53 protein-coding genes (2 of these 53 cut by a window edge) are annotated in these 57,671 nt (G+C 44.7%); 20 read left to right on the forward strand and 33 right to left on the reverse strand.

Features of this window, described 5'->3' with window-relative positions; genetic code table 11:
* Positions 1-825, reverse strand: the 5' portion of a protein-coding gene (locus AACT23_RS11150; protein ID WP_013856439.1) for a Tim44 domain-containing protein. Its footprint begins 45 nt before the window's first position; 825 of the gene's 870 nt are visible here — the first part of the coding sequence; the start codon lies at positions 823-825; its stop codon lies beyond the left edge, outside the window.
* A gap of 178 nt (positions 826-1,003) precedes the next feature.
* On the opposite strand from AACT23_RS11150, the gene AACT23_RS11155 reads away from it, so the two are divergent.
* Complete coding sequence (locus tag AACT23_RS11155; protein WP_017048569.1) at positions 1,004-1,600, forward strand: TetR/AcrR family transcriptional regulator; 597 nt, start codon at positions 1,004-1,006, stop codon at positions 1,598-1,600.
* Positions 1,601-1,609: 9 nt separating this feature from the next.
* Positions 1,610-3,481 (forward strand): MFS transporter, encoded by a 1,872-nt coding sequence (locus AACT23_RS11160; RefSeq protein ID WP_094128937.1) that lies wholly within the window; start codon positions 1,610-1,612, stop codon positions 3,479-3,481.
* Positions 3,482-3,676: 195 nt separating this feature from the next.
* On the opposite strand, the gene AACT23_RS11165 is transcribed toward AACT23_RS11160, so the two are convergent.
* On the reverse strand, positions 3,677-4,393 hold the full coding sequence (locus AACT23_RS11165; RefSeq protein ID WP_017049087.1) for a hypothetical protein: 717 nt from the start codon (positions 4,391-4,393) through the stop codon (positions 3,677-3,679).
* 312 nt (positions 4,394-4,705) lie between these two features.
* Here AACT23_RS11165 and AACT23_RS11170 point away from each other — a divergent pair, with 312 nt between their 5' ends.
* Positions 4,706-5,104, forward strand: a complete 399-nt coding sequence (locus AACT23_RS11170; protein WP_013856435.1) for a thiol-disulfide oxidoreductase DCC family protein — start codon at positions 4,706-4,708, stop codon at positions 5,102-5,104.
* Positions 5,105-5,109: 5 nt separating this feature from the next.
* A complete protein-coding gene (locus AACT23_RS11175; RefSeq protein WP_094128939.1) occupies positions 5,110-5,820 on the forward strand; it encodes an SDR family NAD(P)-dependent oxidoreductase in 711 nt (236 codons plus the stop codon).
* Here AACT23_RS11175 and menE read toward each other — a convergent pair.
* From menE to AACT23_RS11205, 6 genes are all read right to left on the reverse strand, one after another.
* Positions 5,767-7,275 (reverse strand): o-succinylbenzoate--CoA ligase, encoded by a 1,509-nt coding sequence (menE, locus tag AACT23_RS11180; protein ID WP_094128941.1) that lies wholly within the window; start codon positions 7,273-7,275, stop codon positions 5,767-5,769. The genes AACT23_RS11175 and menE overlap by 54 nt on opposite strands.
* Positions 7,266-8,264 (reverse strand): o-succinylbenzoate synthase, encoded by a 999-nt coding sequence (gene menC, locus AACT23_RS11185; protein ID WP_094128943.1) that lies wholly within the window; start codon positions 8,262-8,264, stop codon positions 7,266-7,268. The genes menE and menC overlap by 10 nt, the downstream gene beginning before the upstream one ends.
* A gap of 94 nt (positions 8,265-8,358) precedes the next feature.
* On the reverse strand, positions 8,359-9,225 hold the full coding sequence (gene menB / locus AACT23_RS11190; protein WP_029388087.1) for a 1,4-dihydroxy-2-naphthoyl-CoA synthase: 867 nt from the start codon (positions 9,223-9,225) through the stop codon (positions 8,359-8,361).
* 45 nt (positions 9,226-9,270) lie between these two features.
* A complete protein-coding gene (gene menH, locus AACT23_RS11195; protein WP_094128945.1) occupies positions 9,271-10,059 on the reverse strand; it encodes a 2-succinyl-6-hydroxy-2,4-cyclohexadiene-1-carboxylate synthase in 789 nt (262 codons plus the stop codon).
* Positions 10,049-11,764 carry a 2-succinyl-5-enolpyruvyl-6-hydroxy-3-cyclohexene-1-carboxylic-acid synthase gene (gene menD / locus AACT23_RS11200; RefSeq protein WP_094128947.1) on the reverse strand — a complete coding sequence of 572 codons (1,716 nt, stop codon included), beginning with the start codon at positions 11,762-11,764 and terminating at the stop codon, positions 10,049-10,051. Before menD ends, menH begins: the two co-directional genes overlap by 11 nt.
* Positions 11,761-13,068, reverse strand: a complete 1,308-nt coding sequence (locus tag AACT23_RS11205) for an isochorismate synthase (protein ID WP_094128950.1) — start codon at positions 13,066-13,068, stop codon at positions 11,761-11,763. Before AACT23_RS11205 ends, menD begins: the two co-directional genes overlap by 4 nt.
* Before the next feature lie 217 nt (positions 13,069-13,285).
* Here AACT23_RS11205 and AACT23_RS11210 point away from each other — a divergent pair, with 217 nt between their 5' ends.
* The 3 genes from AACT23_RS11210 to AACT23_RS11220 all read left to right on the forward strand — a co-directional run bounded on the left by AACT23_RS11210 (position 13,286) and on the right by AACT23_RS11220 (position 16,590).
* Positions 13,286-14,500: a pyridoxal phosphate-dependent aminotransferase gene (locus tag AACT23_RS11210; RefSeq protein ID WP_013856428.1), complete on the forward strand. Its 1,215-nt coding sequence runs from the start codon at positions 13,286-13,288 to the stop codon at positions 14,498-14,500.
* Positions 14,501-14,621: 121 nt separating this feature from the next.
* Positions 14,622-15,206: a 5'-deoxynucleotidase gene (yfbR, locus tag AACT23_RS11215; protein ID WP_026028280.1), complete on the forward strand. Its 585-nt coding sequence runs from the start codon at positions 14,622-14,624 to the stop codon at positions 15,204-15,206.
* Between the two features lie 58 nt (positions 15,207-15,264).
* Positions 15,265-16,590: an anti-phage deoxyguanosine triphosphatase gene (locus AACT23_RS11220; protein WP_026028279.1), complete on the forward strand. Its 1,326-nt coding sequence runs from the start codon at positions 15,265-15,267 to the stop codon at positions 16,588-16,590.
* A gap of 49 nt (positions 16,591-16,639) precedes the next feature.
* On the opposite strand, the gene AACT23_RS11225 is transcribed toward AACT23_RS11220, so the two are convergent.
* Positions 16,640-17,248, reverse strand: a complete 609-nt coding sequence (locus AACT23_RS11225; protein ID WP_017048558.1) for a tRNA-uridine aminocarboxypropyltransferase — start codon at positions 17,246-17,248, stop codon at positions 16,640-16,642.
* A gap of 3 nt (positions 17,249-17,251) precedes the next feature.
* Between AACT23_RS11225 and rrtA the strand changes: the two genes are divergently transcribed.
* Positions 17,252-17,845 (forward strand): rhombosortase, encoded by a 594-nt coding sequence (gene rrtA / locus AACT23_RS11230; protein WP_017048557.1) that lies wholly within the window; start codon positions 17,252-17,254, stop codon positions 17,843-17,845.
* 64 nt (positions 17,846-17,909) lie between these two features.
* Here rrtA and sohB read toward each other — a convergent pair whose 3' ends face one another.
* Positions 17,910-18,971 carry a protease SohB gene (gene sohB, locus AACT23_RS11235; protein WP_026028277.1) on the reverse strand — a complete coding sequence of 354 codons (1,062 nt, stop codon included), beginning with the start codon at positions 18,969-18,971 and terminating at the stop codon, positions 17,910-17,912.
* Between the two features lie 90 nt (positions 18,972-19,061).
* Here sohB and AACT23_RS11240 point away from each other — a divergent pair, with 90 nt between their 5' ends.
* On the forward strand, positions 19,062-19,805 hold the full coding sequence (locus AACT23_RS11240; protein ID WP_017048556.1) for a YciK family oxidoreductase: 744 nt from the start codon (positions 19,062-19,064) through the stop codon (positions 19,803-19,805).
* A 131-nt stretch (positions 19,806-19,936) separates the two neighbouring features.
* On the opposite strand, the gene AACT23_RS11245 is transcribed toward AACT23_RS11240, so the two are convergent.
* Together AACT23_RS11245 and mlc are read right to left on the reverse strand one after the other, a co-directional pair.
* Positions 19,937-20,881, reverse strand: coding sequence for a chemotaxis protein CheV (locus AACT23_RS11245; RefSeq protein ID WP_017048555.1), 945 nt, complete (start codon positions 20,879-20,881; stop codon positions 19,937-19,939).
* 90 nt (positions 20,882-20,971) lie between these two features.
* A complete protein-coding gene (mlc, locus tag AACT23_RS11250; RefSeq protein ID WP_013856420.1) occupies positions 20,972-22,189 on the reverse strand; it encodes a sugar metabolism global transcriptional regulator Mlc in 1,218 nt (405 codons plus the stop codon).
* A gap of 279 nt (positions 22,190-22,468) precedes the next feature.
* Between mlc and pyk the strand changes: the two genes are divergently transcribed.
* Positions 22,469-23,917 carry a pyruvate kinase gene (gene pyk / locus AACT23_RS11255; RefSeq protein WP_017045267.1) on the forward strand — a complete coding sequence of 483 codons (1,449 nt, stop codon included), beginning with the start codon at positions 22,469-22,471 and terminating at the stop codon, positions 23,915-23,917.
* 18 nt (positions 23,918-23,935) lie between these two features.
* On the opposite strand, the gene AACT23_RS11260 is transcribed toward pyk, so the two are convergent.
* On the reverse strand, positions 23,936-25,135 hold the full coding sequence (locus AACT23_RS11260; protein WP_094128956.1) for a patatin-like phospholipase family protein: 1,200 nt from the start codon (positions 25,133-25,135) through the stop codon (positions 23,936-23,938).
* 18 nt (positions 25,136-25,153) lie between these two features.
* The gene (gene cydH / locus AACT23_RS11265; protein WP_094123948.1) at positions 25,154-25,243 is read right to left on the reverse strand and encodes a cytochrome bd-I oxidase subunit CydH; all 90 of its coding nucleotides are present in this window, start codon (positions 25,241-25,243) and stop codon (positions 25,154-25,156) included.
* A gap of 134 nt (positions 25,244-25,377) precedes the next feature.
* Between cydH and AACT23_RS11270 the strand changes: the two genes are divergently transcribed.
* The 3 genes from AACT23_RS11270 to AACT23_RS11280 all read left to right on the forward strand — a co-directional run bounded on the left by AACT23_RS11270 (position 25,378) and on the right by AACT23_RS11280 (position 27,995).
* Complete coding sequence (locus tag AACT23_RS11270) at positions 25,378-25,962, forward strand: outer membrane beta-barrel protein (protein ID WP_047687855.1); 585 nt, start codon at positions 25,378-25,380, stop codon at positions 25,960-25,962.
* 477 nt (positions 25,963-26,439) lie between these two features.
* Positions 26,440-27,900: a sodium-dependent transporter gene (locus AACT23_RS11275; RefSeq protein WP_017045264.1), complete on the forward strand. Its 1,461-nt coding sequence runs from the start codon at positions 26,440-26,442 to the stop codon at positions 27,898-27,900.
* Positions 27,900-27,995 carry a MetS family NSS transporter small subunit gene (locus AACT23_RS11280; RefSeq protein ID WP_094128962.1) on the forward strand — a complete coding sequence of 32 codons (96 nt, stop codon included), beginning with the start codon at positions 27,900-27,902 and terminating at the stop codon, positions 27,993-27,995. Before AACT23_RS11275 ends, AACT23_RS11280 begins: the two co-directional genes overlap by 1 nt.
* Positions 27,996-28,357: 362 nt before the next feature.
* On the opposite strand, the gene ptsG is transcribed toward AACT23_RS11280, so the two are convergent.
* The 14 genes from ptsG to yceD form a co-directional block, all read right to left on the reverse strand.
* Entirely contained in the window at positions 28,358-29,788 is a 1,431-nt protein-coding gene (gene ptsG / locus AACT23_RS11285) for a PTS glucose transporter subunit IIBC (protein WP_013856413.1), read from the reverse strand.
* A gap of 427 nt (positions 29,789-30,215) precedes the next feature.
* A complete protein-coding gene (locus tag AACT23_RS11290; protein ID WP_017045263.1) occupies positions 30,216-31,001 on the reverse strand; it encodes a TatD family hydrolase in 786 nt (261 codons plus the stop codon).
* Entirely contained in the window at positions 30,992-31,978 is a 987-nt protein-coding gene (holB, locus tag AACT23_RS11295; protein WP_094128965.1) for a DNA polymerase III subunit delta', read from the reverse strand. The genes AACT23_RS11290 and holB overlap by 10 nt, the downstream gene beginning before the upstream one ends.
* Before the next feature lie 9 nt (positions 31,979-31,987).
* Positions 31,988-32,632: a dTMP kinase gene (gene tmk, locus AACT23_RS11300; protein WP_017045261.1), complete on the reverse strand. Its 645-nt coding sequence runs from the start codon at positions 32,630-32,632 to the stop codon at positions 31,988-31,990.
* A complete protein-coding gene (gene mltG / locus AACT23_RS11305) occupies positions 32,629-33,645 on the reverse strand; it encodes an endolytic transglycosylase MltG (RefSeq protein WP_017049103.1) in 1,017 nt (338 codons plus the stop codon). The genes tmk and mltG overlap by 4 nt, the downstream gene beginning before the upstream one ends.
* Positions 33,642-34,439, reverse strand: a complete 798-nt coding sequence (pabC, locus tag AACT23_RS11310) for an aminodeoxychorismate lyase (RefSeq protein ID WP_094128968.1) — start codon at positions 34,437-34,439, stop codon at positions 33,642-33,644. The genes mltG and pabC overlap by 4 nt, the downstream gene beginning before the upstream one ends.
* Positions 34,440-34,516: 77 nt before the next feature.
* Positions 34,517-35,761 carry a beta-ketoacyl-ACP synthase II gene (gene fabF, locus AACT23_RS11315; RefSeq protein WP_026028275.1) on the reverse strand — a complete coding sequence of 415 codons (1,245 nt, stop codon included), beginning with the start codon at positions 35,759-35,761 and terminating at the stop codon, positions 34,517-34,519.
* 90 nt (positions 35,762-35,851) lie between these two features.
* Complete coding sequence (acpP, locus tag AACT23_RS11320; protein ID WP_014204679.1) at positions 35,852-36,085, reverse strand: acyl carrier protein; 234 nt, start codon at positions 36,083-36,085, stop codon at positions 35,852-35,854.
* A gap of 234 nt (positions 36,086-36,319) precedes the next feature.
* Positions 36,320-37,054, reverse strand: a complete 735-nt coding sequence (gene fabG, locus AACT23_RS11325; RefSeq protein ID WP_041769216.1) for a 3-oxoacyl-ACP reductase FabG — start codon at positions 37,052-37,054, stop codon at positions 36,320-36,322.
* A gap of 19 nt (positions 37,055-37,073) precedes the next feature.
* Positions 37,074-37,997 carry an ACP S-malonyltransferase gene (fabD, locus tag AACT23_RS11330; protein WP_013856404.1) on the reverse strand — a complete coding sequence of 308 codons (924 nt, stop codon included), beginning with the start codon at positions 37,995-37,997 and terminating at the stop codon, positions 37,074-37,076.
* Positions 37,998-38,060: 63 nt separating this feature from the next.
* Positions 38,061-39,011, reverse strand: coding sequence for a beta-ketoacyl-ACP synthase III (locus AACT23_RS11335; RefSeq protein WP_010319117.1), 951 nt, complete (start codon positions 39,009-39,011; stop codon positions 38,061-38,063).
* A 5-nt stretch (positions 39,012-39,016) separates the two neighbouring features.
* Positions 39,017-40,042 carry a phosphate acyltransferase PlsX gene (gene plsX, locus AACT23_RS11340; RefSeq protein WP_094128971.1) on the reverse strand — a complete coding sequence of 342 codons (1,026 nt, stop codon included), beginning with the start codon at positions 40,040-40,042 and terminating at the stop codon, positions 39,017-39,019.
* Positions 40,043-40,051: 9 nt separating this feature from the next.
* Complete coding sequence (gene rpmF / locus AACT23_RS11345; protein WP_010319119.1) at positions 40,052-40,222, reverse strand: 50S ribosomal protein L32; 171 nt, start codon at positions 40,220-40,222, stop codon at positions 40,052-40,054.
* Between the two features lie 33 nt (positions 40,223-40,255).
* Positions 40,256-40,780, reverse strand: a complete 525-nt coding sequence (gene yceD / locus AACT23_RS11350; protein WP_010319120.1) for a 23S rRNA accumulation protein YceD — start codon at positions 40,778-40,780, stop codon at positions 40,256-40,258.
* A 146-nt stretch (positions 40,781-40,926) separates the two neighbouring features.
* Here yceD and AACT23_RS11355 point away from each other — a divergent pair, with 146 nt between their 5' ends.
* Positions 40,927-41,511 (forward strand): Maf family protein, encoded by a 585-nt coding sequence (locus tag AACT23_RS11355; RefSeq protein ID WP_094128974.1) that lies wholly within the window; start codon positions 40,927-40,929, stop codon positions 41,509-41,511.
* Between the two features lie 106 nt (positions 41,512-41,617).
* Here the strand turns inward: AACT23_RS11355 and rluC are convergent, their stop codons facing one another.
* Positions 41,618-42,565: a 23S rRNA pseudouridine(955/2504/2580) synthase RluC gene (rluC, locus tag AACT23_RS11360; protein WP_029189776.1), complete on the reverse strand. Its 948-nt coding sequence runs from the start codon at positions 42,563-42,565 to the stop codon at positions 41,618-41,620.
* 615 nt (positions 42,566-43,180) lie between these two features.
* Between rluC and rne the strand changes: the two genes are divergently transcribed.
* Together rne and AACT23_RS11370 are read left to right on the forward strand one after the other, a co-directional pair.
* Positions 43,181-46,267, forward strand: a complete 3,087-nt coding sequence (gene rne / locus AACT23_RS11365; protein ID WP_094128977.1) for a ribonuclease E — start codon at positions 43,181-43,183, stop codon at positions 46,265-46,267.
* A 122-nt stretch (positions 46,268-46,389) separates the two neighbouring features.
* Positions 46,390-47,265, forward strand: a complete 876-nt coding sequence (locus tag AACT23_RS11370; protein WP_094128979.1) for a DMT family transporter — start codon at positions 46,390-46,392, stop codon at positions 47,263-47,265.
* Between the two features lie 123 nt (positions 47,266-47,388).
* Here the strand turns inward: AACT23_RS11370 and adhE are convergent, their stop codons facing one another.
* Complete coding sequence (gene adhE, locus AACT23_RS11375; protein WP_013856398.1) at positions 47,389-50,061, reverse strand: bifunctional acetaldehyde-CoA/alcohol dehydrogenase; 2,673 nt, start codon at positions 50,059-50,061, stop codon at positions 47,389-47,391.
* Positions 50,062-50,690: 629 nt separating this feature from the next.
* Here adhE and AACT23_RS11380 point away from each other — a divergent pair.
* Positions 50,691-51,329: a YchE family NAAT transporter gene (locus tag AACT23_RS11380; protein WP_010318853.1), complete on the forward strand. Its 639-nt coding sequence runs from the start codon at positions 50,691-50,693 to the stop codon at positions 51,327-51,329.
* Between the two features lie 121 nt (positions 51,330-51,450).
* On the opposite strand, the gene asd is transcribed toward AACT23_RS11380, so the two are convergent.
* Positions 51,451-52,581, reverse strand: coding sequence for an aspartate-semialdehyde dehydrogenase (gene asd / locus AACT23_RS11385; protein WP_029189775.1), 1,131 nt, complete (start codon positions 52,579-52,581; stop codon positions 51,451-51,453).
* A 422-nt stretch (positions 52,582-53,003) separates the two neighbouring features.
* On the opposite strand from asd, the gene nhaC reads away from it, so the two are divergent.
* Entirely contained in the window at positions 53,004-54,440 is a 1,437-nt protein-coding gene (nhaC, locus tag AACT23_RS11390; RefSeq protein WP_017048541.1) for a Na+/H+ antiporter NhaC, read from the forward strand.
* Between the two features lie 109 nt (positions 54,441-54,549).
* Here the strand turns inward: nhaC and AACT23_RS11395 are convergent, their stop codons facing one another.
* Both AACT23_RS11395 and yejK read right to left on the reverse strand, forming a co-directional pair.
* Entirely contained in the window at positions 54,550-55,746 is a 1,197-nt protein-coding gene (locus AACT23_RS11395) for an Hpt domain-containing protein (protein ID WP_017048540.1), read from the reverse strand.
* A 173-nt stretch (positions 55,747-55,919) separates the two neighbouring features.
* On the reverse strand, positions 55,920-56,921 hold the full coding sequence (yejK, locus tag AACT23_RS11400) for a nucleoid-associated protein YejK (protein ID WP_017048539.1): 1,002 nt from the start codon (positions 56,919-56,921) through the stop codon (positions 55,920-55,922).
* A gap of 84 nt (positions 56,922-57,005) precedes the next feature.
* On the opposite strand from yejK, the gene AACT23_RS11405 reads away from it, so the two are divergent.
* Together AACT23_RS11405 and AACT23_RS11410 are read left to right on the forward strand one after the other, a co-directional pair.
* The gene (locus AACT23_RS11405; RefSeq protein ID WP_013856392.1) at positions 57,006-57,230 is read left to right on the forward strand and encodes a YejL family protein; all 225 of its coding nucleotides are present in this window, start codon (positions 57,006-57,008) and stop codon (positions 57,228-57,230) included.
* A gap of 24 nt (positions 57,231-57,254) precedes the next feature.
* On the forward strand, positions 57,255-57,671 hold the beginning of the coding sequence (locus AACT23_RS11410; RefSeq protein ID WP_013856391.1) for a DUF3413 domain-containing protein. The gene runs 1,389 nt beyond the window's last position; only the first 417 of its 1,806 coding nucleotides appear in the window; the start codon lies at positions 57,255-57,257; its stop codon lies off the right edge, out of view.

Below are 57,671 nucleotides of genomic sequence, written 5' to 3' on the forward strand. Positions count from 1 at the left end.
TAAATCACGCTCTAAATGCCACACATCATTAATATCTTCTTCAATGCCTTCCACGGAATCGCGGTAGCGGCCAGTAAACTGCAAACTCAACTGCGCTTTACTTGCATCGTAATCGGCGCGAACGACTTCAGCGTCTACGTACATCACATCTGTGTGCTGTTCACCGTTTAGCTTTGCGCGCTCTTGTTTTAAATCTTCAAACAAGCTCGCCGATACATATTCTTCAACAGTTTCAAGTTGGTTATGGTTCCAAGCACCTTGCAAAATACGGTAGTGCTCACGCGCACCATTAATGAAAGCGGCCTTATCAAAACCGGCTGGATAGTTATGTGGGATATCGCTGTGTGCATTCGCTCCAAAACCACCCGTGGCTTGAGGCTGTTGTTCAAAATTGTGCACGTTCGGCTGTTCAAACTCCGTTCGGTTATTCACGCCACCAAACGCAGGCTGCTGCCGATTCATGCTACCCTGCTTCGCACCAAGCATACCGCGCATCAGTTTAAAGAGCACAAAAGCAATCAGGCCGAAGATCAGAATATCCATAAATTGGATACCCTCAAACGCGCCGCCAAAGAAAGCCGCCAGTAGACCACCAGCGAGTAAACCACCCAGTAATCCGCCCATCAGACCTTTTTTGGTCGAACCAGCTTTACCTGCTTGATCTTGCTTAATGGTGTCATTTTTTTGAGTCTGCTGTTTGGGAGCTGGCGCCGTTTTATAGCTTTTACCAAACGATTTACCACCGCCAAATTTCTTTGCTTCTGCTATCGGTGTGATCGCAACAGCAACCATCAGCAATGCTACAAGGGAAAAAAAACGTTTCATGTTTTTCCTTAGGGTTATAATTATTGAGGCTTACTCATCATAACCACTTCGGATAGACAAGAAAACCGTTGCTTCTCGCAGACATGTATCAGAATATTGCAAATTAACCGTCCATAAGTTGACGCTTATACACCACCCCACTAGAATATCGAACGTTGTTCATAATTGATACGTAACCATGGCCAGACGAAACGATCACACCCGAGAAGAACTGATTGCATTGACACTCAAGACCGCGAAGCATTTTCTTCAAAATCACACTTATCACGAGCTCAGCCTGCGTAAAATCGCAACCATGATTGGCTACGTACCTAGCACTTTGGTCAATGTCTTCGGCAGTTACAATCTTTTATTGTTGCATGTGGTAGCTCAAACCTTGGATGAACTCTCTTCGCAAGCGAAAAAAGTGGTGGGTAAGTGTAGCGATCCAAAAGAAGCGTTGTATAAATTGGCCTATTGCTACCACGATTTTGCTCAGTTGCACCCCAATCGCTGGCAACTTATTTTTGAACATAATATGAATGGTGAACGACTTCCCCAGTGGCAAGCAGAGCGCATCGACAACATGACCGCCATGCTTGAAGGTTTATTGACCATCCTTGCTCCACAACACTCGCAACAAGAAGTGCTGCAAGCAAGCCGAGTCCTGTGGTCTGGCGTACATGGTATTACCTTATTAAGCGTGGATGATAAATTTTTCGCCGCCGAACCCATCGATGGGAAAGAGCTGATTGAAAACCTACTCTCAAACTATCTTAATCACTGGGCTCGATAAGGACCATCAATGAGTCAATCTCAATCTTCATTGCTGACTCAGCAACGATTTCTTCCGTATTTCATAACCCAGTTTTTTGGCGCATTTAACGATAACATCTTTAAAAATGTCTTGCTGCTATTGGTCGCGTTTGCTGGAGCGAACGTGTTACCGGTTTCCAGTAATTTATTTATTAACCTTGCCGCAGGGCTATTCATTCTTCCTTTTTTCCTTTTTTCTGCCTCTGCTGGTGTGCTTGCTGACAAGTACGAAAAATCCGCTTTCATTCGTAAAGTGAAATTGGCTGAAATTGGCATCATGTGTCTTGGCGCGATCGGTTTTATGACCGAGAGTTACGCCATTTTACTGTTATTACTGTTTTTGATGGGGACACAATCAGCCTTTTTTGGTCCAGTCAAATACGCTTTATTGCCGCAACAACTCAAGCCAAATGAATTGGTTCCGGGTAATGCGTTAGTGGAAACAGGCACATTTTTAGCGATTTTATTAGGCACATTGGGGGCTGGGCTCATTGCCTCGATGCCCTACACTAAATACGTGGCTGCTGGCGCGGTGGTGCTATTTGCGTTGTTAGGCTATTTAGCCAGCCGTCATATTCCTAAAGCCCCTGCTTGCGCACCCGATCTCGTTTTTCGCTGGCAGCCCATTAAGCAAACCAAGCAGACCATTGCGATTGCCAAACAAGACCGTACTATTTTCCAATGCGTAATGGCGATCAGTTGGTTCTGGTTTTTAGGTGCTGCCTACTTAACTCAATTTCCAAATTTCACGCATCACTATTTATATGGCACAGAGAGCGCCGTTTCTTTTTTGCTAGCACTGTTTTCTGTTGGCATTGCCACTGGCTCATTGACCTGTGACAAATTATCGCATCATAGAATAGAGATCGGCATCGTGCCTATCGGCAGTTTTGGCATTACATTATTTGGCTATTTAATGGCAACCTCCGTGCCAGAAAAATTACCTCAATTTACTGATTTTTATCAATTTATCAGCTACCAATCACTATGGCCGATGTTTCTTTTCCTATTGTTGATTGGCGTCTGCGGTGGCATCTTCATTGTGCCTTTATATGCGCTAATGCAGCAGCGTGCTAAAGTCACTCAACGCGCACAAGTCATTGCCGCTTTGAATATCTACAACTCACTGTTTATGGTGGCGAGCGCACTATTAGGGATTGTCTGTTTGAGCTTTCTTGAGCTTACGATCCCTCAGTTCTTCATTATATTAGCTTTGCTTAATGGCTTTGTTGCACTCTATTTATGCTACCAAGTCCCGGTCTTTTTGGTGCGATTTCTAATGTGGATGCTGACGCATACCATGTATCGAGTCAGCCACAAAAATCTTCATCACTTACCTGAAAAGGGCGGAGCACTGCTGGTGTGCAATCATGTTAGCTATATGGATGCACTGTTGCTGAGCGCGGTTTGTCCTCGCTTAATTCGTTTTGTGATGGAAGAGGATTACGCCAATTTGCCGCCACTTCGTCGCTTTTTGAAACGTGCAGGCGTGATACCTATTTCCGCAACGCGTCGCGGTTCTATCCGCCAAGCCTTTAACGATGTAGAACAAGCATTGGCAGAGGGGCATATCGTCTGCATTTTCCCAGAGGGACGGTTAACCGCGGATGGCGAAATCAGCGATTTCATGCGCGGGATGGATATTATTTTAAAACGCAGCTCTGTGCCTGTCATCCCCATGGCATTGAAGGGGTTGTGGGGAAGCTATTTTAGCCGTGCCAAAGGGCGCGCCTGCTGTGGGCTACCGACTCGTTTTTGGTCACATATAGAAATTGAAGCTGGCGAGCCCGTCCCCCAAAAAGAGGCAACAACACAAGTGATGCAACAAAAAGTCGCCGAACTCAGGGGGGATTGGCGTTAAATTGGGATTCAATATAACGTTCAGCAAAGCTTGCCTTGTGAGAAAAACGGGTAGTATACCTTGCTTTAAAGGCTGGGGGCTTAGCACCTGTAAATTAGCCAATGAATTGCAATGGATTGCTATTGTTAGGTATAAATTTGCACTTCTATTTTCGTATCGCTGCGGCACACCTTAACTGATGTTACTTAACATGAATCAAGCAGTGTATTGTGTAAGCCAATCTTCTATTGCGTGTGCCGTTAAAGTAGTACCGCTAGATGTAACAATCTTGTTCCGTTCTGCATGACCAGACAAATATTCGTTTATCTGAATTTCAACACTTCTATTGATCTGATTAGTAACACTCTTTCTCCACTCCACACTTGCTAGATCAACGTCAAGTTTTGCCTTGTCCACCTCGCTCATTAGCGCCGCTTGAAGCCCAGATTTACCCGTGTCTTTTCTATCTACCCGTATCCATTCTAAAAATTTTTTAGTGGTCTCTTTAACTTGGGCAGAGTTAACTTTTCTTTCTATCAATCCAACACCATAACATGCAAAATGTTGTTTTATTTCTCTTGTAGTAGGCTCATTCAGTAGGTTTTGTTTGTCTTTTAGAAGGTTCTTTAACGCATTAGAAACCGTTCCATGCACTCTCAAATCTATCCAATCGTTTACCTTCTTTTCAGAGTTAAAATTGGCTAATATCTTGACCCAATTTTCATCTTGACTCTTTTTATTTAAAACTATCATGATCCTATTTTTCATTTCCATTGGTGTTTTTTTGCTTACAAGCGTGTTTTCCAACCGCTTAAAGTCTACATTACGGATAGTTTTAACCTGCATTGTTTCTAATTTTTTTAATTCGCTCTGCGATAGATTGATTCTCGCAATCATCATAATATTTTTCAAAGGAGAGAAAGCTGTCGACATGATACACCTATTAATTAATTGACAAGTCAATCAACACCATTAACCACAGAGGGTTGAATATCACGAGATTTATTCTGAAATTTCCTGCCAATTTTTGCTCCTCAAAAACACACACGTTGAGGTAAATATCGACATCTACATGATTGCATTGATGAAAAACACGTATTAACAGTGCTCATAGTGGCAATTTAATGACACTTAGGTCATTTGTAACTCAAGTAAATGCTTCAGGATAAAGACCACTTTGATCTTATACTGAAGAGTGAACGTACAAATATATTATTAACGGGCTGTTAGGCTGACGACATACATATGAGTACCCCATCTTTAGTGATTTTTTTCGATGCGCAGTGTCCTTTATGCTGCAATGAAATGCGTTCATTAAAAACCTTCGATCACCATGGTCGGGTTCAGCTTATCGACATAAATGACGGCGATGCTATGCGTAGCTTTCCTTCTATCGACAAAAGCAAGGCGTTATCGATACTGCATGGCTTAGATCAACAAGGCAATCTGCTTTATGGGCTGGATGTGACCGTTCTAGCTTGGCGTTTAGTCAACAAACATCGCTGGTTATTCATCACGCGCTTGCCCATCCTAAAATGGATTAGCGACCAAATTTATCTCCTTTTTGCAAAACATCGCATGTCGATATCTCGCTGGTTTAGTCATGCTCAATGCCGTAATGGCGTTTGTAAAAACAGAGAGTGATAACAATGAAATACCTCATTATTGGCGCCTCAAGCATCATCGCCCAAGCTTTTATAAGGGAGCTCAAAGCGCAGACTTTAGCGCCAGAAATCGTTACCGTCTCAAGACAAAAATATCTCGCCCAATCCTCAAGCGAACATTTTCCAACCGACTACAGTATCGAATCAACGGCCTTGATTGCCAAAACATTGGCCGACATCGGGCATAAGTTCGATCAAATTGTGTTTTTTAATGGGCAACTACACAACGGCACCTATACACCGGAAAAGCGTATCTCAAGGTTTGACGAGTCTTACTTTCAATGGCTTTTACAATGTAACGTTTTGAGCCAAGTGCGTTGGTTTCAATATTTACCATCACTTATTGATCGTCAATCTTTTGCAAAAATTACGGTTTTTAGCGCGCGGATAGGTAGCTTAGAGGATAACCACAGTGGCGGCTGGTACAGCTATCGGATGAGTAAAGCGGCGCTAAATATGGCGACGAAAAGTTTTGCGATAGAGCTAGCTCGCACTCATCCCAACACACAAACTATTCTGTTTCATCCGGGAACCACCGACACCCCGCTTTCTAAACCATTTCAGCATAATGTGGCTAGCGATAAGCTCTTTGAACCGGAGTTTGTGGCTAAGCAACTTTATCAACTACAGCAAAAGGAAATGTTAGATAAGCCCGTCTGTTTTGTGGATTGGCAGCACCAGACCATCAAATGGTGATCGCTCATTGAGTGGTCGATAACGCAGCTGATGTTCGGTGAGCCATGTTTTTAAGGTCTTGCGCGATATTTTAATACCCGTTTCGCTCAAGTGATTTGGTATTAAAAAATAATCGAGAGGATATTTGAATCTTTCAAGCTTGCCATTGAGCCACTGCTCTAACGCCGCTTTTTCAGGCATCGCTTGGCATTGCAGCACAGCCACGCTGCGCGCGCCAAACTCATCATCATGCACAGGGATCACCATCGCTAAAGCGATGTCGGGGTGGTGAGATAATACCGCTTCAATCTCTTCACAATGAATGTTTTCGCCTCCAGTGATGAATTGGTTATCAACGCGGCCAATAATGCACAGCTCATCATTCTGCCAATGGCCAAGATCTTGGCTGTCGAACCATCCTTGTTCATCGATAAGAGGCGTGATTAAGCCTTGTTGGTAATAGCCACTCGCCATAGTTTCACCGCTAATGAAAATGCGTTGGCCTTGTAGTTTCACTTGCCGTTTAGGTAGCACGTGGCCAACACTCTGGCTTGCGTTAACACGTTTTGCTGTGACAGTGGAAGCCGCTTCCGTCATACCATAACCCACCCAAGTTTCAATGCCATGCTTTGCCGCCTGTTGGGCGAGATGGTTTGGGATATGGCCTCCGCCAAGCAGCACGTGCGTTAATGCGAGTGGTGTTTTACTGTCTAATAAACGCTTCAGTTGAGTAGCAACCAATGAAGCATGCGTAACATGAATTATATCTTGGGTGAGATCGCCGCTGCCGACTTTTAAGCAAGCACCAGCTACTAGCCAGCGATAAATAATGGCTAACCCAGACACATGATACATCGGTAAACTCAGCAGCCACGTATCATGGCAACTAAATGAAAATACCTCAAGTAAACCACTGGCTGACGACCAATGCTGCTGAAAAGTATGAATAACGGCTTTAGGAACCCCAGTAGAGCCAGAAGTAAAGATGATTGAGGCAAACTGTGGCTCAGCCTTGTTTACCATAGCGCTCGTGGGCGGCGAAACATGTTCGTTAGTAATATGTTCATGAGTAAAAAGCCGGATGTTAGCGTCAGCGAGCAATGAAGTTAGTTCATTCTCCTTGAGCTTAGCTCCTTCACCTAACCATAACCAATGTGGTTGATTCTCTCCGTATAAGGTACTGAGTTTCTTTTTCAGCAGCATCACAGGTTGTGGCATGGTGATGGCGCAGATCACGCCAAGTTTTAGCGACGCAAGGTAGATTAACACTAACTCAAGGCTGTTCTTACCCACTAACGTCAGTACATCTTGGTTCTGAAAACCTTGTTGCTGCATTGCAAAAGCATAAGCGTCAATACGGTTCGCTAACTGCTGCCAAGTGTAGGTTTGATTCGCCGTACGCAATGCGATCGCGTGCGGCGAATACAAAGCATGTTGTTGCCACGGCTTTTGGCAAAAGGAAACGCCTACTCGCATTGAGATTGCCAAACCACCGTTTGCTGTGCGAGCGTTTGTATCGGCAATGCGCTGTTGGGCCATGCGCTTTCGAGTTGTGCTTTAAACAAACTAATCGTATCTAGCCCCGGAATTTCATTAGGCAGTTGCCACTGCGCAAAACGAGCTAATTGGCAAAGCCCTAAGCTCGATTCGATGCTAGAGCTAATAACGGCTTGAATGCCTAATGTTTTAGCTTTTTCAATCAAAGCGATACAGCGCTGTACCGAGCCAATCAAGGTCGGTTTAATCACAATGGCTTTCGCTCCCGTCAGATCTTCTAGCTGAAAATCTGCACGGCGAACGGCTTGCTGTAAGGTTTCATCCCACGCAATCGCAATACCCGTATTGATAGCAAAAGCCAAGCTGTCACTGGGAGATGGACACGGCTCTTCCAAAAACGCAATGCGTTGACGCAGCGAAGGAGAAACATATTGGGCAAATTTTTCAGCTTTAGCGGGTGTCCAAGCTTGGTTAGCATCAAGACGCAATTGCAAATCAGGCATGGATTCTAAAAACAGATTTACGATCATCCCATCGCGAATCGCTTCGTACAGCCCAACTTTAATCTTCGCAACTCTATGATCGCCCGGTAGCGCATTCAGAAGCGGGATCAGTTCATCAGGGTCTCCCGAGCACAAAGGTGCTGCGTGATAGTGTCCGGCTTGAGGCAACCCACCATCCAGCTCTAACTCCGCCATCGACAAACCAAAGGCAACAGAAGGAAAAAGATCATCATAGGTAATAAGCTCACCACTAACCCAAAGCTGAAGCTGCGTTATTAACTGCTGCTGTGCTTGCTCAAGTGACTCTAAACTGAAACCGGGTAATGGGGCAACTTCACCCAACGCTGAACCGTGATCATCTTGTAATTCAATAATCAGACCTTCACGTTCTACCAGCTTCTGATTGCGGAGAATAACGCCGCTATCCATCGGTAAACAGTAGCGATACAGTGTTGCGCTGCGCATAATTTCAACCTTTTGTTCGATATTCGACTTTGTTCATTGAGACCACTAGCCCAAATCATCACGGAAAATTGGATGACTTGAGCCGATTTTACGCTTAAGGATTACGAGGGAATTTATTGAAATCAGGGCGGCGTTTTTCATTGAAGGCATTGCGCCCTTCTTGCCCCTCTTCTGTCATATAGAACATCATGGTTGCGTTACCCGCCAGTTCTTGCAAACCTGCTTGGCCGTCACAATCTGCGTTGAGCGCTGCTTTCAAACAGCGCAGCGCCATAGGGCTATGCTGCAATACTTCACGACACCAGCGAACCGTCTCTTTTTCTAAATCAGCTACTGGCACAACCGTGTTGACCAGCCCCATGTCCAACGCTTCTTGAGCATCATAAAAACGGCAAAGGAACCAAATTTCACGCGCTTTTTTCTGCCCAACGATACGGGCCATGTAAGACGCACCCCATCCACCATCGAATGAACCCACTTTGGGTCCTGTTTGACCAAACTGGGCATTTTCTGCCGCTATAGTTAAATCGCACATCATATGCAGCACATGGCCACCACCGACAGCCCAACCAGCCACCGCCGCAATTACAGGTTTAGGACAGGTACGAATTTGGCGTTGGAAATCGAGCACATTGAGATGATGCGTACCGGACTCATCACGATAGCCGCCGTAGTCGCCACGAATTTTTTGATCGCCACCAGAGCAAAATGCCGCTTCACCAAGGCCAGTTAGAATGATCACGCCAACTTGCTCATCATAACGCGCATCGGCCAGCGCACTGATCATCTCTTTAACCGTTTGTGGGCGAAAGGCATTACGCACCTGAGGGCGGGCAATCGTAATTTTGGCAATGCCATCTTGCGATTTGTGATAGTGAATATCTTCATATTCGGCGCTGCAGTTACTCCAGATGACTGGTGCATACAATTCTTGTTCAGTAATACCGACTGTTTTAGCCATGGTGCTTTCCATTGTTCTATTAATTATTGTTTTTGAACCAACGCGTTAGCATTGGCTGATAAATTCTTGAATAAGATGAGCAAATACTTCGGGCTGCTCATGATGGACATTATGCCCTGCAGCCCGCACTTGGCGATATTCGAAACCGCTTTGCTGTGCCAGATGAACAAACTTGCTGTCCTTCTCCCCACAAATATAGACCATTGGCAATGCGACTTGCTCAAGTTGTGCGAGCAGATAAGGCTGCTTTGCCAATGAAGTCGAAAGTAGCATGTGAGCCACTGCCACCCCAAGATTAGCACTGCGTTGAGTGACTAAAGTTTGTCTTTGCTCATGATTTAATGAAGAAAAAACGGGTTGATGATACCAATCGACCAAAACTCGCTCAATCTGCTCAGTTTGGAAACGATGTGCCCAATGGTGATCATTTTTCAATCGTTGCTCACGTTCAAAAGAACTCTGCAAGCCGAAGTTGCCACCCTCAACGATCAGACCTTGAATATTCAACGCCGAAAAACGCTGCATCGCCACGCCATACATTGCCAGCCTTCCACCAAGTGAATAGCCCACCAATACGATAGGTGTTTTTTCGCCAAGCTGCTTAAGCACGGTTGCAGAAATGTGAGCGCAGCACTCATCAAAATCATCACATAAGAGAGACTGACTACCGCCATGGCCGGGAAGATCAATCCATAATTGCGAGTATGGCGAAAGGAAAACCGCCGTTTTCGACCAATCTCGCCCACTGCCTAGTAAACCATGTAGAAAAACCACCACAGGCTCTACCGACGTCGAACCTGTGGTGGTGGTGCAATAAAAACGACTACAAAGCATAGACTTGCTGGGTAAATTGTGTGATTTGCTCACCGGCTTGCCCAGACGGCGTGGTCACTTCAACCAATAAGGTGCCAGTACCCTGCTGTAAATGTTCACGGACCAAGCTTTGATAAGCAGATAAGGTTTGCGGACAAGCATAACCTAAACGAAACTGCCGTGCGGCGTGTTCAAATTGGTAGCCATGGGGCATTTGGTACAAGGCGGTTTTGTGCGTTTTGGGAACGGGTAATAGATCAAAAATAGCGCCACCATCATTATTCACCACCACCAGCACCAGAGGCGTGCTGACTTGGCTAAGCAGAGCTAGAGAATTAAGATCATACAGCAATGACGTGTCACCAATAAATACCAACATTGGATTATGATTGGCTCGCTGTACTCCTGCGGCACTTGCCACTAAGCCATCAATGCCCGAAGCGCCTCGATTGGAGTAAACCGAACGTCCCTCAATTTGAGCAAACATATCGGCTAAACGGACGAACAAACTGTTGCCGATAAATAGGTCGGCCCCTTCGCTACGCTCGGCCATATCGAGCGCTAAACCAATCTCTGTAATGGAAGAGTCACCGTTCAAATGTAATTTAGCCAGTTGGGCAATCTCTTGCGCCACACTTTTTATCCGATCCGACCAACCCGCTTGCGCCGCACCTAAAGCCGTTAATTTACCAATATGCCGATCGACCCAGCACGCAATATCAGTGACAAACTGCTGTTGCATCAGATGGTTTTGATTATTACGTGCCATTTGGGGTGAAACGTAAATATACTGCACGTTACCCATGTGAGCATGGCTAGCTAGCCATTGAGTAAGCCGTTTTGAGACCAGCCGTGAACCGAATTGGATCACCACCTCACTTTCACTAAGCAGCTCACGTGCTCGCGCATTTTGCAACCATAAATCAAAATGCGCCCATTCGCTGCTCACGCCTGATTGTGGATCACATAAGACTGGCCAGCCGAGTTTGTTGGCAAAATGCTTGGCCTTCTTCGCTTCAGCTAACGTCAACGAACCAAGAATCACCAGCCCTTTTTTACTCAGCCATGCACCATCATCTAACGTTTTGGTTTCGGTTTGGTACTGGCGAGAGCTGAATGCTTGCTCACGCTGACGCCACGCTTCAATCACAGCCAAATAGTCCGCGTAAAGATCTACATCATGTTCGGCATAAAGTGGCTCGGGAAAGGGACAGTTAATATGTATTGCGCCACCCATGTGATCTTGGTTGGCCATGGACTCATCCACTGTGGTTAACAACCAAGTCAATGGGATAGTTGTCGATGGACTGGGTAGATTCACCGCCTGGGTGACATGTGATGAGTAAATACCTACTTGATTGATTGCTTGATTCGCACCGCATCCCACGAGCTCAACGGGCCGGTCAGCCGTGAGTACAACGAGTTTTTCACCCGTGAGGTGTGACTCAGCAATCGCTGGCAGTAAATTAGCCGCCGCCGTGCCAGAAGTGACAATCACCGCAACTGGATTTTGGCTCGCCTTAGCAAGACCTAAAGCAAGAAAGCCCAGCCCACGCTCATCAAAGTGAGTATGGATTGAGAGCTTGTGATTGGCGGCCGCCTCTAAGGTCAAAGGTGTCGAGCGTGAACCTGGTGCAATACAGATCTCTTGCACCCCAAGTCGAGTAAGCTCCTCAAGTAGCGTTTGGCTCCAAATTCGGTTCAGCACTGCTTGGTCATGCTTCATGACGCCACTCCTAGAGGAAAATGGTCGCTGATCAAACTCAGTAAGGTTGCCATTTTTTTGTCTAACTCTTGCCATTCATGCTCAGCAACTGAACCTGGAACAATGCCCGCTCCGGCAAACAGTTGGACCTGATTGTCCACCAGCAAAGCGCTGCGAATCGCCACACAAAACTCCGCTTGTTGATGGCTAAAATAACCGACTGAGCCGGCATACCAACCACGTGCAAAAGGCTCATTAGCCTGAATAAAATCCATCGCCGCTTTACGCGGCAGGCCAGCCACGGCCGCGGTCGGTTGTAACGCGTTCAGCAGTTGTACACCATTCACACCCTTTTTCAGCTGCGCATGGATACCCCGTTTTAAATGTTGCACTTTGCGCAAACGCACTAAACGGACTTCCTGTTCAACATCAACCCTTTCAGAATGAGGCGTTAACCGTTCAATAATGTCATCCACTACATATTGATTTTCATTAAGATTTTTACTGTCTTGAGTAAGCCAATGAGATAACTCCATGTCTTGGCTCGCATTTTCTCCCCGACCTATAGTTCCCGCCAGCGCTTCGGTATACAAAGTCTGCCCTTGACGAGCGTACAAACGCTCAGGTGTCGACCCCATAAAGCTGTGTTTTTGATCAAATGCTAATAAAAAATGAAAACTGTGATGATTGTGCGCCGCACTTGCCTTAAGCAACTGCGCCGCGCTTAACGGCTTATCTAAACTGAGTGTCGTTTGCCGCGCGAGCACCACTTTCTTAAACGCTTGATGACCAATTCCCTCAAGCACTTGATTGACCAACTGCTGCCACTTCACCTCATTAGGTTGATGGGTGACTTGTTTTATATGTGACGTCATACCACGTAACGGACTAACATCAAGTTGCAGTTTATGCAGTGCGACCAAGGTTCGTTGGCGTTCAGCGGTAATATTCGCCGCCAATGACCATTGACCATCACAGCAAATCAGCTCCATTTGCGGTAAAAAGAAAAATGAGGATAAACAACGGCGATTTTTGTCCGTATGCCCATCAAAAGAACGTCCACCCCAAACTCGCTGCTCCTGACCAAGAATAGCGTAGGCAGGTTCAGCCTCAGAAAAAGTATACAGCTGACCTAATGCCACTACTTCTTCGCGCGTATCACGTGACTGCCAATAAAATTTAGGGAAAATGGGTTGCGCTTCAAGCCAATCAATTGGCGCGAAAGGGGGAGCTTCTTGCAGTATTTGTACAAAACGAACGTCATCATCCTTCGCGTCGTTTATTTGCTCGATTAACCGAGCAATAGCTTGATGAAAATGCGACAAATCGACCTCGAAAACATTGAGACACGGACTCTACTGACGGCTACTCTATTTAGAGAGGGAAACGAAATCAAGGTTACGAGTTATCTTTTGCAGATTCCTGTGATAACGGGCATCCTCATCTGTATCCTAAAAGCGGACAGTGGCAGATTTTTATTCTATCAAACATCAATTTAGTGTAGTTTAATAAAGAAATTATTTATTTTTCAGGAATTATACAATGCAAAATATCGGGATGTCGTCAAAACTCGACAATGTCTGCTATGACATTAGGGGTCCTGTACTCAAACATGCTAAACGCATGGAGGAAGAGGGGCATAAAATACTGAAGTTAAACATTGGTAACCCCGCCCCATTTGGCTTTGACGCCCCAGATGAAATCCTAGTTGATGTGATCCGTAATCTGCCTACTTCACAAGGCTATTGCGACTCAAAGGGGATCTATTCCGCGCGCAAAGCCGTGGTGCAGCACTACCAGAAAAAAGGGCTGCGTAGCCTAGATGTAGAAGATGTTTACATCGGTAATGGTGCTTCAGAGCTTATCGTGATGGCGATGCAAGCGTTGCTTAATAATGGCGATGAAATGCTTGTCCCTGCTCCTGATTATCCATTATGGACCGCTTCGGTCGCCCTCTCCGGTGGCACTGCTGTGCATTACTTGTGTGATGAAGAAGCCGATTGGTATCCTGATCTCAACGACATCAACAGTAAAATCACGCCCAAAACACGCGGTATTGTGTTGATCAACCCCAACAACCCAACAGGTGCTGTCTATAGCCGTGATTTCCTGCTGGAAATTGTTGAGATTGCCCGCAAGCATAAATTGATCATTTTCGCCGACGAAATCTACGACAAAATCTTATACGATGGTGCAACCCATACGCCCATTTCAACACTGGCTGATGACGTTTTAATGGTCACTTTTAACGGCCTGTCAAAAGCGTACCGTGTATGCGGGTTCCGTGGTGGTTGGATGTTCCTTACCGGGCCAAAACACATCGCCAAAGGTTATGTGGCTGGTTTGGAAATGCTTGCCTCAATGCGTTTGTGTGCCAACGTGCCCATGCAGCATGCGATTCAAACCGCATTAGGTGGCTATCAAAGTATCAATGAGCTGATTTTACCCGGCGGCCGACTGCTCGAACAGCGCGACCGCGCGTGGGAATTGATCAACCAGATCCCCGGCGTCTCATGTGTCAAACCTAAAGGAGCCATGTACCTGTTCCCGAAAATCGACACGAAAATGTACAGCATTAAAGATGACCAAAAAATGGTGCTCGACTTCTTAAAACAAGAGAAAGTGCTATTGGTTCAAGGAACGGGCTTTAACTGGCCAAAACCGGACCACTTCCGCATTGTCACCTTACCGCATATTGAAGATTTGGAAATTGCCATTGGCCGCTTCGAACGTTTCTTATCGACCTACAGTCAGTAGCATTCTGACGTAAACTTCCATATGCTAAACGGGCGCACTTTTCGATACTAAAAGTGCGCCCGTTTTCTTTTAATCGCCAATTTTTCTCTTGGCCCCCGACACAGCAAGGATGTTTATTGCAATGAAAGAGAGTCACTTTTTTGCTCACTTAGCCCGAATGAAGTTAATTCAACGCTGGCCTTTAATGCGATCCATCTCCAGTGAAAATATCTCTGAACACAGCCTACAAGTGGCATTTGTCGCTCACGCTTTAGCCGTAATCAAAAACAAAAAATTTGGCGGCAAGGTCAACCCTGAACGGATTGCGATTTTAGGTATGTACCACGATACCAGTGAAGTGTTGACGGGCGATCTTCCGACACCAGTTAAATACTACAACCCCGATATTGCGAAAGAATACAAAAAGATAGAAGCCGCCGCCGAACAAAAACTGCTCTCGATGTTGCCTGAAGAGCTGCGTGAGGATTTTGCTCCATATCTCGCTTCAGACGCCGCGCACCCTGAAGATGTGGCGATGGTCAAACAGGCAGATTCACTCTGCGCCTATCTCAAATGCTTAGAAGAACTCAGCGCGGGCAACCATGAATATGCGCTGGCCAAAAAACGTTTAGACGTCACCTTACGAGATCGCCATACACCTGAGATGGAGTATTTTCTCAATACCTTTGCCCCTAGTTTCGAATTAACGCTGGACGAGATCAGCTAACTCACGCTAAGTTACTTGTTAAGTGTTTGAAAAACATAAATGTACTGCAGGAGATGGCATGGATATATCCATTGACCCCAAATGGCTTGAACGCCAAGATGATGAGCATAAAATCCGCCGCGATGATCACCGCAGCCCTTTCCAACGCGATCGGGCACGCATTCTTCACTCGGCAGCATTTCGTCGCTTGCAAGCCAAAACTCAAGTACATGGCACTAGCTTGAATGATTTCCATCGCACTCGCCTCACTCACTCCTTAGAAGCCGCGCAACTCGGCACTGGTATAGTGGCGCAAATTAAACTCAAGCAACCAGAGTTTCGTGATTTGCTGCCTTCGGATAGTTTGATCGATTCCTTATGCCTAGCGCATGATATCGGTCACCCTCCTTATGGTCATGGCGGCGAAGTGGCGCTCAATTATATGATGCGCGATCACGGCGGCTTTGAAGGTAACGCGCAAACCTTTCGAATTGTGACCAGCTTAGAGCCTTACACCGAACACCATGGTATGAACCTGTCACGCCGCACTGTGCTGGGGTTATTAAAATACCCTGCGCTGCTGAGCCAAACTCGCGCCGTACAGCAACCCAATGCAGTCGCTCACCAGCGTCAGTTGAAAGCTAAAGAGTGGTCGCCTGCTAAGGGAATATACGATTGCGATCACGCGATTTTTTCTTGGGTAACAGAGCCGCTCTCTGCGCAAGATAAAGCCCTACTCAGTCAAATGCGTGGTCAGCCCGCAACGCCTTATCAACATCACAAGACTCGCTTTAAATCACTCGATTGCTCAATCATGGAGCTGGCCGATGACATTGCCTACGGCGTGCACGATTTAGAAGATGCCATCGTACTTGGCATGGTGACTCGCCAACAGTGGCAAGAGGCCGCGGCCTCGAAACTGGCCGAATGCGGTGATGCGTGGTTTGAAGAACACATTGCTTCCATCAGTGAAATGCTGTTTGCAGGCAAACATTACCGTCGTAAAGATGCGATTGGCGGGATTGTTAATGCACTACTGACTAGTATTCATATTCAAGCCGTTGATGCGCATTTTGAGAATGAACTACTCGCCTTCAACGCCTATTTAGAACCCAATATGGCCGCCGCACTGGAAGTACTGAAATCATTTGTGAGCCAATATGTGATTCAAATTCCGCAAGTGCAGCGTTTTGAATACAAAGGCCAACAGATCATCATGGATCTGTTTGAAGCGCTAAGCGCCGATCCTGAACGCTTACTGCCAGAAACAACGCGCGGTAAGTGGCAAGCCCAAACCAATGAAAACGATGGTATGCGCGTTATCTGTGACTATATTTCGGCTATGACCGATGGCTATGCGCAAAGGCTCCATCAGCAACTCTTCTCTGCTCATAATCACTATTAATGGCTGGTTGAGTGGTAGCTTCTGCCATCATTACTCACTGATATAGCGGTTACTCGCTGATATAGTTTTGCTTAAAAACCCCAGCTGGCATTTGGCTAATTTGAAAGGCAACCATCGCATCAAAAGCATCAAGGAGCGGTTGAAAATTTTGCCGTGGCTCAAGCAATGACAAGATATGAAAACCAGCTTCAACGGTTGATAAGCTGTTTTCACTCGGTGCCTTGCGAATGCGATAATTGCCTTTGAGATCGGTCGGCAAGTGCAAACACGGTAGCGAATGTAAATTGCTCGAGAGTTGCCACATTTTATACGCTTTCTTCCAAGTACCATCGAGTAAAATAACTCGTACTTTTCTGGTATCAGCATTGATATTCATAGCCGACACGGGCTGCGCAGTCTCATGCGGGTAAAGTACATAGTTGAGCACATCCGGCTCAGCTAAGCACTCATTCAGCTGAGTGTGCCGGCTAAAATCTTCGGCAACAAAGCGCCTGCAATTCGCTAAAGATAAATCGAGAATTCGGGCTGTGCCCATTGGGCGATGTTCTTCTGTCGGATGTTGAAGAATGATAAGCTCGACCGACGAGAAAAGCGGTACGATCAAAGAACAGATGCAGGCTTTTCGCGCTTTACCACATTGAGAACAGTATCGAGACATAACGTGAATTACTTTCGCCTTTGCTTACTAAACATAAACCATCAAAAAAATCGTTATTTTGCACTACTTGCTATCAGCTTGGTCTGCTTGGGGTTGCAATGGCCGCCACTGGCCGCCCTCAGTGCGTGGAATCGGCCTGCCATTGAAGCGGGCCAATGGTGGCGGATCCTAACAGGAAATTTCACACACACCAACTTTACACACCTTGGTATGAACCTCGCAGGGCTGTGGATTATCCATTTTGTGTTTCAGCCGAGCAGTAAAAAATGGTTAATCAGCCTTCTGGCAACCAGCCTGATGGTAGGCGTCAGCCTTTTTTTGAGCCGTATGCAAGTCTATGTCGGCCTTTCAGGCGCGCTCCATGGAATGTTTGCCTATTTGGCTCTACAAGAAGCACTGCAAGGGCGTCGCAGCAGTTGGCTGTTGGTGGTTGGTGTTATTGTCAAAGTTGTCTGGGAGCAAATTTTCGGCGCTTCAAGTAACACCAGTGAGCTTATTAATGCACGCGTGGCTATCGAAGCGCATTTAGCTGGCATGTTGGCCGGGTTGATACTCGCCATCGGTGAATGGCTGAGATCAAAAAAAGCGGAGAAGTAACGTACTTCTCCGCTTAATACTCTCCGAAAAATAATCTGCCTGCTTCGAGAAAGACGCACCTAACCTAAACGATTGGCCGTTGACCGCGACTGATCAATTTCAGAAGCACGCTATCAGCCGCTTCGCCCGCAACACCAGCCAATTTATCAGTCAGTTTTTTCTTCTGCACATAATGGATTGCCAGTACCGTTTTATCTTTACACGCAGCAACCACTAAGTCGTCAGAAGTTTTGATCTCATCGACTAAACCGAGCTCTTGAGCTTGAGTCCCAAACCAGTGTTCACCAGTGGCCACTTTCTCAAGGTCAAGCGCTGGACGATGCTCGCGGATAAAATCTTTAAACAGTTCGTGAGTCTCTTCGAGTTCTTGCTTGAACTTATCGCGCGCTTTATCACTGTTTTCACCAAACATAGTCAGCGTGCGTTTGTATTCACCTGCGGTCAACTGTTCAAATTCAATATCATGTTTTTTAAGCAGTTTATTGAAATTAGGCAACTGTGCAATAACGCCAATGGATCCAACAATCGCAAAAGGAGCGGCCACAATTTTATCAGCAATACACGCCATCATATAACCACCGCTGGCGGCCACTTTATCAACTGCGATGGTTAGGGGTAACCCAGCTGCTTTAATGCGATCGAGCTGCGAAGAAGCCAAACCATAACCATGCACCATGCCACCGCCAGTCTCTAAACGCAGCAACACTTCATCACCTTGACGAGCAACGGCGAGAATGGCGGTCACTTCCTCGCGTAGCGAACTCACTTCTTTGGCATCAATACTGCCGTTGAAATCCAAGACAAAGAGATGCGGTTCACGTTTGGTATCTAGCGCGCCCTCTTTGGCCGCTTTTTTGATCGCTTTGTCACGTGCTTTGTTTTTCTCTTTTTCGCTTTTCTTTTCTGCTTTATCGCGAGCCTTCAAGAAAGCATCATCGTGCAGATGGTGTTCCATTTGCTCGACCATTTCTTTATGACGCTCGGTTAAATTCACTACTTCCAGCTCGCCTTTCTGCGCGCTGTTTTTTCCGCCCACCGATTTCACAATGACCAATAGCACAACAAGAGCGACGACGATTGTCGCAATCTTGGCCAAAAATAGGCCGTAGTCCAATAAAAATTCCAACGTCCTAATCCTCATAGGTTTTGATTTGGTGTATTGTAACCACCTTGTCACGAAGACTTAAAGCAAATCATAACAATAAGGAAGCACAAGGTGGATTATTCAGTTTCTGCAGATGCCCTCAAAGATAGAGTCATTTTAGTTACAGGTGCTGGCGACGGTATCGGTAAACAAGCCGCCATCAGCTATGCAGCCCACGGCGCAACCGTCATTTTGCTCGGCCGCACGGTGAAAAAGTTAGAACAAACGTATGATGAGATAGAAAACGCTGGCTACGCAACACCTGCGATTGTTCCGCTGGACATGAAAGGAGCCACCAAGCAACATTACCTCGATATGATCGATACCATTGCAGAGCAGTTTGGTCGCTTAGATGGTGTGCTACATAACGCGGGGCTTTTGGGTGTGATCAGCCCGTTTGATCAGATCGGTGAAGATTCTTATGACGATGTCATGCAGGTCAACGTCAAAGCGCAATTCTTACTCAGCCAAGCGGCGCTGCCATTGCTGCACAAATCTCCAGATGCGCGGATTGTATTTACGTCTTCAACCGTAGGCCATGATGGTCGTGCTTTTTGGGGCACTTATGCTATGTCAAAATTCGCCACAGAAGGGATGATGCAAGTGCTAGCTGATGAGCTAAGCAACACATCAATTCGAGTGAATGCAATTAATCCCGGTGGCACGCGCACAGGCATGCGCGCCAAAGCTTATCCCGCTGAAGATGTGGAGTTGTTGAAAACGCCTAAAGATATCATGCCGCTTTATCTCTATTTAATGGCGCCGGAAAGCCAAGCCGTGAATGGTCAATGTATCGATGCACAACCGAAAAAGTAATGGCTTAGCTTTTTCTTAATCTTTCAATGCCTTGCCTCATCAGCAAGGCATTGTCGTTTGAGGTGAACGTTACTATTTCATGTCAGCACATTACATTAGAGACGACTTTATTGTAATGATGGCTAAAAATCTTACGAAAGCACATCACGTAATCGGTCTTGTGCCACTTGTACTAATAAATCGGGTTGGAATTTAGAGATAAAACGATCACAACCCACTTTTTGTACCATGGCTTCATTAAAGCTGCCACTGAGTGACGTGTTTAACGTAATAAATAGTGATTTCATTCTCGGATCATTACGGATCTCGGAAGTCAGTTTATAGCCGTCCATTTCTGGCATTTCAGCATCGGTGATCATCAGTAAAAGCTCACTCGTTACATCTCTTCCTTCATCGCTCCACGACTTCAGAAGATTCAATGCTTCTAAGCCATCTCTGCATTCGACAATTTCCAAACCAAGCTGTGAGAGCGTCCCTTTTATTTGGTTACGAGCCGTTGAAGAATCATCCACAATCAGAATTTTTCGCCCGACCATCTCCGCAACCAAATCATGATCAAGAACGCCTTCTGAGATAGAAACGTCATAATCAATAATCTCAGCTAACACTTTTTCAACATCAATGATTTCAACAATATGGCTACTGTTGACCTCTTTAACATGGGTGATAGCGGTAAGGTAATTAGAACGGCCAGCTAAACGCGGTGGTGGCTGAATTTCAGTCCATGCGGTATTGATAATATTGCGAACTTGCCCAACCAAAAAACCTTGAATGGTTCGATTGTACTCAGTGATGATGAGGTTCTGTTCCTGGCTATCCAAGCGAGATGGAGGAAAACCGATCGCACTGCGCAAATCAATGACAGGAACTGGCACTCCCCTCAATGAGGCTACCCCCGTAATATTATGATGAGAACCGGGCAATTTCGTTAACTGAGGAACTTTGATCACTTCCCTCACCTTAAATACATTGATCGCAAAAATTTGCCGGCTATTTAAGCTGAATAAAAGCAACTCAAGTCGATTCTCTCCGACAAGATTGGTGCGCTGGTCAACCGTATTTAAAACACCTGACATACGAAATCCCGAAAATTATAGTGAACTCACATAACAGTATAGCCATATGGGTTAATTGTAAAAAATATAAATGATCTAACCGCGAAAAAATTAACCTTCGACAACTTTCATCAGCAAAAGTCCATCATAGAGAGCTTGTTTAATCAAAGCCGCACCGGGCATGGTTGCCTGTTTATAAAAACGTGATTCCACTAATTCGAGATCTTGATGATAGACAGGTAAGCTCTGCTCTTCGATGCATTTTTGCAATGCAGGGTATAACACGTTCTTAGCTTGGTTAATAACACCACCGATAAGAATTTTTTCTGGGTTAAATAGGTTGATCACAATTGCGATTGCGGCCCCTAAATAACGCCCTAGTTTCTCTATCACATCCACCGCTAATGGGTCACCCTCTGCTGCGGCCTCACAGATATCTTCAATAGTGATTTCACTGTGCTCAGTCAATGATGAAACCTCACCGTTTGCAATACGCAGCGCCACTTCTTCACGAATTGCTTGCGAACTGGCGACTGTCTCCAAACAGCCAATATTGCCACAATGGCAACGTTTACCGTGCGGATCAATTTGGATATGGCCTAACTCACCGATATTCCCGTGCCGACCTTGCAGCACCCTGCCATCAAGGATAATGCCGGCCCCTAAACCGTGGTGAATAGAGATAAGAACTGAATTTTCATTGCCTTGCGAATGGCCAAACAACTTTTCAGCCAGTGCCCAAGCTCGGGTATCATTCGCCACAAATACAGGTAGGCCCGTCGCCTTATAAATTTCAGGACCAAGAGCCAGATTTTCCACATTGTAATGAGGCATCTGCAGTACAATCCCTTGCTCTGAATTCACTAAACCGGGCAAGGTAATTGCGATACTCGTCACTCGATCCAATTGCGACGAGTAGGTTTGAAAAAATTCTTCAATTTCGTAAAGCAACCTAGCGAGCACGTCATCTTGGTCTAGCTCATGGATCTCAATTTTGGTGTCGATCAACACTTCACCACCCAACTCATGCAGGGCAATAATTAGGTAACCACGCCCTAAACGCATGGATAAAAATTGCCATCCCTCATTATTGGTTTGTAAACCAACGGCTGGGCGGCCACGGCTGATCGCTTCTTGTACTGTCGTTTCATGGATTAAATGAGCTTCAATTAACTCACGAGTAATTTTGGTAATACTTGCCGGAGCAAGCTCACTCTCCTTCGATAAATCGATGCGAGAAATGGGACCTTTTTGGTCAATGAGTTTATATACACGACCAGCATTGACCTGTTTGATATGATCAATATGGCCTGGTTGCGCCATATACATTGGGAGCTCCAGAAATCAATAACATGCCAATTTTTTTACTTTGCGAAGTAATTGTGAAGCGCTTTAGTATATTGCCGTGACAAGCATCACGGATATACATAGATCTTCGTGTATTTAGCCAATAAACTGCCATTTGTTTACATTCAAAAAATATGAAACTCCTCTTTTTTTGTGACAAAAATCATCTGACACCTGTCGATAAATTTCACTCTTATCCCCTTTCTTTCGCCAGATCTTGCATATACTCAATCTAGATTCCCGCCCCATCAGGAGAACACAATGACCGCTGTGTTAAGAAGAACAAAAATCGTGACTACTTTAGGCCCATCAACAGACAAAGGCGAGATATTAGAGGCGATTATCAAAGCTGGCGCAAATGTTGTGCGCATGAATTTTTCACATGGTAGCTCCGAGGACCATAAACTGCGAGCGCAACGAGTAAGAGCTATCGCGGCTAAGTTGGGTCGCCATGTCGCTTTACTTGGTGATTTACAAGGACCAAAAATTAGGGTCTCCACATTTAAAGAAGGAAAAGTCTACTTAAATGAAGGTGACCGATTTGTTCTTGATGCAGAGCTCCCCCCTGGGCAAGGTGACCAAGACTCGGTTGGCATTGACTACAAAAAGCTACCACAAGATGTGCAACAGGATGACTTGCTGCTATTGGACGACGGACGAGTACAACTACTCGTCACAGCAGTCGATGGTGCTAAAATACACACCATAGTCACCGTCGGTGGTCCACTTTCAAATAACAAAGGAATCAACAAAAAGGGTGGCGGTTTATCGGCGGAAGCGCTGACCGAAAAAGACAAACGAGACATACTACTCGCCGCCGAAATACAGGTTGAATATCTGGCCATTTCATTTCCTCGCAATGGCGAAGATATGAAATACGCTCGCCGCCTCGCTCGTGATGCTGGCCTTGAGGCCAAGCTCGTGGCGAAAGTGGAACGGGCAGAAACCGTGGCCAGTGATCACAATATTGATGACATCATTATGGCCTCCGATGTGATCATGGTCGCTCGTGGTGACTTGGGGGTAGAAATTGGTGATCCTGAGCTGGTTGGTGTGCAGAAAAAACTGATCCGCCGCGCTAAGGCACTCAATAGAGTAGTGATCACCGCAACACAAATGATGGAGTCAATGATAGAGAACCCAATGCCAACCCGCGCGGAGGTAATGGATGTTGCCAATGCGGTGCTTGACGGAACCGATGCGGTGATGCTTTCAGGTGAAACTGCTGCTGGGAAATACCCAGTAGAAACGGTTCGTTCGATGGCCGAAGTGTGTGTCGGCGCGGAAAAAATGATCGAAGCTAGCCAACAAAATTACCGAATCGATACTTCGTTTGTGACTGCTGAAGAGACCATCGCGATGTCCACTATCTATGCGGCCAATCACATGGAAGGAATCAAAGCCATGGTGACTCTGACCGAATCAGGAAGAACAGCGCTTATGACCTCACGCTTAAATTCTGTACTGCCTATCTTTGCTATGTCGCCCAATGAACGAAGTTTAAACCGCTGCGCTCTATATCGGGGAGTCACACCCGTCTATTTTGATACCAAAGCAGACACTGGTTTTGATGTGGCCGTTGCAGCTCTCAATACGCTTAAGGAGAAAAAATTGTTAGAGTTCGGTGACTTAGTGATCATCACTCAAGGTGACATTATGGATGTCGAAGGGTCAACCAACTGCATGCGTATCCTGCCGGTCCTTGAATAACCCGTGATCCCCGTTGACTTAATGGTCGCGGGGAAAATAATCCGATGATGCAATACGGGACTGATATGCCGACTGCGCTTGGTTAAATTGGTCGATAAAGCGATAACCCGCCGTCAGTCCCAGCTCATAATCATAAAGCAGATCTTCTTGACTGCTTAAGAGAGATCTTGACCTCAATGGTTCGCTGGGCACAATCTGTAGGATGTAAACATCATCCGGCGGCGCACGCAAAAATTCTTGAGTAAGAGAATAAGTTTGGTAATGCACCATTAACATATCCGCTAACCCCGAATCAAACTTGTCACCAATTAAATGACTCAAGCGATAAATATCATCAGCGCCAAATAACCAGCGTCCACCATTGAGTAGCTCCAAATTCATTTGCTCACGTTTTTGTAGCTTAGAACGTTCTATTTGTTGATGGAGAAGACCACTCCACTCTTGCTTCCAGTAAGACAATTTTTGTCGCCACTGACCTTGAATATTTTGCAAAGGTTCATGTAACCAATGAGCCTCGTTGTAAGGCTTAACAGAAGGCAACGGCTTCATCGGTAACCCACTCTCTACCGCGTCGACATCAGGGCATTCAGTGCGGATTACCGCGACAAAACGGGCACCTCTACGCCATGCCTCCTGAACTGGAATTGATGCCGATACTCCACCATCAATATATAGGTCATCACCCAGCTTGACTTCATGCGGATATAAGCGGGGAATCGCACAGGTGGCAATCAACACCTCTCGCCAGTTACTTGCTAATATCGGGAAATAATGGTCGTGGAGTGAGTGTGCTGAGGTAACAGCAGCATAAGCTTTTCTGTTCGCAAGGACTTGGGCTCCCATATCGACATCCAACCGATAAGGAAATTCCGATATGCGATCTAAAGCCCAATCCAAGTTCATGAACTGCTTACGCCGAACGTAGCTAAATAGATTAAAAAAATTAGCATCCGTGGTGAGTTCTAAAATAAAAGCCTTGCCTAACCCATGCTGACGGCATAGGTAAGCGCACAAATTCAATGCACCTGCAGAGGTGCCATAAAATTCATCAAAGGGGTCAAAATTGGAAAGAAGGAACGCATCTAACACACCTGCGGTAAAAATACCTCTTTGGCCACCACCTTGGGCAACCAATGCATTTTTTCCTCCAATGTACTTCGAGAGCCGATCTAAATCCGCTCTCGTCTCTTTATCAGAGATAGTTCCACTAGTGTTCATCAGCAGAACCCTCGTTGATTAATGGCTGATAGCGATCAAACCAAAACCGACGAGAATAGTAAAGACCGTTGCAGTAATCACTAATGCGTATTTTAGATCAAGTTCCATAGCCACCTCCTATCAGATAACAAAGTAATAACATCAGTGTGAAGTATCTTCAAGAATCGTTGGTTTTTCGTGCACAATTATGGAGTTACCATCACAATAACCTAATCGTTAAAAAGTGGCTTAGGTTAATAATTATGCATCAATACAATAAAATCATTCTTATCATAGGAGCTTTATCTGCTCCCTATGCACAAGCGCAAGTCATCGTTTCTCCCTTTTTTGGGTATATCATTGGGGGGGAAGTCGAGGATCAAACCAGCAATGAATACGATTTAAAAGCTTCCTCTGGTTATGGCCTCGCTATAGAAACTGATTACGAAAAAGGCCGAATTGGTCTGTTTTATGCCACTCAAAACACCTCTGTTGAAACCATTAACGCGGATGCCAACATCCATTATCTCCACTTTCAAAGCAGCATTTATTATCCGACAAGCCAACAATTGACCGCTTATATAGGCCTAGGTATCGGTGGTTCTTATACGGATGTTGACTGGGCTAAAGATAAATATGGTTTTTCTTCAAGCTTGTTTGGGGGTTTTGAGTATGCCTTTACCGATAACATTGCGCTGAATAGCCAAGTGCGTTGGTTAGGTACCTCTGTTGACAACGAAACTTCAGCAACCTGCACACTGCCCTCTTCAGAAACGTGCGCGATTCGTTTTAAATCTGATTGGATCAATCAATTTTCGGCTAATATCGGCCTAACAGTTCGTTTTTAAACCAAGATAAAATTGTGGTGTGATTCACTAGTGAGTGTATGTTTTTCAGTCATACACTCTTCGACAAAAAATAGTTTTATCATTTATATTTTTTAAACAACGAAGTTATAAATTCCATTCTTATTAAAAAATGACGTTCATTCCACCTAAATACCAATTAATTAACAACTAATACACCATCAAAAAACCAGGGAATAACATTTACAATCTATTGCCTTAACTTAGATTAGTCTGTAGTCTCGAACCCATGCGTAGCTGATTATTTCAGATACAGCAAACACACATCGAACTATTAAGAACAATATTCTGAGTTCTCGGAAAGCTGACAACATATAACACTAACTTTTTGCCAGTTCATGGATGATGGCGCAAATATTCACGGTCTACTTAGTGTACCGATAGTATTCATCACTCCAACACTGGCTCCGCAGCCGAAGAGAAGCTTCATACCTCAGGGAAGTCGTAAAGGAGTAAACAATGAAGCGAGAACAATGGGGATCCCGTGCAGGGTTCATTCTGGCTGCCGTAGGTTCGGCTATCGGTCTTGGAAACATATGGCGTTTCCCTTATATGGCTTATGAGAATGGGGGTGGTGCATTCTTCATCCCTTACCTTTTCGCCATGATCACAGCGGGTATACCGTTTATGATCCTAGAGTTCAGTATGGGTCAAAAGCATCGCGGTTCAGCACCAGCCACACTGGCTAAAATTCACGCAAAATTTGAATGGTTAGGTTGGTTCCAAGTAGGGGTTGCCGCTATTATTGCTGTGTATTATGTGGCCGTTATTGGCTGGGCTATTTCCTACTTTGGTATGTCGTTTACACAAAGTTGGGGAACCGATACTAATGCTTTCTTCTTTAGCAACTATTTAGCACTAGGCGATAATTCACCGACAAATCTCGGTAGTATTCAATGGAAAATCGCCATTGCAATGCTGATTGCATGGGCCATTACTTATGCTGCTATCGTCGGTGGAGTGAAATCTGGAATCGAACGCGCTTCAAAAATCATGATGCCAATACTGTTTATCATGGTACTGCTTTTGATTGGCCGCATGATTTTCCTACCAGGTGCATTAGATGGTGTGAACTACATGTTTGAGCCTGACTTTGACAAGATCTGGGATGTGAAGGTTTGGGCTGCTGCTTATGGACAGATTTTCTTCACCCTAAGTATTGGTTTTGCCATCATGCTGGCGTATTCCAGCTACCTTCCTGAGAAATCAGACATAACGAATAACGCCTTCATGACAGTATTGATCAACTGTGGTTTCTCAATTCTGGCGGGGATTATGATTTTCTCTGTTCTTGGCTACATGGCTCATGAACAAGGCAAACCGTTGACAGAAGTCGTGTCTGCGGGCGTTGGGCTTGCATTCGTTACGTTACCAGCGGCTATCAACCTATTGCCAGCGCCCTATATTCTTGGGCCAATCTTCTTCTTTGCACTTGTTGTTGCAGGCCTAAGCTCACACATATCAATCATTGAAGCCGTCACCTCAGCCGTCATCGATAAGCTAAAATGGAGCCGTAAAAAGGCCGCTAATGTAGTTATCAGCGTAGGGTTTTTGGTTTCAATGGCCTTTGCGACCAACGGTGGCCTGTTGCTACTCGACCTTGTCGACCACTTCGCAAACAACGTGGGCATTATGGCGAGCTGTCTAGTGGAACTTACGCTCATGGCATGGCTATTTAAGATTTCTGACGTACGCAAATACGTGAACAGCATTTCCGATTTCAATATTGGCGTGTGGTTTGATATTTGTCTGCGCTTTATCTCACCTGTAATTTTGGCCATTATTGTCGCCACAAAACTGAACGCTCTATTCACAGAAGGTTACGGTGGTTATGACCTCACCCTAGGATGGGTCATGATCGGGTTACTATTCGCTATAGGCGTAACAATCAATGCAACAAGCCGCAAGGAGTGCAACTAATGACGACAAGTGCAATTATTATGATGATTATTGGTTTGGGCGTTACGTGGGGTGGCGCCGCCATCTGCATTAAAAAAGCCATGAACAAACAATAATCCTGTTGATTCTAAAAGCCGATGTCATCATCGGCTTTTTTTATGCCTGTCGACAACCGCTACACCTGCCTCTTGAAGCCAAACCTATTCATGCCACCCAAACCACAGCAAAATTAAACAAGTGATGTGAATAAAGGAATAGAGCGAAATAGCCCTTACTTGATTATCGTTTGAGATAAAAGAGAGTTAAGTCGACAAGCCAAGCGTGAGATCCGTCTTATCGCCGCAAGCGGACAACTCAACTAATAAATGAGATGGCAATGATCAACTTATAAAAATAGAGAATGGCTGATGAGCGAGTTAGCGGCAAAAGAAAAGGAGGCTTTCGCCTCCTTTTTTATAGGGGAATGAAAAGATATGAATTAACCGTGGTTACGGATCCACTCATCCATTTCAGTTTTAAGGTTGTCAGACTTAGTACCAAAGATAGCTTGAACGCCACCCGATACAACAACAACACCCGCAGCACCAAGCTGTTTCAATTTCTCTTGGTTTACTGCTTCTGTTTTAGCAACAGAAACGCGTAGACGAGTAATACATGCATCTAGGTTAGTGATGTTTTCTTTACCACCAAAGGCTGCAACAAGTTCACCAGCTAACTCACTACCTGTAGCAGAAGAAGCTTCTTCAGATTCATCTTCACGACCTGGAGTTTTCAGGTTCATCGTACGGATAACGAAAGTAAACACGACATAGTATAGAACTGCATAAGCAATACCTAGACCAACCAATAGCAACATGTTTTCAGCACGAGGAGATTGAACAACAAAGTCAATGAAACCGTTCGAGAACGTGTGACCGTGAACAACACCTAGAGCGTTAGTCAATACATAAGCAAGACCAGCTAGCAAAGCATGAACAACATAAAGTACTGGAGCGATGAATAGGAACGAGAACTCAATAGGTTCTGTAATACCCGTTAGGAATGAAGTCAATGCAGCTGACGCCATGATACCCATTACTTTGGCACGGTTTTCTGGTTTAGCACTGTGTGCAATTGCAATTGCTGCAGCTGGAAGACCGAACATTTTGAATAGGTAGCCACCCGCTAGTTGACCGAAACCGTTACCTGCAGCGCGAGACGCATCATCAGCAGTCAAGAAACAAGTCATGATACCGTGAACGGTAGTACCTGCATTGTTGGTACATGTACCTGCTTCATAGAAGAAAGGCACGTTCCAGATGTGGTGAAGACCAAATGGAATCAATGAACGCTCAACAACACCGTAGATACCAAATGCGGTTACTGGGTTTTGGTTAGCAGCCCAATCAGAGAATGTTGCGATAGCTGAACCTACAGGAGGCCAAATGATAGATAAAACAATACCTAGAGCAATCGCAAGGAAACCCGTAATGATTGGTACTGCACGTTTACCCGCGAAGAAGCCAAGATATTCAGGAAGTTGAATTTTGTAAAAACGATTGAATGCCCAAGCAGCAACACCACCTGCAAGGATACCACCAAGAACGCCCGTCTCGATGTTATCAACACCCATTACGACTGCCATTACTTTTAGCGTCGCAACCATGATGCCATAGCCAACAATTGCTGACAGGCCTGAAACACCATCGTTATTCGTGAAGCCTAATGCTACACCTACTGCAAAGAGTAGTGCCATTTGACCAAAAACCGAACCACCAGCTTGTTCCATTAAATGTGAAACAACTTCTGGTAGCCAGCTAAAGTTCGCTGCACCCACACCAAGCAAAATACCCGCAACTGGTAAAACTGATACTGGAAGCATCAGAGCCTTACCAACTTTCTGCAGGTTTGCAAAAAGGTTTTTAAACATGTTTATGCTCCTGATTAAGTTATTAGAATTGTTTGGGTTCTAACGGCACACCCCCGTAGCCTAAATGTTAGCACCCAATGAAAATGTAACCACATATCGCATTATATTTTTCGCCTCTAAATATATCTTGATGCCACTCAAACTTTCTAGTTAGTAACGAAATTTTGTTTCAAAACAATAGACCGATCACAATGCGGGAGGGTGTAAACACTGCCAATCAATTAATATAACTCTATGTTTTATAATGACATTGTTAACAATACCATTAATTTCACAGAGTGAATAAAATTAGCGCACTTGTTATTTTTAGTAACAAAATTACAATTTTAACTTTCAAGCTTATTTTTTCAACAGATTAAGTAAACAAGGTAATAAGTTGTTAATTATCACGCTAACTTGATAAAAAACGCCGTCTTACACGCATTTCTCACGACAATTCAACTTTCCGTCGCAAAAAAAGATTTTGGTAATTTTCGGTCGTTTTTTCTTCAATTTCTTTTAATGACAGATTTTTTAGCTGTGCAATATAAGCAGCAACCTCAACAACGTAGGCTGGCTGATTTTGCTGACCACGGTGTGGAACCGGCGCAAGATAAGGGGAATCAGTTTCAATCAGCAAGCGTTCCAAGGGCAGCGCCTTCACAACTTCTTTCAATTCTGTCGCTTGTCTAAACGTGACAATTCCTGAGATAGAAATATAAAAGCCAAGCTCCATAGCGGCTTGTGCAAAGGCAAGATCTTCAGTAAAACAATGGATAACACCACCGCACCTTTCTGCCCCACCATCACGGAGCATTTCAAGAGTATCAGCCCGGGCATTCCGTGTATGAATGATCAAAGGTTTGTTAAGGGCAACAGCGGTTTCAATGTGCTGTGAAAACCGTAACTTCTGTAACTCAGCCGTTTCCGGCTGATAGTGATAATCTAGCCCCGTTTCGCCAATCGCCACCACTTTGGGATGACTCGCGTATTGATGGAAGCGGGTCAATTCAAAATGACTTTCAACGTCAAGTGGATGAACACCACAAGAAGCATGAACATTATCAAAGGGCTGAATAAGCTCTAACATTGGTTCAAAAGAATCCAGCGTTACGCCAACAGAAAGCAATTGCTTAACATTGGCTTGACGAGCTTTTTCTACTACATCAGCAACATCGATATGGAGCGTATCGTAATCAAGTTTATCTAAGTGGCAGTGCGAATCTACAAACATGTTTTCTCATCATTAAAGTTAAATAGCCAATCGCTGATCAGTAGCTCACTATTGAGCCCACTAAACGTCTTTAGTTCTTCCATTAAACGAGTTAATGCCTTGGTTTGGCGATAAAGTACTGGGTAGCTGATCTGTTTTGCTAATCGAAGGCTAATAGGAAGCTGCTGCTGTTCAACCACGCCAAATTGTACCTTTTGCGTATCGGTCAACATGGTCCACAACCAAGCCAAATATTGGGTAGGCGCCTCATTAATCTGCTTCACACAAGCGGAAATATCGGCACTGGCATCGGTTAAGCAATGAGCAATATTTTGCTCAAAAGCCTGATATTTTGCTAACTCTCCCGATTGAACAAACGCCAACGTATTTAGTGGTGAATAACCATTTAAATGCGCCGCATAAGGAGGGACAGGTTGCGATGTCTGTTCACTTAACCAATGCGAGACTTGTTCACTGCTCGGTGGTGTCAGCACCGTTTTTTGACAGCGACTGATAATGGTTGGGAGTAATGGGTTGATACGAGAGGCGACAAGTAAGAAAAAACAATTGCGCCCCGGAGCTTCCAACGTTTTGAGCAGTGCATTCGCTGCTGATTCATTCATGGAATCGGCGGGATTAATAACGATAAAGCGAGCACCAGAAAGCTGCGCCGATTCTTGAGCCAACTTATTGCATTGCCTAATTTGATCAACGGTAATCGCCTTCCCCTCTTTTTCAGGCGAGATCAGATGAAAATCAGGGTGACTACCAGACTTCATCAATTCGCAGCTATGACAAAACCCACACGCTTCTGAATGGCTATGCGAACACATCACTGCTGCACTCAACTTCTCAATGAGCCGTTCAGCGCCCAGCCCTGAGGGAGAAACGAGTAAGCTCGCCGCAGGGAACTGCTGGTTATTGAGGCTGGTTTGCCACTGAAGCCAATAGCCTGCTAACCAAGGATACAGATCATTTATCATTAATTTGTTACTCAATGTTTAGCCCTAGTTTCTCTCTAGCATATTGGTTTCTAGAAACTGGGTTAACGCTGCTTTGATAGAGAATGCCACCGCTTCTATTGTTTGTTCAGCATTAATCACAGCCACGCTTTTATCTTCCTTAGCTAGGGCAAGGTAACGTTCACGCGTGCGCTCAAAAAAACCAATATCCATTTTTTCGATACGATCAAGCTCACCTCGACCTCTGGCTCTTTCTAAACCGATGCTCGGATCTAGGTCCAAATAGAGAGTAAAATCTGGCTTAAAATCACCTAGCGTTACCTTTTTAAGGTTTTGCATCGTTTCTAGCGGAATTTGCCTCCCACCACCTTGGTAGGCTTGAGAGGACATATCATGGCGATCACCAACCACCCACGAACCAGCCGCAAGTGCAGGCTTAATCACATTTTCAACCAATTGAACACGAGCGGCGTACATTAATAACAGCTCAGTCATATCCTGAAGCACTTCACCTTCATGCTCTTCTTTGACTAAGGCGCGCATTTTTTCTGCTAAAACAGTTCCACCCGGCTCACGAGTATGAGTGATATTTGTCACGCCGAACTCAATAAGTGTTTCTCTAATGGATTGAATAGCAGTGCTTTTTCCTGCGCCTTCTAAACCTTCTACAACAATAAATTTAGCATTCATGACTGGGTTCTTAACTGTTTTAAATAAGCGCGAACAGCGCGATTATGTTCATTCAATGTTTTAGAAAAAACGTGTCCACCAGAGCCACTGGCAACAAAATACAAATAATTACTCTGCTCTGGGTTTAATGCCGCTTTGATTGAGGCTTCCCCCGCCATCGCAATAGGCGTAGGAGGTAAACCAAAAATAGTATAAGTATTAAATGGCGTCGGTGTTCTTAAGTCTTTTTTACGAAGATTGCCATCGTAGGCATCGCCAAGCCCGTAAATGACCGTAGGATCAGTCTGTAGCCGCATCCGTTTATTGAGTCGATTGACAAAAACGGAGGCAATGCGCCCTCGCTCTGAAGCAATAGCCGTTTCCTTTTCAATAATTGACGCCAAAATCAACGCTTCATAAGGCGTTTTAATTGGCAGATTTGGCTGGCGATTGGCCCAATGTTGATCGAGTATTTTCTCAAGACGTCTATTGGCCCTTTTTAGGATCTCAAGATCGGTCGTTCCAAAAGGGAAATGATAAGTCTCCGCTAGAAACAATCCTTCAAGCTTTTGCTGCTCAATACCTAATTTTTGGGCAATGTCGGCTTCTGCCAAATCAGCTATCGTGTTTGTCACGCCTTCAGTTTGTGCAAGCAGAGCTCGCCACTCATTAAAGCGGCTCCCTTCGACAAAGGTAATAGAGAACTGATGCTCTTTACCGGATATCACGTCACTTAAGAGATCGATCAATCGATCTCCGGGTTGTACTTGGTAAGTTCCCGCCTTAATTTTGGTTATTTCAGGATGCAGACGTCGTACTAACTTGTACATCGAAAAATCCGTTATCCATTTTTTCTCATTCAATAGCGTTAATACGCCATTAAGGCTTGTACCTGATTTTATGGTCACGACTTGCGATGAAGGAAGCGATAGAGGCTGTTCTAAATAAGCATCTACCTGTCGCTCAATGTAGAAATATCCAGCTCCAACGGCGATAATGATCAGTAGTAATACAACGAGAATTCGATTAATCACGAGTTAAAACGCTCCTGAAAATAGCGTGTTATTTTACCAATAGGGAAAATCGTATTTGCAATTGCCGTGACAGGCGCAACGCCTAATAAGGAGTTAGTAATAAACACTTCATCTGCCGACAATAACTCTTCTAATGAGAATGCTCTCACCTCAACCTTGAGATCGGTAGCCGCCGCCAATAATACACGACGAATAACCCCAGCTACGCCTGCATTGTCTAAGCTTGGCGTACATAACCTATCCCCTGACACCCAAAAAATATTTGCAACCGTAGTTTCTATGACATGCTCATTGATGTCTAGCGCGATGCCGTCAGCGTACCCTTTTGCATCCATCTCTGACTTCAATAAAACTTGTTCTAGTCGATTGTTATGTTTGTGACCCGCCAATAATGGCGAGAGTCCCATCCGCTGTTGGCATACACCAAGCTCGATACCATCGGCTATCCACTGACCATAATGGGCTGGATACTCAAAGGTGCTGATAGTGACTTGAGAATCGCCAACGTTAGCAGGGCTATAACCCCGACCACCTTGTCCGCGGCTAATATGAATTTTCACACCGGATTTTGCGGTAAGAGGAACGATCGTTGAGAGCCAATGTTCAACTTGCCGCCAATCAGGGGCGGGAATAGCTAAACACCGCAAACAAGATTCCATGCGTTCAACGTGCATATCCCAATATTGAAGCTCACCAGCGCAAACGAGAATCGTTGTGAAGCAACCATCCCCATACTGAAAAGAGCGATCAGTAAGAGATAGAGTGTCACTAGGTTGTCCATTTACCCAAAACATCGTGCTTACCCCACAAAAAGAAACGGCTCAATGCTAAGCATCAAGCCGTTCAAACTCAAGTGTCACAACCACAATCATTAGATTTTTTTGAAAATCAACGAGCCGTTCGTACCACCAAAACCAAAAGAGTTACAGATTGCATATTCCATACCTTCCACTTTGCGGGCAGTGTGTGGAACAAGATCAATGCCTAAACCTTCTTCTGGATCATCAAGGTTAATGGTTGGTGGAACAATTTGGTCAACTAATGACATAACGGTGATAATGGCTTCAACAGAACCAGCCGCGCCTAGCAAATGACCAGTCATCGATTTAGTAGAAGAGACAAGAACTTGTTTCGAACCTTCTTCACCTAAAGCGCGCTTAACACCTTTAATTTCCGCAACATCACCAGCTGGAGTCGAAGTACCATGAGCGTTGACGTAACCGATTTGAGTACCTGTTACGCCCGCATCACGCATCGCGGCTTCCATCGCTAACGCACCGCCTGAACCGTCTTCGCTTGGTGAAGTCATGTGATAAGCATCACCAGACATACCAAAGCCAACTAACTCAGCGTAAATCTTCGCACCGCGTGCTTTAGCATGTTCATATTCTTCAAGAACCATAACACCCGCACCATCGCCTAGAACAAAGCCATCACGGCCCTTGTCCCAAGGACGAGACGCTTTTTGCGGTTCATCATTACGCGTAGACAATGCTTTTGCTGCGCCAAAACCCGCCATGCCAAGTGGTGTCGATGCTTTTTCTGCACCACCCGCCACCATTGCATCGGCATCACCGTATGCAATCATACGTGCCGCATGGCCAATGTTATGTAAACCTGTTGTGCATGCGGTAGAAATAGCGATATTTGGACCACGAAGACCACGCATGATAGACAAGTTGCCTGAAACCATGTTGACAATCGTTGAGGGTACAAAGAACGGGCTCACTTTACGTGGGCCTTTTTCTACCAAGGCATGATGGCCAGTTTCAATCAAGTCAAGACCACCAATACCAGAGCCGATAGCAACACCGATTCTTGGGGCATTTTCTGGAGTTACTGTGATACCAGAATCATTAAGTGCTTGGATACCCGCCGCAATACCGTACTGGATAAAGAGATCCATCTTACGGGCATCTTTTTTAGACATATACTCTTCGCAGTTAAAGTCTTTGACTAGACCTGCAAAACGAGTTGAAAAATTGGTGGTATCAAAATGTTCGATATTAACGATACCGCTTTGACCAGCTAGCAGGGCTTTCCAAGAAGATTCTACAGTGTTGCCTACCGGTGACAACATACCCATGCCAGTGACAACGACACGACGCTTGGACACGATCATATTCTCCGGAGTTGAAAAGTTCTATGAGAGGTATAGAAGAGTTAGAAAAACTCAGGCGGCCAGAGGGCCGCCTGGGGAGAGATATTACTGAGCGCTGTTTACGTAGTCGATTGCAGCTTGAACAGTAGTGATCTTCTCAGCTTCTTCATCTGGAATTTCAGTATCGAATTCTTCTTCTAGAGCCATTACTAGCTCAACTGTATCTAGAGAATCAGCACCTAGATCTTCTACGAAAGAAGCTTCATTCTTTACTTCTGCTTCGTCTACACCTAGCTGTTCAACAATGATTTTCTTTACGCGTTCTTCGATGTTGCTCATGTTTTCTTTTCCTTTACAGATTTCGCCTAATGCGATGGTTCCGTAGTTTATTCTAACTAGGGAAAGTTGCAAGTGGGTCATTGCTGGTCAAACCACAATTTTACCGATTTTAACCGAAATTAAGACCATTTTTGACTTAAATCATGCACAAATGTTGCGCATATAGTTAGCAAGTTTTACACGTTGTTGACAATAGCAAAGCCTTTATTTCATCAATAACGTTCAAAAACCAACTTATACCATGTACATCCCGCCATTTACGTGCAAAGTTTCACCCGTAATGTAGGCAGCCTCTGGAGAAGCTAAAAATACCACTGCCGACGCAATTTCGCGTGGATCGCCTAAGCGGCCAGCTGGCACTTGGGCTAGTGTAGCAGTACGTTGGTCATCATTCAGCGCTTTTGTCATATCTGTTTCGATAAAACCTGGCGCAACTGTGTTAACCGTCACACCACGAGATGCAACTTCGCGAGCCATCGACTTAGTAAAGCCAATTACGCCCGCTTTTGCCGCTGCGTAGTTGGTTTGACCAGCGTTACCCATAGTACCGACCACAGAGCCCACATTGATGATGCGACCATTGCGCTTTTTCATCATGCCACGTAGCACCGCTTTCGATAAGCGGAAGATAGACGTTAAGTTGGTATCAATAATATCTGACCATTCATCATCTTTCATGCGCATTAATAGATTATCACGAGTAATCCCGGCATTATTCACAAGAATATCGATCACACCAAACTCGTCATTGATGATTTTCAGCGTCGTTGCGATAGATTCCACATCCGTCACGTTCAGCGCTAGGCCTTTACCATTATTACCAAGATATTCACTGATTGCCGCTGCACCGCTTTCGCTAGTAGCCGTGCCGATCACTGTTGCACCGCGTTCAACTAATAATTCAGCGATCGCTCGGCCAATACCACGGCTTGCGCCAGTCACGAGAGCAATTTTGCCTTCTAGGTTCATCATCTATTCTTTCCTTTGATTACTTAACGGCATCAAGTGAAGCAATGTCATTCACTGCTGCTGATTCAAGCGATTTAATAATGCGCTTAGTCAGGCCTGTCAAAACTTTGCCTGGGCCAACTTCAAGCAGCTTTTCTATGCCTTGCTCACTCATCAACTGTACACATTCCGTCCAACGAACAGGGCTGTATAGTTGACGAACTAACGCATCTTTAATTTTGGCCGGATCAATTTCTGCTATTACATCCACATTGTTGATGACCGGAATTTGTGGTGCATTAAATTCAATCGATTGTAATGCAACCGCTAACTTGTCTGCTGCTGGCTTCATTAAAGCACAGTGAGAAGGAACAGAAACTGGCAATGGCAGCGCACGCTTTGCTCCGGCCTCTTTACATAACTGACCCGCACGTTCAACTGCATCTTTATTGCCTGCGATGACAACTTGGCCTGGCGAGTTAAAGTTAACCGGTGAAACCACTTCACCTTGAGCTGCTTCTTCACACGCTTTTGCTATCAGCTCATCATCAAGACCGATAATAGCCGACATCGCACCTACGCCTGCCGGAACGGCTTCTTGCATTAACTGACCGCGCAGCTCTACTAATTTGATGGCTTGCTTAAAGTCAACTACACCTGCACACACCAGTGCGGAATACTCACCCAAGCTATGGCCAGCAAGCAAGGCTGGCTGCTCTAAACCTAGGCTTTGCCATAACCGCCAAAGGGCAACAGAAGAAGCGAGTAATGCCGGTTGAGTACGAGAGGTTTGGTTAAGATCTTCTACTGGGCCATTTTGTACCAATGCCCATAAATCATAACCCAGCACTTCAGAAGCTTCGGCAAATGTCTGTTGAATGACATCATACTGCTGACCAAGTTCTGCAAGCATACCAACTGATTGCGAGCCTTGACCTGGAAATACGATAGCAAACTTGCTCATTGTTTGTTTCCTTAAGTAAAAACAAGAGGTTGAACCAACCCCTTAAAATAAAAATCTATCCGCTTAAAACTTAACGAGTGCCGAGCCCCAAGTAAAACCACCACCGAAGGCTTCAAGCAATAACGTTTGACCACGTTGAATTCGACCATCTCGTACGGCTTCATCGAGCGCGGTTGGGACGGTAGCAGCAGACGTATTACCATGGCGATCAAGCGTTATTACGACTTGGTCAAGTGACATCGATAGTTTTTTCGCGGTCGCGGAAATAATGCGATAGTTAGCTTGATGAGGCACTAACCAATCTAATTCTGATTTGTGCATGTTATTGGCAGCAAGCGTATCTTTAACAAGCTTAGAGAGTTGCGTCACTGCCACTTTAAAGACTTCATTACCCGCCATATAAAGCCATTTATCAGCATCACCACCACGCTCTGGAACAGGTAAACTCAAGAGCTCGCCAAACTCACCATCAGAATAGATATGAGTCGACAAAATTCCTGGCTCTTCACTTGCACCAATAATGACGGCGCCTGCGCCATCACCAAATAAAATGATTGTCGAGCGGTCTGTTGGATCGCAGGTTTTAGACAAGGCATCAGCACCAATGACAAGAATGTTTTTACACATACCCGATTTGATGTGTTGATCTGCAATCGATAATCCATAGACAAAACCTGAACAAGCCGCCGCTAAATCAAAAGCGGGACATCCTTTGATGCCAAGCTTACCTTGCACCTGACATGCCGCCGAAGGAAATGCATGGCTACTGCTGGTTGTTGCAACAATAATCAGATCAATATCGTTTTTATCAATGCCGGCCATTTGAATGGCATTTTGCGCTGCATAGAAAGCCATATCCGCAACGGTTTCATTCTCCGCGCAAATACGGCGCTCACGAATACCCGTACGGGCAATAATCCACTCATCGCTTGTCTCTACCATTTTCTCTAAATCTGCGTTGGTACGCACCTGAGATGGCAAGTAGCTGCCAGTACCTAAAATTTTGCTATACATGAAGACTAATAATGCCTCTCGAGTAAAACCGCTTCCAAACGATCGCTTATACGGCTGGGGACTTGTCGTTTGACCTCGTGTACCGCTTCGGAAATCGCATTCACGACGGCGAGTACATCAGCACTTCCATGACTTTTTATGACAATGCCGCGCAATCCTAACAAACTTGCGCCGTTATACTGGTCGGGGTTCAATGTTTTTAGTTCAGTAAATAATGAAGAAAACAGTTTTCGTGCAATCCAACCCTTTATGGATGAGCCCAAAAGTTGGCTTTTTAACTTATCAATAAAGAGTTGTGCTGTGCCTTCACATGCTTTCAGGCAAACATTGCCGACGAAACCATCGCAAACAATCACATCAGCGACATCATCCAACAACTGATTACCTTCGATATAGCCGATATAGTTGACGGCCTGAGTTTGATTCAGCATTTCAGCGCAACGCTTCACTAAATCATTCCCTTTAATCTCTTCCGCACCAATATTAAGGATGGCAACTTTTGCAGAGCGGCCTAAATGCTGTTCGGCCAGCGCACTCCCCATGACAGCAAATTGAAACAGAGAATCGGCATCACTTGATACGTTCGCACCCAAATCCAGCATCCAAGTGCGTTGACCTGAAGCCGTCGGCAACGCTGAAACTAATGCAGGACGATCAATGCCGGGCAGCAATTTCAGACGAAAACGAGATAACGCCATGAGCGCACCTGTATTACCACCACTGACACAAGCATCAGCACGGCCATCAGAAACTAGGTCAATTGCGATGCCCATTGAACTTCCAGCACTATTGCGTAAGGCCAGAGAAGGTTTTTCGGAGTTAGAAATAACGCGGTCACTGTGCAAAATACTCAAGCGAGTATTAAGTTCATAACCTAATTGAGATAATTGATGTGTGATCAAAACTTGATCACCAACGAGGATCACTTTGAGCTCTGGGAAATGCGACAGTGCCTGCACGGCGGCAGGCACTGTTACGCGAGGACCGAAATCCCCGCCCATTGCATCAAGTGCAACGGTTAAATATTGCAAAGGTCAACCTTACTTGCTGATAACCTTTTTGCCACGGTAATAACCGTCAGCAGTCATGTTGTGACGTAGGTGAGTTTCACCTGAAGTCGCATCTACAGATAGTGCAGATGTAGTTAGCGCATCATGTGAACGACGCATGCCACGACGTGCGCGTGATTTTTTGCTCTTTTGTACGGCCATTGACCCTACTCCTTTGTCTTAACCTATAACGAATTATCGTTTTAAGTTTTTTAAAACATCAAATGGATTCGGCTTTTCTTCCGCTAGTTCTTCTGGAAGTTCACCAAATACTAAATTGTCTGAATTAACGCTACATTCCGCTCTATCGTGCATTGCTACTTGTGGCAGATTAATGATGAACTCGTCTTCAACTAATTGTACAAGGTCGATCTCACCGTACTCATTCGGATCTACCAAATCGTACTCTTCCGGTGCGTCTTCATCCGTTTTACTCCCCAAGTAAGGAGTATACTTGAATTGGACTTCGCACTCATGTGCGAAAACCTTGTTACAGCGTTGACACTCTAAATCGACAGAGATGTTAGCTTTACCAGAGATAACAACTAGTCGCTGTTCATCAAGCCCAAATGACAATGAGACTTGTGCGTCGCGTTTAACGCCTGCGACTGATTCTTCTAAACGCTTAAAAAGACTGAGTTGGATGATACCATCACAATCAAGTCGTTTTTGAGCTGCTTTAGCCGGATCAATCGATCGCGGTATTTTTACCTTTTGCATAGGGCGCGAATATTATCTTCCAAATCGGTTTTAGTCAAAGAAAAAGGCAAAAAAGTTCGTTTTTTCCCCTTTCCACTGAGAGAATTATGTACAGCATGTCTGATTGATATATGCTGCGGTAAAATTCGCAGCAATTCTAAATCAAAATGCAAAATTACCAACTAGTTTTAGCATCTACTTCGCCGTTTCGGCAGCAATTACTTAAAAAGCTGGATCTACCTTTTGTTACCTGCTCGCCTAATTGCGACGAAACTCCGTTACCTGGTGAGCCCGCACAAGATCTGGTGACTCGTTTAGCTGAAACGAAAGCAAGATCTTGCCATCCAAACCAACCCAGTTTAGTCATCGGTTCTGATCAAGTTTGCGTGATTGACGGTGAGATTATTGGCAAACCTCATACTCAAGAACAAGCCATTAAGCAGTTACTCAGACAAAGTGGAAAAGCCATCACTTTTTATACTGGGCTTGCGGTTTACAACTCAGTCTCTGGTCAATGCATGGTCACCGTAGAACCCTTCACGGTTCATTTTCGCTCTTTATCTAGCGAGATGGTGACGGCTTACGTGGCAAAAGAACAGCCACTACAGTGCGCAGGCAGCTTTATGTGTGAGGGCCTAGGCATTGTACTTTTTGAACGTTTAGAAGGTGATGACCCTAATAGTTTGGTTGGGCTACCATTAATTAAGCTAGTCTCAATGCTTGAGTCTCAAGGCATTACCGTTTTAGGATAATGATTAACAGTGAGCGCCTTGATCCGCGCTCACTTTTATACCATGACTTCGACCATTACTTTATGTTTCTACTATGTTTCTACTCGTTAGCGAATGAAAGCTGGCCTTAAGCGTTTCTCAATTTGACTAATGCTTGCTCTAGTTGAGTATCGAGTGGTGCATTAATGTCCATTAACGCCTCTGTCGAAGGGTGAATAAAACGAATATTGGCCGCGTGTAAGAATAATCGGTCAATGCCAAACTGTGCGGTATATGCGTCAAAACGGCGGTCACCATAACGATCATCCCACGCAATCGGGTGCCCTGTATACTGAGTATGAACGCGGATCTGATGAGTACGGCCAGTGATCGGACTGGCTTGCACCAAAGTTGCTTGTGCAAACTGTTCAAGGATCTTAAAGCGCGTTTCCGATGCTTTACCGTTTGGATTGACTCGCACAATGCTGTTCACTTCATTTTTCAATAGTGGCGCATTCACGACTTTACAGCTGCTTTTCCATTGCCCCATAACTAAAGCAAAGTAATATTTTTGAATCGTTTTTTCTCTAAACTGGGCTTGGAGATGGCGCAGCGCGGAGCGTTTTTTAGCCACTAATAAAATGCCCGACGTATCGCGATCGATACGGTGCACCAATTCCAAAAAGCGAGCTTCTGGGCGCAATGCCCGCAGCGCTTCAATTGCGCCAAATTTCAAACCACTCCCACCATGAACAGCCGTACCGGAAGGTTTATTCAGAATAAGTAAGTGCTCATCCTCAAAAATAATGCAGTGTTCTAGCTCGGCGACTTTACTCAATTTGGTATTGGGTGTGTTGCTCTCTTGATCCGACTGTTCGAGAGTCACTGGTGGTATTCTCACCACATCACCAGCCGATAACTTATATTCTGCTTTGATGCGTTTTTTATTTACACGAACCTCTCCTTTGCGCAGGATTCGGTAAACCATACTTTTGGGAACGTTTTTTAATTGGTTACGCAAAAAATTGTCAATGCGTTGACCAGCCATATCTTCATCGATATCGATGAGCTGGACTTGGGTTCTAATTTCACTCATGGGCGCCATTGTACCACTGTAAATTGTTTAAATTCACATTTTCTTCGCCCCAAAAAAGAATATTTTCATCTGCTGTTTAATGGCAAATTGGCGAGAATTACACCAATTGAAATGTGACTGTGGATAAAATTAAATATTACCCATTACAATTCTTACTTTAACAACTAAAACTCTTTGATAAACATTAAATTAGCCATCTAACTTTTAGACCTATTCTCATTTTTTTGACCTGTTCATAACAAAGCAGATTGCTGTGTTTACCTGTCACTGCTATAGTTCACAGCTGCAATGAATGATTCGGTGATTTTTTATTCTTTACCGTCCATTTTTGAGCAAAATAGTGAGTAGACTGCTAAGCGTCAATGTGCTGCACATGGCGTAAGACACTATTGAGCGAAGCTATCTTGTTGCTCTACTCATCGTCATTTCATGTTGAGTATTTTCCGCCAATACGCGGATCGCAGGCAATCGTGTGCGTGCGATAACTGAAGTGCCCTAGAGCATCCCCTCCAGCCGGGAGGCTGCACCTTTTAGTCATGGGATCTGGCACCGTGAAAACGAAACCCAGCAACAAGTCCAATAATCAAAACTAAAGAAAGATAACGAGATTTTTAAATGAAAAGAATGCTAATTAACGCAACTCAAAAAGAAGAGTTGCGTGTCGCGCTGGTTGATGGCCAACGACTTTTTGATCTAGACATCGAAAGTCCAGGGCATGAATCTAAAAAGGCGAACATCTATAAAGGACGTATCACCCGTGTTGAACCGAGTTTAGAAGCTGCATTTGTTGATTACGGCGCTGAACGTCACGGTTTCCTTCCTCTCAAAGAAATTGCCCGCGAATATTTCCCTGATGGCTACACTTACCAAGGCCGTCCAAACATCAAAGAAGCGCTTAAAGAAGGCCAAGAAGTTATTGTCCAAGTTGAAAAGGAAGAACGAGGCAGCAAAGGCGCTGCGTTGACCACTTTCATTTCTCTTGCTGGTAGCTACCTAGTTCTTATGCCAAACAATCCTCGTGCCGGTGGTATTTCACGCCGTATCGAAGGCGATGAGCGTACCGAATTAAAAACCGCATTGAGCAGTTTAGAGCTTCCTCAAGGCATGGGCCTTATCGTTCGCACTGCAGGTGTGGGCAAAAGTGCGGAAGAGCTAGAGTGGGACTTAAACGTTTTGCTCAATCACTGGAGCGCAATCAAACAGGCTTCAGATTTGCGTCCTGCACCGCTACTTATTCACCAAGAGAGCAACGTCATTGTACGCGCAATTCGTGATTATCTGCGTCGTGACATTGGTGAAATTCTAATTGATAGCAACACAATTTATGAACGTGCCCTTGAGCACATTCGTTTGGTGCGTCCTGATTTCGTGAGTCGTGTAAAAAAATACGACGGTGAAGTACCCCTATTTAGCCATTACCAAATTGAAAGCCAAATCGAATCGGCTTTCCAGCGTGAAGTGCGTTTGCCTTCTGGTGGCTCTATTGTGATCGACCCAACCGAAGCATTGACCTCAATTGATATCAACTCTGCTCGTGCAACAAAAGGCGGCGATATTGAAGAGACGGCGCTTAACACCAACTTAGAAGCAGCCGATGAAATTGCTCGCCAATTACGTCTGCGCGATTTGGGCGGATTAGTGGTTATCGATTTCATCGATATGACTCCTGTTCGTCACCAACGTGAAGTAGAAAACCGTTTACGCGATGCCGTACGCCTAGATCGTGCTCGCGTACAAATTGGCCGAATTTCACGTTTTGGCTTGTTAGAAATGTCGCGTCAGCGCTTGAGCCCATCACTTGCCGAAGCAAGTCACCATATCTGCCCACGCTGCTCTGGTACCGGAGTGGTTCGTGATAATGAATCTCTTGCGCTCTCTGTTTTACGTCTCATTGAAGAAGAAGCACTAAAAGATAATACCGCTCAAGTTATGGCGGTGGTTCCCGTTCCTATTGCATCTTATCTACTCAATGAAAAACGTCGCTCAATCAATCATATTGAACGCATTCAAGAAGTCGAGATCACCATTGTCCCTAACTCTGAAATGGAAACGCCTCATTTTGAAGTGATCCGTGTCCGTGAAGGGGAAGAGCAAGAAATACTCTCTTACTTAGTGCCAATGAAACTAGAAGCACTGAAAGAAGCAGAAGGCAAAGAAAGCTCAGATATCGATTTCAAACCAAAACGCATTGAAGAACCAGCGTTGAAAGGGTTTGCTGCTCCAGCACAAACTATTCCAGCTCCAACACCTAAAGCAGAGGTAGCGGTTCCAGTCAAAGAGATCGCTGTTGAACCAGGCAAACCAGGTCTATTTGGCCGCATCGTTAAAGCTCTTGGTAGCATCTTCTCAACCACCACGGAAGAGGTGAAAACTGAGGAAGAGCAACAAAAACAAGAAAACGAACGTAGCCAAGCACCACGCCAGCGTCGTGATCGAAATGACCAACGTCGTCGTAACGGACGCGGTGAAAATGTTAATCGCGACAACGCAAACCGTGACAGAAACAAACGTAAACCTGTCAATACCTCTGCTCTTGTTGAAGAAACACAAGACAAAGAAATTGTTGCTACCAACGAGCCTCGTAAGACACAAGCTCGCAAGCCAAAACAAGAGCGCCGCAACAAGCGTGATGACAGCAAATCTGAAAAGTTAGCGGAGCAAGGGCTACAACTTGCGGCTGAAGCGCAAGCCGTTACCTTGACAGCGAATGAAGAGAAAACGGAAGAGAAAACGGCAAAAGTCAAAGAACGCCGTCAACGCCGTAAGTTAAACAAACAAGTTCGTGTAAAAGATCAGACAATCGCTCAAGAACAACCAGAAGCTGAAATGTTGATCAATACAACCCCGGCAGCAGAGGTTATTGAAGCCGTAAAAGCTGAAACAGCACAATCTGTTGAGACATCGGTCGTTACACCAAACGACGACAATGAGAATGACGATCAAAATCAACGTCGCAATCGCCGCTCCCCTCGTCATTTACGAGCCAGTGGTCAACGTCGACGCCGTGGTCGTGATCGTCGCCCTAACCCATTCCGTTTACGCAAAGGTGGGGTTGCCTCTCCTGAGATGGCAATGGGTAAAGTGATGCCTCGCTATGACCTCTCTAAACCTGTGTATCAAGCACCGGTAACAGAGCAAGTCGCAGCGGTTGAACCTGTTCAACAAGTGGCAGATGTCGTGGATAACAATACTGAGATAACGTTAGGTGGTTTTGCTTTCCCTGAAATGGCAATGGGTAAGGTCATTATTCGCCACGAAGAAAGCCAGAGCGTCGTTGAAGAACCTGTTACAGTCTCTTTGCAGGACGCTATTGAACCTCAAGTACCATCGACAGTGGTAACAGAATCGGTTTCAGTCACAGAATCGGTCACTGTAGAAGCCGTTATTTCAGAGCCAGTGATCGCAGAAGTTGTTATTGAAAAGACTACCGCTATTGAGCTCGTTGTCGAAGAAAAAGCCACGACAGAGAAAGTACCAGCATTGAAGGTTGAAGCAGTAACTAAGGCACCTGAAGCCGTATTACCCAAAACAATCAAAGCGCATGCATTCTCTCCGATGACCAAAGCCTCAGGCTCTTTGTTGCTCAAAGAGATTGAAATCGTATCAGCACCTTTCCATGCTGAACGAATTGCAACTCGTGCAGCAGGCAGCCAGTCAGCGCAAAGTCAAGCTGGTGCGGCAATGACTAAACCACAGTATTAATCTCTGAACCGAGTTTAAATACCATTAAAGGGCTGCATTCGCAGCCCTTTTTATATTCCGCTTGCCCAATATCTCTGCATCTCATAGCATGGCCTCTTTCTTGTCACTCAAAATGGACTTTCATGACTTGGATCTTATTCACCCTTCTGGCCGCATTCATGCAATCTTGGCGCAATGCATTCCAAAGTCGCTTAGCAACTGAGGTCAGTACTACTGGTGTTACCCTTGCCCGCTTTCTTTGGGCTGGCCCTATCGCGGCTCTGTATCTCATCACTTTGTATCATTTCATACCCGCGAAATTACCTACATTGTCATTGACCTTTATCGCTTTCATTATCGGCGCGTCATTGATGCAAATCGTCGCGACTGCGCTCATGGTTAAGCTTTTTAAATTAAATAACTATGCTGTAGGTGCTGGACTAGCCAAAAGCGAAGCCTTAGTTGCCGCTATTTTAGGGATGATTTTTTTTGGGACTCATTTGACAGGCTTGGGCTGGATTGGCGTCATCGTTGGTGGCATTGGTGTATTTTTGATGAGCACGCACGGCAATATTAAGCAGCTTTCAATGCCAACTGTTTTACTGGGATTAAGTTGTGGTAGTGCCTTTGCGCTCACTTCATTGTGGGTACGTGAAGCCAGTTTAGCACTTGGCTTACCCTTTCCACACAGTGCTGCTTGGGTATTATTGTTGGTCATTTCACTGCAGACTTTATTACTGCTAATTTACCTAATGGTGACCGACAACAACTCATTAAAACAATTATGGGTAAGACCTAAGCTGACGCTATTAACCAGCACAAGTAGCTGTCTTGGTTCTATTGGTTGGTTCAGTGCAATGTCTCTTCAAACCGTGCCTTATGTAAAAACTTTAGGCCAAATTGAGATCTTTTTTACGATGTTAATTTCTATTTTTTGGCTAAAACAATCGGTGAAAATTAAAGATGGGCTGGGGCTTGTTCTAGTCGCAAGTGCCGCTATCTTAGTCATGTGGGGATAGATACCCATCCACGCTTTGATGATGAAGTTACTCGATACAAAAAAAGCCTCACCAGACGGTGAGGCTTTATCTTTTCCCGATAGAGATTGTTTCGTGCTAGCGAAAATCTCTCAATAACTCAGCTTACTTTTTCTTTGCTGGTTTTTGGTCATCTTTCTTCTTGATAACGGTAGTGCCTTCGAAAGTTTCACCTTCAACAAACGCTGTACCATAGTAAGCCGCAAGAAGTACTTCTTTTAGCTCAGAAATCAGTGGGTAGCGTGGGTTTGCACCAGTACATTGGTCATCAAACGCTTCAACTGATAGTACGTCAACTTTTGCGAGGAAATCCGCTTCATTCACGCCAGCCGCTTGGATAGATAGCGGGATGTCGAGATCTTTCTTCAGCTCTTCCAACCAAGTCAGTAGACGTTCAATCTTCTGAGCAGTACGGTCGCCCGCTTGGCTCAAGCCTAAGTGGTCAGCCACTTCAGCGTAACGACGGCGTGCTTGTGGACGGTCGTATTGAGAGAACGCAGTTTGTTTGGTTGGGTTATCATTCGCGTTATAGCGCACAACGTTAGAGATAAGCAATGCGTTAGCAAGGCCGTGCGGGATGTGGAACTCAGCACCGATCTTGTGCGCCATAGAGTGACATACACCTAAGAACGCGTTAGCAAAAGCAATACCTGCGATAGTCGCTGCATTGTGCACTTTTTCACGAGCAATTGGGTCTGCTGCGCCATTTTTGTAGCTTGATGGTAGGTACTCTTTCAGCATCTTAAGTGCTTGTAGAGCTTGACCATCAGAGTATTCGTTCGCAAGAACAGATACATAGGCTTCAAGAGCGTGAGTCACAGCATCGTAACCACCAAATGCCGTTAGAGACTTAGGCATATTCATCACAAGGTTCGCATCAACGATAGCCATGTTAGGTGTTAGCTCATAATCCGCTAGTGGGTATTTAGCACCTGTTTTGTCGTCTGTTACAACGGCAAATGGTGTAACTTCTGAACCTGTACCTGAAGTAGTCGTGATACAAACCAATTCTGCTTTTTGCCCCATTTTAGGGAACTTGTAGATACGTTTACGGATATCCATAAAGCGCATTGCAAGCTCTTCAAAGTGAGTTTCTGGGTGCTCATACATAACCCACATGATCTTCGCCGCATCCATTGGTGAACCACCACCAAGTGCTAGAATCACGTCTGGTTGGAAACTCTTCATTGCTTCAGCGCCTTTCTCTACGACAGATAGAGTTGGATCAGCTTCTACATCAAAGAATGTTTGAACTTCCATACCGTTTGACTTCAGCAGAGTCACTACGTCGTCTGCATAACCGTTGTTGAATAGGAAACGGTCAGTAACTAGGAATGCGCGTTTTTTGCCTTCAAGATCGCTCATAGCGATTGGAAGGCTACCACGACGGAAGTAAATTGACTTAGGTAGTTTATGCCACAACATGTTTTCAGCTCGCTTCGCAACAGTTTTCTTGTTGATTAGGTGCTTAGGACCTACGTTCTCAGAAATTGAGTTACCACCCCAAGAACCACAACCTAGCGTTAGAGATGGTGCAACGTTAAAGTTGTAAAGGTCACCGATACCACCATGAGTGGTTGGGATGTTTACAAGAATACGCGCCGTCTTCATTTTGTCACCAAAGTAACGGATACGGTCTGCATTAACGTCTTGGTTAGTGTATAGACCAGAAGTGTGGCCGATACCGCCGATTTCTACCATTCTTACTGCTTGTTCTACCGCGTTCTCGAAAGAAGTCGCGCGGAACATGCCAAGTGTTGGAGAAAGTTTTTCATGTGCGAATTCATCGTCATAAGAAACTTCGCCAATACCTTCACCGACAAGGATTTTAGTATCTGCTGGAACTTTAACGCCCGCCATTTCAGCGATGGCTGTTGCTGGTTGGCCTACGATTTTCGCGTTTAGTGCGCCATCGATAAGCAGTACCTTACGTACTTTGTCTGCGTCTGCTTTACTTAAAACATGCGCTTTATGGCTCGCGAAACGTTCTTTTACTTCGTCATACACTTCGTCCATAACGATAACCGCTTGCTCAGAAGCACATACCACACCGTTATCGAATGTTTTAGACATAAGAACAGAAGCAACTGCACGTTTGATGTCTGCCGTTTCGTCGATTACAACTGGAACGTTACCTGCACCTACACCGATTGCTGGTTTACCTGACGAGTAAGCTGCTTTCACCATGCCAGGACCACCTGTTGCAAGGATAAGTGCAATACCTTCGTGCTTCATTAGCGCGTTAGATAGCTCAACTGAAGGTTGATCAATCCAGCCGATGATATCTTTTGGCGCGCCAGCTGCAACTGCTGCATCTAACACGAGTTTAGCTGCATCGTTAGTTGAATTTTTCGCACGTGGGTGTGGCGAGAAGATGATACCGTTACGAGTCTTCAAAGAGATGAGAGATTTGAAGATTGCAGTAGAAGTAGGGTTAGTGGTTGGAACGATACCGCAGATGATGCCTACAGGCTCAGCGATAGTCATCGTGCCTAGGTTTTTATCTTCTTCAAGAATGCCACACGTTTTTTCATCTTTGTATTTGTTGTAGATGAACTCAGACGCAAAGTGGTTCTTGATTACTTTATCCTCAACAATACCCATGCCTGATTCCGCTACCGCTTGTTGCGCTAGAGGGATACGAGCTTGGTTAGCTGCTAATGATGCTGCGCGGAAAATTTTATCTACTTGCTCTTGAGAGTAAGTAGAGAATTCTGCTTGAGCCGCTTTAACGCGCGCTACTAGAGCATCAAGTTCAGCTAAATTAGTTACAGGCATAATGGATCTCCTAAAAATAGAAAAATGTTAAAAACTCTTTATTAAGTTTGCAGCTTTGTGTTTTTGTTTTTTCTCAACAGCTTAAACAATGACAGACTTAGTAAATTGCTTTCAGGACTGAGTATAATATTTCAGAGTGTGAAAAAAATTGACTCAGATCAGTTCTCAAAAACTAATTACCCAATTAGGGGTAAACACCCTACAAAATCGCCTACAAGACACTGAAAATAAACAAAAAACATATATATAATTAAATGAATAAAAAACATTTACTTAAACAACGAAAACTATAAAAACTACAACAATCTGTAAAAAAGTTTCATTTTTGAGCGATAGATGAATGAACACACCTCATTTTACGTGCTACTGAGAGTATATCGACTCTCACTTTTACCACCAGCTAGGAGCACTAATTTTATTAAAAATGTGCAGATGTTAACAGTTGAGCAAAAAACAACACCACCCACATACATTAGAAAAACAATTGTAAAACGTTTTCTTCATTGAATTAGTTTTTCTCAGCAATAAAACCCCAATCGCTTTAGTTTTTTTCATTCGTGCTATCCTTTGCTTTCGCTTACATTAGCCACGTAATATTTCATCGAAATGATCCATTAGAGATAAATGCCATGCAAACCTTTGAGTTAGCCATTTTCCTGCAGTTTTTCTTAGGCCTTGTAGCCGCTGTGAACCCCGTGGGGATTATGCCAATATTTGTCTCTCTCACTGGGCATATGACGCAAGAAGAGAAACACAAAACGGCGGCTACAGCGAATATTGCTGTGGCAATAATTTTGATTACCGCACTGCTTGCTGGGCAGATGTTACTGGATATGTTTAGTATCTCTTTAGATTCGTTTCGAGTAGCTGGTGGCCTATTGCTGCTGAGCATCGCGTTTTCGATGATGAGCGGTAAATTGGGTGAAGATAAACAAAACAAACAAGAGAAATCTGAATACATTAGCCGTGAACAAATTGGGGTTGTGCCACTCGCTATGCCTTTAATGGCAGGACCGGGTGCCATCAGTTCAACCATAGTGTATGGCTCTCGCTACCCAAGCATGTTCGATACCGTGGGTATTATAATCACTGTGGTGTTATTTAGTTTAAGCTCTTGGCTGCTGTTTCGCTCAGCGCCCTATATTGTCCGCTTCTTAGGTCAAACGGGTATCAACGTGATTACGCGGATCATGGGTTTGATACTCGGCGCACTCGGTATTGAGTTTATTGCCAATGGGCTCAGAAATTTATTTCCTGGCCTTGCATAACCGCGGTTAACATCGTCACTGTTACTACAGACAAAAAGCATAAAAACATAAAAAAAGGGCGCTTTGCATAAAGCGCCCCTTTTGTATTTTTACTCAGGTAGTTTTAAACCGAGATCCATCTTTACTGTTTTTCAGCCAGAATGATCCGCAAAGTACGGCGAAGCGGCTCAGCAGCTCCCCACAATAATTGGTCACCCACCGTAAACGCATTTAAGAAATCATCACCCATAGACATTTTACGCAAACGTCCTACGGGAACTGACAAGGTGCCAGTGACTTTGGCAGGGCTCAATTCACGTGCGGTAATATCGCGCTCGTTTGGAATAACTTTCACCCAATCATTGTGCGTAGCGATCATCTCTTCGATTTCATCAAGCGGAACATTTTTCTTCAGCTTGATGGTTAATGCTTGTGAGTGGCAGCGCATTGCTCCAATACGAACACAGGTTCCATCAATCGGGATCGGTGACGATTGAAGTCCCAGAATTTTATTAGCTTCAACGCCCGCTTTCCACTCTTCTTTGCTTTGACCATTGTCGCGTTTGACGTCAATCCAAGGGATTAATGAACCCGCTAGTGGTGCACCAAACTGCTCGGTAGGAAAAGAAGGTGATCGCATGGTTTCAGCCACTTTTCTGTCAATATCAAGAATTGAGCTCGATGGATTAGCCAATTCAGAGCTCACCGCATCGTTAATTACTCCCATTTGCGAGATCAACTCGCGCATATTTTGAGCGCCAGCACCCGAAGCTGCTTGGTAGGTCATTGCGCTCATCCACTCGACCAAACCTTTCTCATAAAGGCCGCCTAATGCCATAAGCATTAAACTGACTGTGCAGTTACCGCCAACAAAGGTATTGGTTCCTGAATGGATGCCGTGCTGAATTTGTGTCAAGTTAACTGGATCTAAAGTGATGATTGATTGTTTATCCATCCGTAAAGTAGATGCGGCATCAATCCAGTAACCTTTCCAGCCCACTTGACGAAGTGCTGGATACACTTTTTCAGTGTAGCTACCACCTTGACAAGTGATAATGGCATCTAATTGTTTGAGGCTATCAATATCGTAAGCATCTTGCAGTAACCCTGTATGATGATTGCCTTTCTTAGAAGGCACCGTTGGGGCAGGAATACCAATTTGAGATGTGCTAAAGAAAACCGGTTCGATCAAGTCAAAGTCATTTTCTTCAACCATACGCTGCATCAGTACAGAACCGACCATACCACGCCAACCCACTAAACCTACTCTCATCGCGCTCACTCTCCATGTATCTAAAATGAAAATTTATTGCTCCATCTATAAGTGGTTCAGCATAAAATCTCAAGACTTTCTTAGTAAAAGTGGTAACTTTTTCTTTCTGCGTAGCCTGTTTTGTAAAAAACACATTCAAGCCTAAAAATCACTCAACCGCACTATGATTCAGCATTCAATAATCAACGAAACGCTAAATAATCACGTTTCTGTTACACAAAAAGCCCACACTACAAAACATTTATAATCATTAAATTTAACGATTATCAACATTTAACATCGAAGATTAACCACTTAAACGACATAAATCACATCCGAGGTGTTTGATGTCGATATATTATGCTAACTATTGTAAAGTGCGATCGAACTCAATAAGGGCACCGTTCTGTCCTTAGATCATAAATCTGACAAGAGGCTCTTTTATGACGCAAGCCCCTCAACGCCTACCTAGCTTAATTCAAGTAATTATTGCTCTAGGCTTGTTTTTGTTACTCGCGTTTTCGTTTACAGCTCAACTCGATCTCCCTATCCAACTGGCCTTATACATTGGCTGGTTCATCATTATTGTGCTCGGTGTTCGTTTAGGTCACCAATATAAAGAATTAGAAAAAGCAGCACTGAATGGTATTTCTAATGGTTTAGGTGCCGTGTTGATACTTTTAGCTGTTGGCGCATTAGTTGGTACTTGGATCTCCGGCGGGATCGTGCCGACCATCATTTACTACGGTCTTCAAGCAATCCATCCTTCTATTTTCCTTCTTGCAACGATGATCATCTGTTCTCTCACCGCTTTAGCAACTGGAACCTCATGGGGTGCAGCTGGTACCGCGGGGATTGCCATGATGGGGATTGGTCAGGGTCTTGGCGTTCCAGCACCAATCACCGCTGGCGCAGTACTTTCAGGTTGTTACTTTGGTGACAAAATGTCGCCATTATCTGATTCCGTTATTCTGGCGTCTTCGATGTCTAACGTTGAAGTGATGGAGCACATTAAAGGTATGCTGCCGATAGCGCTTATCAGCTACGTGATCACGGGTATCATGTTTACCTTATTTGGTTTCCACTATGCGGGTAACGTAGACATGTCTCAAGTACAAAGCGTGATTGAGGCGATGGAACAGCAGTTTTACATTACCCCATACTCTTTTGTGCCAGTGCTGATTGTACTCGGCTTGCTTGCGATGAGAATGCCTTCGTTTCCTGTAATTAGCTTTGGTTCTTTGCTGGGCATTATTTGGGCTGTGATGATTCAAGACGTAGACTTCTTGCAAGCTTTCAATACCGCATGGGCACCTTACAATATTGAATCTGGCGTTGGCTTCATTGACTCAATCTTAAACCGAGGCGGCATGTCCTCTATGCTTGGTTCTGTTGCCGTGATTGTCTTTGGTCTCGGGTTTGGTGGATTGCTGGATAAAGTGGGTGTGCTTGAAACCATCGCAAAACTGTTTGAGCGCCGCGTGACAAGCGCAGGTTCACTGGCAACCAGTACTATTGGTACTGCATTTATGGGCAACGTTTTTGGCTCAGCCATGTATGTTTCACTCATCCTGACCCCTAAAATCTGTGCCAAGAACTATGACCGTTTAGGCTATCAGCGTAAGAACCTATCACGTAACGCTGAATTTGGTGGCACGCTCACCTCCGGTATGGTGCCATGGAGCGATAATGGCATCTACATGGCGAGCATTCTAGGCGTTGCAACGCTCTCATATGCCCCCTTTATGTGGCTAAGCTTTGTCTGTATTTTGGTGACCATTTTTACCTCTTACATGGGTTGGTTTGTTGATAAATGTGAACCTACTGCACCAGCAGACAGTGCTGAACAAGCACCGGTTCTCAACCAACAGTCAGCCTAGCAGAGTATTGCAAAGGTCATTGAACTAAAAAACCATTAAAAAGAGCTCAACTGAGCTCTTTTTTACTACAAGCAGAATCACCATTTAAAGCTGATACGATAGAACTGGCTTATCGTTTTCTTTGATCAAGGTAGTGTTGCGCACTGGCTATAGCGGCCGCTAATTGCGTTGTTAATAACCCCAATTGCTTCTCCGTAGGTCGTTGCTTCTGGCTGAGTCGCAACTCTATTTCTGACGCTATCTGCTTGAGAGAACGGCAACCAAGATTGCCCGCGACGCCTTTCAGGCTGTGTGCTCGGCGTTGAGCAGCCTCCAAATCAGAATGCACCAATCTTTTCAATTCAGTGGCATCATGCTGATGATCTTGTATAAATACGCTCAACAGTAGAGTGACAGACTCAACATCGCCATTGAGAGTTATGAGCATGGATTCAATATCGATGGCCAAATCATCAGAAAGATCCGATGTTTCCACCTGTGGTTCTTCTGTAGACAAAACACGACTGGGATTTATCTCAGATGACGCATCCTCTTTCGCAGCACTGGGAACTTTATTAACATGAGAACGAGTTAAAACTGATGACCGAAACATCAACCAACCCAGCAATAGCATAACACCACCACTTAACCCCGTGACAAGATAAGCATAGATGTTTAAAAGACGATGGTATTGGTTTTCAACATGGATAAGCTGATTGTAAATAGAGTGATTGATTAAATTGTCGACCAAACGTGCACCTTGGGCGTATTGATTCAGTAAATCAGACGCTTGTGCTAATGTCTGCTCTAACTCTTTTTTCTGAATGGCTGGTAAAGATTGCCCATCCACATAGAGTTTATCTAATGCTCGATAGATGCCCGGATTTTGCTCAGTGTCACTGAACATCGCTTCAAATACATAAGCGCCTAACACCACATACATTTGCTTGAGTTGTTCTGAATTAGTGGGATTGTCGCGCAGCACTTGTAGGCGTTCAACCAAGGGTTGAATGTTAAGCTCAATCGACAAATACGATTTGGTCAGTGTGATATAGCGATCAGTCACATGGAGCAATTGCTGAATATCTGGTCGCCATGAAAAATCTCGGTGCTCAACTTCCAGCTGTAGCCTAAGTGAATAGAGTAGCTGCACATTCAGCGCGATATCATTTGCTCGCGTCGAACGATAAGGCTCTTTAAAATAGAGTGAACTTTTAAGTTCTTCAACACTGTAATGTAACTCTTTCACCGCATGCATGGCTTGGTAGCTTAAATGGCTTTGCCAAAACACAAGACCAACGGAGATTAACCAACCAAACAGAATCACTCCATACGATCTCACGCTGAATCGTTTTGATTTCTTTTGCCCAAACACTGTGATTACCAATTTGTACTTGTAATTAATACAAGCATAAACCTAAAGTTTGGACCGTGCTGAGTTGTACATCGGGAGAAAAGACAAAAAAGAGAGCCATATCAAGCTCTCTTAGTGGTAAACGATTAACGCTGGCGCGTTAACTGTTCTCTTAAATTCGGTGGCGTGCCTTTGATGGTTAACGTGTCGCTTTCAGGATCATAAAAAATACGCTCCCCCAATAACAAGCTATCAAAGCTCACATTCAAACCGCCCCCTGCACCGACAAACTTGGTCAGTTTACGCACGGTAGAACGATCACCAGGAAAGCGCTCTTCCAGTTCATAGCCATGTGCCTGCGTATATTCGAAAAAACCCGTGCCGTCTTGGCTAGCAGGTAATTCACCAGACAACTCACGAATATGAACCTCTTCACCGGCTTTAATTTGCTCATTGCAGTAATCGTAAACCTGCTTCTTGTAACCGATCGCTTCATCTTTTTCTAGCTTAGAATCCGTGCAAAAATCCTGTACCGCTTGCATCAGTACTTGATTTTGCACTTTGGTATCTAACCCGACATCGGCTTGCAGAAAATCAAGAAAGAAATCCGACACTTTTCGACCAACGCGACCTTTGATATAGGCAAGGTAGCGGTTTGAGTTTTTGTCCGTTTCAAAACTTGAGAGGTCAAGACGCGCCGCGATATCCATTTTGTTGATATCAAGATAATCTGTCGCGCTAATGTCGAGCCCCTCTGTTACTTTCAAACTTTGGTTGAGAGGTAAAAGCCCAATAAATAGGTAATCGGTAGCTAGTGACTGATATTCGGCCATCACTAAGATCCCTTCATCAGCAAACGGATACTTTGATAATTCATCTTTCAGCCGTTGAGCACTGATTTGTGAAAAATCGTAAAAATCACGCTCACCTTGACGAAGTTCTTGCAACCAAGTTTGAAAATCACTGTCCGACTTAAACGAACCAAAACCTTTGCTCGCTTTCGAATTAAACACGCGATGCAACTCAGCCACTAAATTTTCGGCAGACGTATCATTATCTAAAGATTGAGAGCGGTATTTAACCACCAACTCATCTTGCTCGTTTTTGCTTAATTGGTGCAAAATCACGTTGGAAAGGTGAAGACTCATAGTGAAATTATCATCGTTCTGGTTTCAGTTGTAAGGCATTGTAGGTTATCATAAGCCGCTTTTACTATCATCATTAGAGTCTTTATGCCTATTACATCTAAATACAGCGACGAAAGAATTGAAAATATCCTGACAGAAGTTGCTGCCATCCTCGCTAAACATAGTGCTTCCCCTGAGCTTACTCTCATGATTGCGGGAAACATTGCAACGAATGTCTTAAACCAAAACGTTGCCGCTTCACAGCGTAAGGCGATTGCGGAAAAATTTGCTCAGGCATTGATGTCGTCTTTAGAAACTACTACTCACTAATAGAATGCATAGATAGAAAATCACATGGCAGATAGCGAAAATACATACGGTGAACGCGTATCACGGTTGGTTGGTTGGGGGCATTGGTTTGCTTTCTTCAATATCATTGCAGCAATGCTTATTGGTACTCGATATATCGTACAATCACCATGGCCTGAAACCTTGTTGGGGCAGTTTTATTTAGCTGTGTCTTGGGTCGGCCATTTTGGATTTTTGGTCTTTGCACTCTATCTGCTGGTTTTATTCCCTCTGACATTCATCATTCCGTCGCGCAAACTATTTCGCTTCGTGGCGGTCTGTTTTGCAACGTTAGGACTCACACTCTTATTAATCGATACCCAAGCTTATCAAGCAATCAACCTGCACTTAACACCGATTGTATGGGAACTGCTTTTTAGCGATGAGACCAGCGCTATCACCGCCGACTTACAGCATCTGTTT

It is taken from the genome of Vibrio sp. V09_P4A23P171 (genome assembly GCF_963875615.1).
Taxonomy (GTDB): Bacteria; Pseudomonadota; Gammaproteobacteria; order Enterobacterales; family Vibrionaceae; genus Vibrio; species Vibrio anguillarum.

Bases quoted from the DNA above. Each gene is read 5' to 3' on its own strand.
- AACT23_RS11175 (WP_094128939.1), top strand. From the start codon at position 5,110: ATGAAATACCTCATTATTGGCGCCTCAAGCATCATCGCCCAAGCTTTT.
- menE (WP_094128941.1), bottom strand. From the start codon at position 7,275: ATGCGAGTAGGCGTTTCCTTTTGCCAAAAGCCGTGGCAACAACATGCT.
- AACT23_RS11290 (WP_017045263.1), bottom strand. From the start codon at position 31,001: ATGTTTGTAGATTCGCACTGCCACTTAGATAAACTTGATTACGATACG.
- AACT23_RS11335 (WP_010319117.1), bottom strand. From the start codon at position 39,011: ATGTATAGCAAAATTTTAGGTACTGGCAGCTACTTGCCATCTCAGGTG.
- AACT23_RS11225 (WP_017048558.1), bottom strand. From the start codon at position 17,248: ATGTCTCGATACTGTTCTCAATGTGGTAAAGCGCGAAAAGCCTGCATC.
- AACT23_RS11270 (WP_047687855.1), top strand. From the start codon at position 25,378: ATGCATCAATACAATAAAATCATTCTTATCATAGGAGCTTTATCTGCT.
- rluC (WP_029189776.1), bottom strand. From the start codon at position 42,565: ATGAGTGAAATTAGAACCCAAGTCCAGCTCATCGATATCGATGAAGAT.
- AACT23_RS11210 (WP_013856428.1), top strand. From the start codon at position 13,286: ATGCAAAATATCGGGATGTCGTCAAAACTCGACAATGTCTGCTATGAC.
- menD (WP_094128947.1), bottom strand. From the start codon at position 11,764: ATGAAGCATGACCAAGCAGTGCTGAACCGAATTTGGAGCCAAACGCTA.
- AACT23_RS11260 (WP_094128956.1), bottom strand. From the start codon at position 25,135: ATGAACACTAGTGGAACTATCTCTGATAAAGAGACGAGAGCGGATTTA.
- yejK (WP_017048539.1), bottom strand. From the start codon at position 56,921: ATGAGTCTTCACCTTTCCAACGTGATTTTGCACCAATTAAGCAAAAAC.
- AACT23_RS11370 (WP_094128979.1), top strand. From the start codon at position 46,390: ATGACTTGGATCTTATTCACCCTTCTGGCCGCATTCATGCAATCTTGG.
- menH (WP_094128945.1), bottom strand. From the start codon at position 10,059: ATGCTTTGTAGTCGTTTTTATTGCACCACCACCACAGGTTCGACGTCG.
- mlc (WP_013856420.1), bottom strand. From the start codon at position 22,189: ATGTATATGGCGCAACCAGGCCATATTGATCATATCAAACAGGTCAAT.
- AACT23_RS11170 (WP_013856435.1), top strand. From the start codon at position 4,706: ATGAGTACCCCATCTTTAGTGATTTTTTTCGATGCGCAGTGTCCTTTA.
- AACT23_RS11275 (WP_017045264.1), top strand. From the start codon at position 26,440: ATGAAGCGAGAACAATGGGGATCCCGTGCAGGGTTCATTCTGGCTGCC.
- yfbR (WP_026028280.1), top strand. From the start codon at position 14,622: ATGAAAGAGAGTCACTTTTTTGCTCACTTAGCCCGAATGAAGTTAATT.
- cydH (WP_094123948.1), bottom strand. From the start codon at position 25,243: ATGGAACTTGATCTAAAATACGCATTAGTGATTACTGCAACGGTCTTT.
- AACT23_RS11155 (WP_017048569.1), top strand. From the start codon at position 1,004: ATGGCCAGACGAAACGATCACACCCGAGAAGAACTGATTGCATTGACA.
- AACT23_RS11245 (WP_017048555.1), bottom strand. From the start codon at position 20,881: ATGTCAGGTGTTTTAAATACGGTTGACCAGCGCACCAATCTTGTCGGA.
- menB (WP_029388087.1), bottom strand. From the start codon at position 9,225: ATGGCTAAAACAGTCGGTATTACTGAACAAGAATTGTATGCACCAGTC.
- fabD (WP_013856404.1), bottom strand. From the start codon at position 37,997: ATGAGCAAGTTTGCTATCGTATTTCCAGGTCAAGGCTCGCAATCAGTT.
- rpmF (WP_010319119.1), bottom strand. From the start codon at position 40,222: ATGGCCGTACAAAAGAGCAAAAAATCACGCGCACGTCGTGGCATGCGT.
- rne (WP_094128977.1), top strand. From the start codon at position 43,181: ATGAAAAGAATGCTAATTAACGCAACTCAAAAAGAAGAGTTGCGTGTC.
- nhaC (WP_017048541.1), top strand. From the start codon at position 53,004: ATGACGCAAGCCCCTCAACGCCTACCTAGCTTAATTCAAGTAATTATT.
- AACT23_RS11355 (WP_094128974.1), top strand. From the start codon at position 40,927: ATGCAAAATTACCAACTAGTTTTAGCATCTACTTCGCCGTTTCGGCAG.
- AACT23_RS11280 (WP_094128962.1), top strand. From the start codon at position 27,900: ATGACGACAAGTGCAATTATTATGATGATTATTGGTTTGGGCGTTACG.
- ptsG (WP_013856413.1), bottom strand. From the start codon at position 29,788: ATGTTTAAAAACCTTTTTGCAAACCTGCAGAAAGTTGGTAAGGCTCTG.
- adhE (WP_013856398.1), bottom strand. From the start codon at position 50,061: ATGCCTGTAACTAATTTAGCTGAACTTGATGCTCTAGTAGCGCGCGTT.
- pyk (WP_017045267.1), top strand. From the start codon at position 22,469: ATGACCGCTGTGTTAAGAAGAACAAAAATCGTGACTACTTTAGGCCCA.
- AACT23_RS11220 (WP_026028279.1), top strand. From the start codon at position 15,265: ATGGATATATCCATTGACCCCAAATGGCTTGAACGCCAAGATGATGAG.
- tmk (WP_017045261.1), bottom strand. From the start codon at position 32,632: ATGAATGCTAAATTTATTGTTGTAGAAGGTTTAGAAGGCGCAGGAAAA.
- asd (WP_029189775.1), bottom strand. From the start codon at position 52,581: ATGAGAGTAGGTTTAGTGGGTTGGCGTGGTATGGTCGGTTCTGTACTG.
- pabC (WP_094128968.1), bottom strand. From the start codon at position 34,439: ATGTTTTGGGTAAATGGACAACCTAGTGACACTCTATCTCTTACTGAT.
- fabG (WP_041769216.1), bottom strand. From the start codon at position 37,054: ATGAACCTAGAAGGCAAAATTGCTCTCGTGACTGGCGCAAGCCGTGGT.
- yceD (WP_010319120.1), bottom strand. From the start codon at position 40,780: ATGCAAAAGGTAAAAATACCGCGATCGATTGATCCGGCTAAAGCAGCT.
- AACT23_RS11380 (WP_010318853.1), top strand. From the start codon at position 50,691: ATGCAAACCTTTGAGTTAGCCATTTTCCTGCAGTTTTTCTTAGGCCTT.
- AACT23_RS11160 (WP_094128937.1), top strand. From the start codon at position 1,610: ATGAGTCAATCTCAATCTTCATTGCTGACTCAGCAACGATTTCTTCCG.
- AACT23_RS11405 (WP_013856392.1), top strand. From the start codon at position 57,006: ATGCCTATTACATCTAAATACAGCGACGAAAGAATTGAAAATATCCTG.
- acpP (WP_014204679.1), bottom strand. From the start codon at position 36,085: ATGAGCAACATCGAAGAACGCGTAAAGAAAATCATTGTTGAACAGCTA.
- menC (WP_094128943.1), bottom strand. From the start codon at position 8,264: ATGCGCAGCGCAACACTGTATCGCTACTGTTTACCGATGGATAGCGGC.
- AACT23_RS11165 (WP_017049087.1), bottom strand. From the start codon at position 4,393: ATGTCGACAGCTTTCTCTCCTTTGAAAAATATTATGATGATTGCGAGA.